This is a genomic window from Cohnella boryungensis, from assembly GCF_042651945.1.
Taxonomy (GTDB): domain Bacteria; phylum Bacillota; class Bacilli; order Paenibacillales; family Paenibacillaceae; genus Cohnella; species Cohnella boryungensis.
On sequence record NZ_JBHSED010000013.1, the window covers coordinates 288,570 to 344,575 of the forward strand.

The window sequence follows — 56,006 nt, forward strand, 5'->3', positions numbered from 1 at the left end:
ATTTCGGAGGCTCCTCACCGGCAGCTCAGAGCATCGCCGCCGAGCATGTCGACTTCTATTTAACTTGGGGAGAGCCTATCGAGGATGTCGCCAACAAAATCGCAGAGGTGCGCGCCCAAGCAGAGAAGAAAGGACGGCAAGTCCGCTTCGGTATTCGTCTGCACGTCATCGTCAGGGAAACCGAACAGGAGGCCTGGGCCGCCGCGAACCGTCTGATCAGCCGACTCGACGACGATACCATAGCGGAGGCCCAGAGTATCCTGGCCAGGTACGATTCCGTGGGGCAGAGGCGCATGTCCGAGCTCCACAAGGGGGACCGCTCCGCGCTCGTCATTGCGCCGAATTTGTGGGCGGGCATCGGGCTTGCGCGCGGAGGCGCCGGCACCGCGCTGGTCGGCAGCGCCGAAGCGGTCGCAGCTCGCATGCGCGAGTACTTCGAGCTTGGCATCGAGACCTTCGTTCTGTCCGGCTACCCCCATCTGGAGGAGGCTTACCGGGCAGCTGAGCTCCTGTTCCCGCTCCTGCCGGTCAAGTCCCACGAACCGCTCGCCCCCCACGGCTCGCTGGAGGCTGTCGGAGAGCTCATTGCCTACAACAAACCGCCGCGCAAAGTAACCGGACCGCAAGCGGGAACGGGAGGAACGCTTCATGAGCGGGCTAAGTAGAGTGACGAAGAGCCGGCTCGCGCCGATTTACTTGCCCGTGCTGATCCTGCTTGTGTGGCAGCTGCTCGGACAGCTCGGTTATCTATCCGGGCGGACATTGCCAACGCCGCTCAAGGTAGCCGAAGCCGGAGCCTCTCTCATCCGTTCGGGGGACATTTTCCAGCATATCTGGGACAGCACGAGAAGAGCCTTCATCGGTCTCGCGATCGGAGGAGGAATCGGCTTCGCGCTCGGACTGCTCAACGGTATGTCGGCCGCAGCCAACCGGCTGCTCGACACGACGCTGCAGATGGTTCGCAATGTGCCCCATCTCGCCTTGATTCCGCTCGTCATTCTCTGGTTCGGCATCGAGGAGACGGCGAAAATTTTTCTGGTCGCGCTCGGCGTCTTTTTCCCTCTGTACATCAATACGCTGCACGGAATCCGTTCGATTGATCCCGGCCTGATCGAGATGGCTAAGGTGTACGGGCTTAAAGGCTTTGCTCTCTATCGCGAGGTCATATTGCCCGGAGCCGTAGCCTCGATTCTGGTGGGCTTGCGGTTCGCCCTCGGGTTCATGTGGCTGACGCTTATCGTCGCCGAGACGATCTCCGCCCATTCCGGAATCGGCTATCTGGCCATGAATGCGCGGGAGTTCATGAGGACCGACATCGTCGTGTTCGCGATTCTGCTCTATGCCGCGCTTGGCAAGCTGTCGGACATCGCCGCCAAGCAGCTGGAGACCAGGCTGCTGCAATGGAATCCGAATTATTCGAATCGATAAGCGAAAGGAGAACGCATCATGAGCAAGTGGATCGGGGCCCATATCGGAGTTAGCGGCGCATCCAGGAGATTTGCGGCCAAGGAGGTGCTTCGGGACATCCGTCTCGACATTCCCGCCGGCCAGTTCGTCGCCATTGTCGGGAGAAGCGGCTGCGGCAAAAGCACGTTGCTCCGATTAATGGCCGGTCTGGATACCCCCACGGAGGGGAAGCTCCTGATTGACGGCGAAGCGGTCAGCGGCATTCGCGAGGATGTGCGAATGCTATTCCAGGATGCTCGGCTCCTCCCCTGGAAAAGGACCGTTGCCAATGTGCAGATAGGCGCAAGAACGCGAGACAAGGAGCAAGCGCTTCAAGCGCTGGACCAGGTCGGTCTGGCCGATCGGGCAGAGGCATGGCCCGGCATTCTGTCCGGCGGCCAGCGCCAGCGCGTGTCCTTGGCCAGGGCGCTGGTGAGCTCTCCGAGGCTGCTGCTGCTTGACGAGCCCCTTGGCGCCTTGGATGCCTTGACCCGTATTGATATGCAACGGCTGATCGAATCCCTATGGGAGCGGCAGCGCTTCACCGCCATATTGGTGACGCACGATGTCAGCGAGGCAGTCGCATTGGCGGATCGCGTCGTTCTGATTGAGGAGGGGAAGATCGCGATGGATATCAAGATTACGCTGGATCGCCCCAGAGAAAGGGACAGCAGCTTTATTTATTTCGAGAAGCTGATTCTGGATCGGATACTCGATCTTGGCGGCGATTCCCCCAGATACAAGAAGGCGACCTATTCCATCTGAGAATGGAGGAGGACGCCTGAAAATCTCCTTGTAAGGAAGGGACAGAGAACGCCGTCCCGCTATTTGAAAAACACCGGCAAGTAGGGCTTGTTTTTCTCCAGCATCTCTTCCAGCAGCACTTTGGCAATCCGCACGGAAGGCACCAGAGGATGACTGGCCATCGCTTGCAGCGCAAGCTGCCGATCGCCCGTCACGGCCGCCTCGATGGTCAGCCTCTCGTAGGTTTTCACCGCCTGAATCAGACCTTTGGCCTGCTCCGGCACTTTCGTAACGGGAAGCGGAAGCGGTCCCTTGCCCGTCACGACGCAATTGACCTCAATAACGGCGTCCTGCGGCAAGAAATCGAGGATCGCGCCGTTCGCAACATTCAGCGTCTGAATGTCCCGCTTGTCGTTATGCAACGAGGCCATCAGGTTGACGGCGGCCTCGGAATAATAAGCGCCCCCGCGCAGCTCCAGCTGCTTGGGCTTCTCCTCCAAGGCCGGGTCCTCGTACAGCTCGAACAATTCGTCCTCCACTCGCTTTACCACCTCTGCCCGCGTTCCCTTCGCCTGGAGGGCTTCCAGCTGTTCCGCCAGCATCGCGTCGGTAAGGTAGAAGTACTTCAAGTAGTAGGAAGGAAAGCCGCCCAGCCCCCGCAAGAAATCCAGATCCCATTCCGTAGCCGGAACGTTCTTCCCGGAATAATCCTCGCGCTGTCCGAGGAGCTCGGTCAGCTTGTCTTCCCCGTTTACTTCAATGCGCGTAACCCAGTGCAGATGGTTCAGTCCGACGAATTCGGTGTACAGCCGCTCCGAGGTCGTATACCTCTGGCTCAGCCACTTGTGCAGCCCGATCGGCGCATTGCACAGCCCGATGCTGTTCACCTTCGAATAGCGCGTAATCGCTTCCGTGACCATGCCCGCGGGATTGGTGAAATTCAGCAGCCAAGCCTGCGGGGCCAGCTCCTCGATATCCTTGCAAATGTCGAGCAGCACCGGAATTGTGCGCAGCGCCTTCATCATGCCGCCCGGCCCCGTCGTTTCCTGCCCGATCACGCCGTAGGCATTCGGGATACGCTCATCCCATTTGCGCGCTTCGAGCAGACCTACGCGCATCTGCGTAGAGACGAAATCGGCGCCTTCAATGGCTCGGCGACGATCCAACGTCAAGCGCACCTCTATCGGCAGCCCCGATTTGGCCACCATGCGCTTAGCCAGCTCGCCGACGATCTCCAGCTTGCGCCTCCCCTCTTCGATGTCGACGAGCCACAGCTCCCTTACCGGCAATTGCTCGTAATTCCGGAGAAAGCCTTCGACGATCTCCGGCGTATAGGATGAGCCTCCTCCGATGACGGCGATCTTCAGTCCTTTGGATACTGCCACAGTTACCCGCCTCCCTGAGTATGCCTTAATTGAAGCTCGTTCCGGAGTGAGCGCGCAATCGTTCCCGAAACTGCCTGGTTAGCGTTGCGCCATTCGATTCCGCGGCCAGCCACAGCGCCCCCACGACAGGCTCATCCTCCAGCCGAACGAGGCTGGCTCCGGGAGCCGCCGCCTGGACGGCCTCCCGAATGTAGCGAAGGACGAAGTCCCCTTCTCCCCGAGTGAGGATGCTGCCCGCCAGCACAACCTCGAAGCTCTCCTCTGCCATGCCCAGCCGTTCGATGACGGCTTGCGCCGCTTTCCCCAGCTCGATCCCTTGCCGCCGCAGAATGTCCTTCGCCGCCTCGTCATCCCGGCCGGCCGCCTGAAAGAGCAGCTTCGCCAGACGCGCCGGGGGCGATCGGTGATGATCCAAATAGTCGTTGAACATCGCCTCCACGCTGTCGTAGCCCAGGTCATCCAGCACCAGCCGCGTGAGAAGCGTCGGACCTTCCCTTCCATCCCATGCGCGAATAACGGTGCGGAACGCCTCCTCGCTCAGCGACGCTCCGCCTCCGAAATCGCCGTGCAAGTACGAGAAGCCGCCGCATTGATAGAAATCCCCCTGCAAGTTCACACCGGCGCTGTTCGTTCCGGTGCCGCAGATCAGGACGACTCCGCAGCGTCTATCCGTCCCTGCCCGAAGGGCGATCATCGTATCGCAGGCAATCGCGTGCCTCGCGAAGCCAAGCCTCGCGATCATCGGACGCAATATCCGGAAGTCCGCCTCCCGGTCGGCTCCCGCCAAGCCGAAATAGGCGAATGCGATCTCCTCCCGCGTCAGCCCCGCTTGCCCCAAGGCGCCCTCCACCGATTCGCGAATATGGCGTTCGGCTCTTTCCGCCCCCGTCTGATGATTGCCGTTCCCGCTTCTTCCGGCTCCGACAATATTCCCGTGTTCGTCGGCGATTAGCGTATACGTCTTGCTGCCGCCTGCGTCTACTCCCAAATAATAGCTCATGACCTCACTCCCGGCCGTTATCGAACATCCTCTGCTTTCGTTGCGTTGTTTCCCGTACCACCAGCTTAGGCTCAACCAGCACCGTGCGCTTCGGGCCTGCGGAGTCCTTGATCGTCTCCAATAGCAGCTCCGCGCCCGCCTCGCCGATCCTGTCCGCAGGCTGACGCACGGTAGTCAGCGGAGGTCGGAATTGCGAAGCGAACGTCTGATCGTCGTAGCCTACGATCGACAGCTCCTCGGGAATCCGAACGCCGCGGAGCATACACGCGTTCATGACGCCCAGCGCGATATGATCGTCGGCGGCGAACACCGCAGAGGGCAGCTTGCCCGTATCGATCCATCTCATAGCCGTGTCGTAACCGGTCGCGATCTTAAAGCTCCCCCGCTCGACGACATAAGGGTCAAGATCGGCCTCGGCCAATGCGGCTAGATAGCCGCGCTCGCGTTCTCGGCTGCTTAGAAACAGATCCGGGCCGGCGATATGCGCGATCTCGCGATGGCCCAGATCGATCAAGTGCTTCGTAGCCTCGTATCCGCCCTTGAAATTGTCGACGACAACCGAGGAGACCTCGGGATAGGGCTTCGAGTTGTCGATGAGAATAAACGGAATCCTCTTTTTCTGCAGCTCCTGTACATATTCGCTTTCATCTACAGGTGACAGCAGAATGACCCCATCCACCCGGTCCTCCTGGTATAAGGAGCGCTGAAACGCCTCCGCCGTGCTGCCCGAAATCGTCAAAGCGAGGAAGTACCCGCTAACCGCCAGCCGATCGTTCAGCTCCTTCACGACTGCATCGAGGAAGGAGTCGTCCAGCGTCGTCAGCGACAGACCGATAATCCCCGTCTTGCCGCGAGCCAGACTGCGCGCGGAAGCGTTCGGATGGTAACCCAGCTCTCTCATCGCCTGAAGCACTTTCTCCCGATTTTTCGCCCTGACGGAGCTGGCTTGGTTGAGCACTCTCGATACCGTGACTACGGATAAACCCGACCTCTTGGCTACATCAAAAATATTGACCTTCACCCTCATACGCTCCTGTGCGAAAAACAAAATGTGTCTTTAACGTATCACATTCCGGTCGAAACTTCAGCATAAGCCAAGCATATGGCCTTGTCTCTTGTCGAAAGTTAAAGCGCTTTAACTTTTGGTTTAATTATAATACATGAGAGCAAGCAGCGGAAGCCCTACATTGACAGAGCTCCGCAAACAATTGGAAAATAGAAAGAAGAAGCCATCGCCGCCACTTGGGAGGAATCATCTTATGGAATTTACAGGCCCTTTGCATTTAAAAGCCGGTGCCATTCAGGAAGTGGCGCCTTACCTGAAGGAAAGCGGATATGCCCGGATTGCCCTCGTCGCAGACGAACGCACGCGCGCCGTCGCGGGGGATTGGCTCCATGCCGCCGTCTCCGAGGCAGGCTTGCACAGCCGGATGACGCTCATCGAACCGAACGGTCAAGGCGACGTGATCGCAGACGAGGCTTCTCTCGTCCAGCTGATCCTGCAGCTTCGGCAAGACGCCTCGGAGATTGTCGTCGCCGCAGGCTCCGGTACGCTGCACGATATTGCGCGCTTCTGCGCTTACGCCTTAGGCATTCCGTTCGTATCGGTACCCACCGCGCCATCGGTGGACGGCTTTAACTCCGTCGGCGCTCCCCTGATCCTGCGCGGCGACAAGCAGACCATCGCCGCCATCGGCCCTGATGCGATATTTGCCGATCTGGATATTTTGACGAAGGCGCCCGACGCCATGATTGCCGCAGGTTTCGGCGACATGCTGGGCAAGTACACCTCGCTGTTCGATTGGACATACGGCAGCCTCACAGCCGGAGAGCCCTTCTCCCGCGAAGTGTTCGAGCGGACCGAACGCGCCCTGCTGCAATGCGTCGAGCATTGCGAGGAGATCGGCAGCCGAAGCCATCGGGGAATCGAGACGCTTATGCGCGCGTTGCTGGAATCCGGCTTCGCGATGCTGCAATTCGGGCAATCGCAGCCCGCCTCGGGCGCGGAGCACCACCTGTCCCATTATTGGGAGCTCGAATGGCTGCGCTCGGGCAGAAGACAGCTGCTGCACGGCGCGAAGGTCGGAGTGGCCTGCGCCCTTCTGTCGGATCGCTATCACGAGCTATGGGAGTCCGAGCCCTCGCTCTTCCCGGCACAGCATCGCGAAGAGCTTGGCGCCGCCATCGGCCGCGTCCCGAAGGGCAGCCGGCTTCGCGAGCTGCTCGCGAAGGTAGGCGGTCCGACCGTGCCGGAGCAGCTCGGCATCGACCCGGAGCTACTGACGAGAAGCATGAGGGAAGCCCCCCTCCTGCGCCCCGGCCGATACACGCTGCTCCGAGCCTTTAACGAACGTTCGTAGCCTAAGCTTCGAACGAAAGAAGGGTCTCCCCGTTGCGCCTTGGTATTTCGGCGCAACGGGGAGACCCTCTGCTTAAGGTCGAATCTCGATTAGAGTGCTTGCAGACGGCGGATTCTCTCTTCCAGATCCGGGTGAGTAGAGAACAGCGCGCTGCGCTTCTTCCCGTTGATCTGCAAGGTGGAGATGGCGGTCTGTTGGCTGTCCTTCATGCGCTCTTGGTAGGCTTGAAGCCCCCGCAGGGCATGAATCATCTTATCCTTGCCGGCCAGATGCGCACCGCCCGCGTCGGCATGGAATTCGCGATATCTGGAGTACGCCAGAACGACTAGGCTTCCCAGAATCGAGAAGACGATCTGGAAGACGATCACAGCGATGAAATGAACGATGGGCGCGATCTCATCCTTGACGAACCGGGAAACCGCCCAAGCGGCAATACGGGACAGGAACACAACGAACGTATTCACGACGCCTTGCAGCAGCGTCATCGTCACCATGTCGCCATTGGCGACGTGAGCAACCTCGTGGGCGATGATCGCTTCTACCGCATTCGCGTCCAGTTCATCCAGCAATCCGGTCGATACGGCCACAAGCGAACGCTTCCTGGATGGCCCCGTAGCGAAGGCGTTGACCTCGTGGGATTCATAGATTCCCACCTCCGGCATGTGCGTCAAGCCTGCGGAGCGCGACAGGCGATGAACCATATCGATAATCTGGCGCTCTCCGTTGGAGAGATTCGGATTGTTCGGGTTCAGAACATGAACCTTCATCATCCACTTGGCAACCCATCTCGACATGGCCAGAGAGATGAAAGCTCCCGTGAAGCCTACGATCGCACTGAATATAAGCAGCGAACGCATGTCGATTCCGCCGGACTCGTTCAAGTAAGAGCCGACTCCGAATACGGAGAAGATAATGCCGATCGTCAGCATAACTAGTATGTTTGTCAAAATAAACAATAAGATTCTCTTCATAGTGTCCTCCTACTCATGATAGGTGCTTCATTCCCATGTCCTACCTGATTATATCGTATTTTCCGGGAATACAGAATCAAATTTTCCGACCGGACGCCTTCGCCGCAGCCTTAATTACATTTACGAGAATGAGCCGCTTCTAGTTTCAAGAAATTAACGACATCCCCATACACAACAGAAGGAGGACGGCTGTACGCCGTCCCCCGCCTCTTATCTCTTGCGGCCGAAGCCCTCTTCCTTCAAGTAGGCTTCCGCTTCCTCCCGGCTCTCGAAGGCCATCTCCAGGCTCAAGCCCGAGAACACATACCACATCTCGTCCTCAAACTTCAGCACAAGCTCCTGGCTCTCCGAATCCCTCCAGGTCTCCTCATCGCCCTCTCTCCAGGAGGCCTCTCCGGTCAAGGATTGAATGGAACGCTTGACGAGCTCCCGCAGCTCTTCGGCGGAGAAATCGCGGACGTTCACGAATCCCTTCTCGTCTGCGGCAACCCCTTCAAGCTCGCCGGCGTATACATAACCGTTGCCATTCGGGTGAAAGTGGAAGCCTACGTTTTTCTTGTCCGTCACACTTCGTTCATAGTGAAAGTTGACCCGCCCCAGCGACACGTTCTTGCGTTCCAATTCCGGGAAAGCTTCCATAATCGCCAGCTTCTCTTGAAAACTCAACATCCGTTCATCCGCCTCGTCTATTCGTTTTGCTGGAATTATACCCTATTCGGGCACCGGGAGAAAGCTTCGCCGTCACCCTAAGCTCCCCGCTCCTGCGGAAGCGGCGTGCGCTTCATCCCGCAGTTCTCTCTCCCGAGCCGCCCGTCAGGCCGTCATCCTCTTCGTCACGAGTGAATTTCTTCTCGATCCATTTACTGATCCACAGCGACAGACCGACAAACAGCACAACGTAGACCAGCTCGATGGGACGCTCGACGAATCGCATGAAGTCGTGGCCGATGATCGACACGGACATGACCATAATGGCTTTGCCGAACAGAATGGCGATGAAGAACGAGCGCAGTCTCATCTGCGCGATCGCCGCGGCAATGTTAATGACGACGAACGGCCCCACCGGAAAAAGACTAAGCAGAAATACGTAGCTGAACGCGTTGCGCCGAATCCAGGTCAGGCTCTTCTGCACGTTCGGCTTGCGGGCAAAGCGGACGAAATAGGGATGCCCGGCAATCCGCCGCACGACCGCGAAGGTGACGAGACAGCCGCTGACGATTCCGATCCAGGAATACAAGAAGCCCAGCCACAGCCCGTAAACCGCCGCATTGACACCGACAATAAGAATCGTGGGCAGCGGCGGCACGAACGACTTCATGAACGTCAGGGCAATGCCCGGAAACGGTCCGAACGCCCGGTAGGATTCCAGCAGCTTTGTCAGGTTCTCCTCCGTCAGGTTGGCAAGAATATCCGATAGGCTCATATTGCGATTGCACCTTTTCCGATTCACGTTAATGTGCCTATTATACCACTACTCCGGCCCGGCTACTTCAACTCAAATCCGACAATCCTCGTAATTCGCGCATCCTTCCCTTGGAGCTCCTCAGCTTGAAGAGCATCCCCTTCGGCTCCTCCTCATAGGCTATACGGGTGGAGAAGGGAGAATGAACCTGAATGAGCTTCCATACCGTCTACATCGGCAACGGCCGATTGCTGTGCAGAACCGGCTACGGCGGCAAATTGCTGCTTCCCTCGGACGATTTGAGCCTGACGCCGGAAATCGCGCTGGCCGGAGACATTGAGCTTCCGCTGGCCCGATATTTCTTGAATCACGTACGGCCGGGCCACCGCGTCCTCGATATCGGAGCAAACATCGGTTATTTCTCGGTGCTGCTCGGCATGCTCGTCGGCCCCGAAGGAAAACTGTGGGCTTACGAGCCTTACCCGGAGCTGAATGCCTTCCTCTTCGACAATCTGTCGATTAATTACTTGCACGACAGAACGGAGGTGGTGGCGAAGGCGGCTTATTCCTCTCAAGCTACCCTGGCCTTCCATGCTTCCCGAAAATTTATGGGCAACAGCTCGCTTCACGAGCCTTCCCCCGCCTATCTCCGGCACTACCGGGACGAATTCCGGGAGCTTAGGGTCGAAGCGGAGCCGCTCGATGCGAGAGCCGAGGAATTCGGCGTAATCGACTTCGCCAAGCTCGATATCGAGGGAGGAGAATACCATGCTCTGGTCGGAATGGAAGGTCTCCTTCCCGATCGCGTCCGTCATCTCGTCTTCGAGCTTAATCGGCCTCTGCTCGCCGAGGATTGGGAGCCCTTCTGCTCGCTTTTGCGCCGATACCGCGACGATTACGGCAAGCGCTTCGCCCTGCTGTCCGCCGAAGGGCTGCCGGTCCCGATCGAGCTCGAGCGCTTGCTGGCCAAGACCGGCTACCCTTTCGCCCTCATATACGACTAGGTCTCCGCCCCGAGCTCCTGCGCGGCTTTCGGGACCCTACGCGCACGACAATGGCCGCCTTCTCCGCATATTGCGGCATGAAGGCGGCCATTGATCTTGCAGGCTCCGACCCGCGGCCGATTACGGCTCGCGATCCTTAAGCTGCTTGACGTAGCTGTCGGACAGATTAAGCAGCCTCAACGCGCGATCGTACTCGTCTTGCGTAGCATTCAGCTCATCATCGGCCTCGCGTCCGTCAAACGGATAATTCGTGCCGTCCTCGAACGCGTTGCCGGGAATAAAGATGCCGGTATCGGTTACGATCGATCCGGTCGGCAGGAAATGTCTCATCGGCAGAACGTTGGCGCCCGAATTAAGCAAATCCTGGCCGAAATGAATCTGATGCTCCAACGAAATGCCCGTCAAATTCGCAATCGTCGGCAGAATATCGATCTGTCCTCCCGTCCGCTCGATCACTTCGGGGTAGGTTACGCCCGGAGCATGAAGGATCAGAGGAATGTTAAACATATCCGTATAGCCGTATTCGTGACCGATAAGCTGCTGCATAAGCGCTTTTTCGTCGCTATCCAACGAATACACCGGCAATCCCTGATGGTCGCCATAGATGAGCACAATGCTGTCGTCCAACATGCCGCTGCCCTTCAACTGGTCGATGAACTGGCCGAGGGCGTAATCGGAATAATTTTGCGCCTGAATGTATCTCCCTACCAGAGAGCCTTGCATCTCCTCGGAAAGCTTCATGCGGACTTTGGATTCAGGCAGACTATAAGGGTGATGAGAGCTCATGCTCAGAATTTGGGCATAGAACGGCTTGCCCTCCGCCTTCATTCTCTTCAGCTGCTCGAACGTCTTGGCGTACAGCACCTCATCGGACGCTCCGAAGGCGACATGATCCTCATCTCCGAAATAGCTCCTGTCGTAATATTGCTCCCAGCCCAGCGCTTGATATAGCTCGACCCGGTTCCAGAACTGTACCTCGTTCGTATGGAAAGTCGCCGTTTGATAGCCTTGGGCGGCGAGCAGCTTCGGCAGGCTCGGCAGCTCTTTCTTGACGTTATTCTCCGTGGCCGCCTCGTGCCTTGGAACGTAGAGGGAGGTGTTGACGACGTATTCGGCGTCCGAAGTCGTTCCGCGCCCGACCGACGTGTAGAACCGGTTAAACCGGAAATCCGTCCCGGCCAGCTTGTTCAGATTCGGCGTGACCTCCTGTCCGTCCACTTCTAGCCCGATGAGGAAATTTTGCATCGATTCCATCTGGATGACGATGACGTTCTTCCCCTTGGCCGCTCCGAAATAACGGGGCGTCTCCGCAGCCGTGGCTCCCTTCAAGCGATCAATCGCGTCCTGCGTAATCTGCGACATTTCCACGATTTCCTCGTCTGCCTTGTCGTCTGCGAAGATCGTGTAAAATTCATAATTCAGAATGCCCATCTCTTCGGCCTGCTTATTCTCGTTCATGCTGGCGCGGTTCGGCCAAATGCTGAAGAAGCAAAGCACGACCGACACGAGGAACAGCACCGACAGCGCCGTGCGGCTGATCGGTCTCAGGTGTCTCTGGAGATGCTTATGAATGCCCTTCCCCTTGAATCTAAGCCACAGCGGTATCGCGAGCAGCACGAGGATATCCATGAATACAAGCAAATAATAAGGGTCCATCAGGGAATAGGTGCTCTCTCCGACCTTCGTTACTTTGTCCGCCTGACTCAAAGCGTGATAGGTCACGATGACCCCATAATACTTGTAATACATGAGCACGGTAAAATAGAGCAGCGTAAAAAGCAGATTCGCAATCGTGTAATACAGCAGCTTCCTTTTCGTCGCAAAAAATTCTATCAGACAGAAAACAACCCAGAAAAACGGGATTTCCGTCAGCATTGTCGTGAATGAAGGCCCGTCCTCGAATACGACGAACCAAGCCAAGCAGCATTTCAACAGAAGAATCAGGGTAAATAACAGGAATCTCCGGTTACCCCATTTGATTAATAAGTTCATCCGCGGTTCATCCCCTTCCGCCTGCGGCCGACCCCGTCTACTATTCTACCTTTTCCGCAGCCAGCGGTTTCTTAATATTTTATTAATCTTCAACAGCCCGCATGTATGCGCATGCAGGTCAGTCTATTTATACAGCCACTTGGTTATGCGCTCATAACTATTATAGGCCAATCCCGACAGGTTGTTAAGCTGTGCTACAATAGCAATAAACCCTTTGAATGGAAGGTAAACACTTGAAGCCCGAGCTTATGGAGCAAATCTCCGGAAATTTCGTCGATATCGTGCCTTTACTCCAGAAAAAGCTGTTCAAGAGCTATCCCTTGGAGGCTCTTCCGCTTAATTTGTCGCGTACGAATATTGAACTCTTGTTCGCAATATATGAGGCCAAACGGACTTCCGTGAGCGAATTGTGCAGAAGAATGGGCATAGCCCGCCCGAATATGACGCCTCTGGTGAGCAAGCTCGTCGACAACGGGCTGATTGCAAGAAGCGCAAATCCGCAGGATCGGCGTGTCGTTCAGATTGCAATCTTGCCTGCAGGAGAACGGCTGTGGGAAGACATTCGCGAATCGCTGAAGAGCCGGATTGCCGAGAACCTGAGCCCGCTGAGCATAGAGGACCTTCTTGAACTGCAAAGCTGCATGGCGACCTTAAAGAACATTGCCGACAAAATCCCCTCTGGCAAGTAAAAACGGCTTCGCCGTCCTTGGGCACGGCGGCAAACGTTTTGTATCGCGCTATCAGAAGAGGATAAGGAGGTCTACCTCCTATACTTTCTGATATGGCAAGTAAAAACGGCTTCGCCGTCCTTGGGCACGGCGGCAAACGTTTTGTATCGCGCTATCAGAAGAGGATAAGGAGGTCTAACTCTTATACTTTCTGATATGGCAAGTAAAAACGGCTTCGCCGTCCTTGGGCACGGCGGCAAACGTTTTGTATCGCGCTATCAGAAGAGGATAAGGAGGTCTAACTCTTATACTTTCTGATTGTACAAACAAAAAAGCGAAGGCCGCATGGGCTCTTCGCTTCTTCATGATTTAGGGCTTGCGCGCCAGCTTCTCTTGGGCCAAGCGGATCATTTCCTTGACCATCGAGCCGCCGATTCTGCCGCCGATATGGCCTGCGTCCTCTGTCGTCAGCTTTCCGTTGTCTCCCCTGTGCAGCGGGATGCCCATCTCCTTGGCTACCTCGAACTTCACGTCATCGGGCCTGAGGGGATCGACGGCATAGCCCTCTCTGCGCATGACGTCCGCCTTCAGGGCGCTTACGCCTTCTTCCGCGCCGGGCACGACCAGTCTTCTTCTTCTCGCCATTCGAGTTCACTCTCTTCCTGTCGAATTCGCTCAAGACGAACCTAGCGTGCCCGGTTGGCGTTCTTTTATTCGGCAGACGCCCCGTCCTCGGAAGCGTCCGCCTCCACATATCGCTTCAGGGCATCCAGCTTGTTATCCCAGAAGCGCTCGTAGAAGGCCAGCCAATGCTTAAGCTCCCGCAGCGGATCGGCATCGAGCCGGTAACGCGTCTCCCTCCCGACCTTCCGATCCTTCACCAGTCCCGCTTCCGCAAGAATTCGAAGATGCTTGGACACCGCGGTTCGGGTCATCGGAAAATGGCGGCTAATGGCGTTGACCGGCATTTCCTGATCCACCAGCAGTCGAAGAAGCCCCCTTCGAGTCGGGTCGGCGATCGCCTGGAACACATCGTGTCCATTAACCGCTTTACTTGCATTATCGCCGAACATACTCGCCCAGCTTCCCTACAATTCCGACCCAGCCTCCGTTCATGCGCTCGCGAACGACTTCATGAGGCTCGCCGAATTCCGTCGCTTCCTGCGTCGACCAGCCGCCGTGGATGAGCGTAAACTGCGTCTGCTCCCCTTGCTGGATCAGTTCGAAGGTTACCGTCCAGTCCTTGCCCCAGTGAAAGGACAAGCGATGCGGCGGATCGATCTCGCTCACCTTGCAAGGAGATTTGCCGAATGGGCCGGCATCCAGATGGAACATATGGCCGACAACCGGTTCGAAGTCGTTGGGCATGAACCAGACGGCAATGGCCTCGGAAGTCGCAACCGCCTCCCATACCTTGTCGATCGGGGCGTTAAAGACTTGAGTCTGACGAATATCGGGCAGCTTGGCGCTCAGCGGTTCTGTCATTTTGTATCCTCCGGAAAAGTGGATTTATGAAACCTAATGGTTTCCTTTATTTCATTATAGGGCACCTTTAGGTTTCATTTCAACCCTAATCTGTTCACTCGCGGAAGACAGCCTGCGGCGCATGAACAGCCAGCTTATCAACGGGGAGCTTCCGGCGACGAGCAGCAGCGCGTTCATGACGGCCGGCGCCCGGCTTACGCTGATCGTGCAGAGAAACAAAACCATGCCTGCAACCCTCCCGAGGTTCAACGCCAGCTCGCGAGCGACGACATATTCCACCCGCCTGCGGACGCTGTCCTCGTCTTGTCCGATCAGATCGAACACAGACGCCGTCATAGGGAGAGTGTAAAGCGGGAAGAAGAGCGCCGCCCCGACGCCGAAAGCGAGCAGGCTCCCGTAGCTGATGCCGATGACAAGGGGAAGAACCGCAGCGGCTAATGCGATGGCCCCGATCAGCATGCCCGCGTTTCTCCAACGGGGCGTTAGCCATTTCCCCGCCAGGAGGAAGCTGACGAATCCGACTGCGGAAGTGACGAGCATGAAGTTGCCCAGCTTCAGTTCGCTGCCGGTCTGGATATAGATCAGCACTCCGATCAGCACCCCGAACACGCTCTCGCGCACGCCTTGTGCGGTCAAGGCGCCCAATACGGATCGCCAGTCTGTGCGCCGATTTCTCAACAAAGGGTACACCCAGCGCCAATCATAATTGCCCGACGTCCTGCGGTTGCGAAGAAAAAAGCTGACCGCAATCGCACCAACATAAATGCCCAAAGAGAGCAGGAAAATCGCCCGGTATCCGCTCGCTCCTCCCATTCGGGAGATGATCAGGCCGGAGCTCCAAGGAACCGCGATGCCGATCAGCGATCCGATCGTCCCCGCCCAGCCGTTGAATCGATCCCGGTTGTCCGGCTCCGTCGCTTCGAAATAGATCACGTTAAACGCCAGCCAGAACAAGCCCATCGCTATTCCCTGCACGATTCCAAGCACCTCGGTATAGTGAATGGCGCTTTCCTTCAGCAGCAGAACGGCGCCGTAGAAAACCACATAAACGGCGATGCCGAGCCTCATGACCGTCATTTTGTTGCCTTCCTTGGCCGCATTGCCCGCGATCCAGAAGGTAATGCCCATAGCCAGGTGGGTAATAAGCGTAAAGCTGCCTAATCTGAAGAAGTCGTTGCTGGCTTTCCATATGTAAATGCCGAAGTACGTTCCCGATAAGGCGCTGGCCGTCAGGAACAATCCATTCACGATCAGCAGCAGCAGCGTCTGCCCGTCCAGCCGTCCGTCTTGTCTCGCTTTGTCCTTGTCCATGAATCTCTCCTTGTAATCGCGGCAGGATTGGAAATACCGTCATAAGGTGCCCCAAAAACGTCGCGTTGAACCTCCTTCATTCCCGATTGCCTCCGTTCATCCCGCATTGTTCAGGCCGTGATGTTGCTCTTCAGCCGGAGGCGCTCCGTCAAAAAGCCCCCGAACCAAAGGTTGAACTGCACCTCCAATTGTTAGATGGTGTCTAACAATTGGGGTGCAGTTCAAAGGTTCGAGGAATTCTGTTTGTTTATAAGGGGCGCTCCATCGAGAAGATGTCGCCGAGCTTGGAATAGGAGTTGCCCGCTAATCGGCTGACGGCGCGAAGCCGGAGGGGATCGATATGCCCGTCCGCATATACCTCCTCGTTCAGATGGAAGTAGACTACCCTGCCGATCAACAGATCGCAAGCGGGCTCCTCTCCATTACCTCCGAGCTCAAGCGCATGCTCCAGAACGCATTCCATACGGATTTTCGCCTCGGCGATTCCCGGAACCGCAATCTTCGCGCTGGCGGCGGGCGTGAGTCCGGCAAGCTCGACCTCGCTTTCGTCGGGAGGAAGATTAGCCGCTGTCTCGTTAATGGGTCCGATGTAGGATTCATCCGAGATGTGCACGACGAATTCGCCCGTCTCTATCGCGTTCCTTGACGTATCCTTCCGCTGCCCGTTTCTTCGTTGGACGGAAATGGAAACCATCGGAGGATTCGCCGCAACGATGTTGAAATAGCTGTACGGAGCGGCATTCAGCACGCCTGAGGAAGAGACGGTCGTAACGAAGGCGATCGGCCGGGGAATGACGCTCCCGATCAGCAGCTTGTAGCTCTCCCGCTCGCTAAGAGCGGCTGCGTCGAGACCGATCATGAGCGCTCACCGAGCCTTTCCTTGAACCAGGAGGCGGCCGCGGCCGCTTCCGTCGCCGTCAAGCGATGTCCGGAGCGCTCCCAATGAACCGCGACCTCCGCCCCCGCTCCGGACAGCAGCTCTTTCAGCTCTTCCGTTTCCCCCGGCGTGCAGATCGGATCGTTCTCTCCGGCACCGATGAAGACGGGCACTCCCTTCAGCTTCGGCAGCTCCTTGCCCCGCAAGGGCACCATCGGATGATGCAGAATCGCGCCCCGCAACGAATCGGCATAATGAAACAACAGACTGCCCGCGATATTCGCGCCGTTGGAATAGCCGACCGCTACTACGTTCCCGCGATTAAAGCCATACTCGACGGATGCGCTGCCCAGAAATTCGTGAAGCTCCTTCGTTCGGAAAATAAGGTCCTCCACATCGAACACGCCCTCGGCCAGTCTGCGGAAAAACCTCGGCATGCCGTTCTCCAGCACATTGCCTCTCACGCTGAGAATCGCCGATTCGGGAGAAAGCTCTTCGGCCAGCGGAAGCAAATCCCGCTCCGTTCCCCCCGTCCCGTGAAGAAGCAAGAGCACCGGAGCGGCGGGATTGGCCGCTTGCTTATAAATATGCTTCATGGTTGATCCCCCTTCGCTATACGCACTTCGAGAGGCGGAAGGCCTTTCTCGATCTGTTCCCGATGCGGCTCGTACCAATCCGGCAGCATCAGCTTTGCTCCCATCGTTTCGGCCGGTTCATCCCGCGCGAACCCTGGAGGATCCGTCGCAATCTCGAACAGAATTCCGCCTGCCTCGCGGAAATAGATCGCATTGAAATATTGCCGGTCGACGAACGGAGTCGGGTGAAGCCCGTTCTCTTCCACGTGTTTTCTCCAACGGGCGTGGTCCTCGTCATCGACCGCCCGCCAAGCGATATGATGCACCGTGCCCGCGCCGCCGGCTCCCGGAGCCATCGGAGCGATATTGACGTCAATCAGGTTGCCGAGGTCTCCCGTTGCCCGGAAGCGGACATAGTCGCCTTCCTCGGCAATCCGTTCCAATCCCATGACCCGCTCAAGCACTTCTGCCGTACGCTCCGGAGCTGTACTGAACAGAACGGCTCCTCCGAACCCTTTAATCGCCTTGCCCTCGGTCACGCCGCCGAACGTCCAACGGCTTTCCGGGCCCTCCTCCCGCTCCACCAGCTCGATCTTTAAGCCATCGGGATCTTCAAGCTGCAGAAGCCGCTCGCCAAACCGGCTCGCATGGGTTGCCGCAATCCCGAGACGTTCGAATCGGGCCTGCCAGAAATCGAAGCTGCCCGCAGGTACGACATAAGTCGTTATGCCGACCTGTCCCCCTCCGATCCGCCCTTTACGCGAGGTCGGCCAAGGGAAGAAGGTGATGACCGTCCCCGGACTGCCGGACTCGTTGCCGAAGTACAGATGGTACACCTCCGGCGCGTCGAAGTTGATTGTTTTTTTGACCAGTCGAAGTCCCAGCACCCCCGCATAGAAATCTACCGTCGCCTGGGCGTCCCGTACGAATGCCGTTACATGATGAATCCCTGAAGTTTGTTGTCTCATAGTTAAACTCTCCTCTTGTATAGAATCGAATTAAAATGCGTTATAGCTGACGAATTCGCCTACAGGCTTACGGTAGCCGCGCGGTCTAAGGCTTGCCGTATCCTCCTTGCCGATCGTGATCATCATCGCCGGTACGTACCCGTCGGGGAGGTTGAGCGCTTCGCCGACGGCGGCCGGATCGAATCCGATCATCGGGCAAGTATCCCAGCCCTTATCTTTGGCAATCAGCATGAACAGCATAGCCGATAAGCTGGCGTTGCGAATCGCTTCCTCCCTTTGGAAGGCCTCGCCTCTTTCTTCGTGGAACGAGAGCACGGACTCTACAGTCATATCGTATTCCTGCTTGCTCATGATGCCCAGATTCAGCATCCCTTCGTTAAGAGGGCCGACGTCTCGGTAGGCTTTAGGATTCCCCAGAACGAGAATGACGGCCGAGGAGGTTAATACCTTGTATTGCTTGTTTGCCGCTTCGTACAATTTTTGCTTGAGCTCGCGGTCCTTCACGACTGAGTAATGCGTATGCTGCAGGTTAAAGGCCGACGGAGCGAACTTCGCGAGGCTGAACATTTCGTTCAGCTCCTGCTCCGCTATCTCTACATTCGGGATGAATTTCATAGCCGATCTGCGGCTCTTCACTAAGTTCTCGAATTCGCTCATGAGGGTTGCCTCCCGTTAATACTTCAAATTATATTATCTTTACTTTAAGATATATGTCCGGATTGTCGGAGGCTGACCCTCGCTTCTAGCGCAAGCCTTCCTCCGCGAACTTTCCCAGCTTCTTGAGCAGTCGGCTGGCCGTCCTCTTCTCTTCCTCATCCAGACCGTCGACAGCCCGGCGGATGACCTCCGCGTGACCGGGGAACGCTTCCTCGATCAGACGCTCTCCGGATTCGGTAATATCCGCATAGATCAGGCGGCGATCCTCCGTGCAGGCTCTTCGCTGCACATAGCCTTTCTTCTCAAGCTTATCCACGACGTAGGTGATGTTGCCGCTGCTCATCAGCACCTTGCCTCCGATCTGCTGGAGGGGCTGAGAGCCTTTATGGTAGAGCAGTTCAAGAACGCCGAACTCGGTCCGGTTCAAGTCGTAACGCTTGATGTCCCGGTCGCTATGCGCGTTGGTCCACTGGGCTGCCCGGTTAAGGGCGATAAACAGATCCAGCGCTGCGTCTCTCTCCAGCTTGCCCATTCGTTCTCCTCCTTTCGGCAATGCAGCTTATCTCAACTTCGTTTATCTTAATTTTAAGATACTACAATTAAAAAGAGCTGTCAACACCTCTCGCAAAAAAATCATCTGCATGATGGAGTGCCGGAATGCGGTTAGTCCTCTAAGCGCAAGGCAGAGGAAGTATCGCTTAGCGCAGGAACGCCCGGATTGATCCCCCGCGCGTTCCTGCATCGGTTTCTCAGAAACCGGGGAAATCGGCTAACTCGCCCATTCGAATCAGGAACAGGACGACCGGAAGAATAAACAACACGATCGCCGGGAAAGTCTGCTGTACAGAGTCCTTCGCCCGAACATGCACGAGAGTGCCGACAAGCATCGTAGCGCCCAGCCACAAGCCGGCAGCGGCCGCCCAGCTCGGCTCCCAGTATCCGACGATCAGCGCGGCCGCCCCGGCCAGCTCGACAAGCCCGGTCACGATTCGAAACCACTGAGGCAGATTCCATTGCTTAAAGTTGTCGACGTGCATCTTTAAGCCCGCCAGCTTGGAAAATCCGGCGCCCAGAAACACGAGCCCCAACAAGCCTTGCAATAGGTACGATAAGATATCCATCTCTAATCCTCCTTTTAACTGATCCTATATTAGGCACAGTATGTCTCAAAACAAAAGCGCAGCCAACTGCCGTTAACTGCACCTTCACTAAGCACATATTATAATGTCCTTCTCGCGAAGTCAATGCCTTAAATCAAACTCGCGATCGTATGGCCCTTCAGATACTCCATGGACTGGCGCTTGACCTCGTCCATAATGCCGCTCAACGTCTGATCCAGTCGTTCATTCTCCTTGGCGGCTTCCTCGCAGGCCTCGGATGGCTTGTCGCAAACGGATTCCGCCTCTTCGTCCGAGCCGTCGCAGGTGACCGCCGCGAGAACATCCGCCAATGAAATCCGTTCCGCCGGAAGCTTCAGGCTGTAGCCGCCATCCCGGCCTTCTCTGGCTTCCACAAGACCCGCTTGAGCCAGCCGCGCCAATATTCTGCGCATGAAGGTCGCGTGGGAATTCACTTGGCCGGCGAGCGTCGCACTGGACAGATTGCCTTCGCTGCGGGCAAGACCGACTAAGATATGCACGGCGACCGCGAATCGCGGAGGACCGATAGGACGTACAGAAGCGCCCATATTCCTCACCTCCTGTCGTCTATTGTACCTTCGGCCCTCCGCCCGCCGCAACCAAGCTAAGATCAGCGTCCGGCGAACGCGTTCAGCATCCAGGCATGCTTCTCCAGAAGCGTCTTCATCCCGAGGAGCAGATCCGCCGTATCCTCGTCGTCGCACGACTGCGCGATCTTGATGCCCTGTCTGAGCTCTCCCGCCAATTGAGCGAAATCGTCCGCAACGGCGGAAGCCATCCCTTCGGCCGACTCCTCTCCAGTCGCCTCGCGAACGCTCGCCAAGCGCAAGCTGTCCGTCAAGGTCGCGACGGGCTTCCCGCCGATCGCCAGCAAACGTTCCGCCAGAACGTCGATGTGCGCGGCCGCTTCGGTGTACAGCTCTTCGAACTTCGCATGGAGCGTGAAAAATTGCGGCCCTTTGACGTACCAATGAAAGTTGTGAAGCTTCACATGCAGAACGGTCCAGTTCGCGATCTGTTGGTTAAGAACGGCGCTCATCGTCAACGTATGGGTATCCGTCATGTTAATTCCTCCTATAATTTATACTTGATCTAAATTTAAATTAATAATAACACGGACCTTCCTCCCCTTCATGAAGGTTGGATGAAGGTCGAATGAAGATCCGATGAATATCTTCCGGATTCGCGTTTCCGCATTCCGACATGAACGCCTTTCTCCCCTCATAGGTTTGTAATAGACGGTAATAGACCGCGCTTCGAGCTTGGTCTTCTCGAATCGGAAGGAGCTGCTTCGGACATGGATCATCCCCCTCGCATGCCGGGTTGGAACGGCTTCGTCCCCCAGCCGATACGCAAGGACGGCGCAGGCGCGACGGATAACGGCCCGCGCGACGTCATGCGCGATCTGGAAAACCCGGACATGCTTGTCCCGCCCGCAACGGATGCCGGGACGCTGCCCAACATGAAGTTTTCCTTCTCCGACACGCATATGCAATTAAACTTCGGCGGCTGGTCCCGAGAGGTAACCGTTCGGGAGCTGCCCATCGCCACGACGCTCGCAGGGGTCAACATGAGACTGACGCCGGGCGGCGTGCGAGAGATGCATTGGCATCAGCAGGCGGAGTGGTCGTACATGATTATGGGCAAGGCCCGGATTACCGCCGTTGACCAGGACGGCAGAAACTTCATCGCCGATGTCGGCCCCGGCGATCTGTGGTATTTCCCGCCCGGCATCCCGCATTCCATTCAAGGACTCGAGGAAGGCTGCGAATTCCTGCTCGTTTTCGACGATGGCAGCTTTTCGGATATCAATACCTTGTCGCTCTCGGACTGGTTCGCGCATACGCCCCGGGATGTGCTTTCCGCGAATTTCGGCGTACCGGATAACGCCTTCTCTTGTCTGCCGGACAAACAGCGCTATATTTATCAGGACAAGGTGCCCGGTCCCCTGGAGACGCAGATTGTCAGCGATCCGCAAGGCCGCGTTCCCCTGAGTCTGACTCATCGGCTTCTCGCGCAGGAGCCCGTTGTCACCCCCGGCGGAACCGTTCGGATCGTCGACTCCCGCAACTTTCCCGTTTCGACCGCCATCGCCGCCGCCCTCGTCGAAATCAAACCCGGCGGCATGCGTGAGATGCACTGGCATCCCAACAACGACGAGTGGCAGTATTATTTATCGGGCACTGCGCGAATGACAGTCTTCGCGGGTCAGGGCACTGCGCGTACGTTCGATTATCGCGCGGGAGACGTCGGTTACGTCCCCTTTGCGTTCGGTCACTACGTGCAGAACACCGGCAACGTCAGCGTATGGTTTCTGGAGATGTTCAAGAGCAATCGCTTCGCGGATGTATCGCTTAATCAATGGATGGCGCTCACCCCGGCTCCGCTCGTAGCGAATAATCTCCATGTCGGTCCTCCTCTCATGAACGCTCTGCGCAAGGAAAAATGGCCGGTCGTCAAATATCCGCCAATCCCCCGGGCCTGACCGCGCGTACTCATTGACAGCGCCTGCTATCGCGCCGCTAACGCACAACCGCGAATAGAGCCGTCCTCCCTGGATCGGGAAGACGGCTCCGGCTTTATCAGCGACATCTGCTATTTGAGCCCTTTCTTATTCCCTTTCGGCCTAGCCATGGAGAATCCTCGATTTCCCGGTCTCGTAGATCAGCTCGCAGCGTGAGCCCAAGGGAATAAGCTCGGAGAGATAACGCTCCACAAGCTCCCGCTCGATCACGGTTAACGCCGTCGGCGTGTCCACCGCAAATTGGAGCGTTCCCGTGCCGCAATCGTAGCGGCAGAATCGCATCGTTCCTTCCGCAAGCATGCCGTTCATGATCGAGAGAATGCCCGACTGATCCAGATCGCGCTGTAGCGCAGCCTCGACAATCTGATCGGGAAGCTCGAAATCGCGCGCGATCCGGTCTTCCCTAAGCTTGGAGTACGGCTTCACCCGAAAGCAGATGTATGCGCCCAAATATGCCTCGGCATACTTCTGCAGCTGTGCCGCGTCATGCTCGGACAGACAAAGCTCCTCGTCCCATGCATATACAGTGGCTCTGTGCCGTCCGCACGTATGGGCTCTTACATACTTGAGATGCGGATAGTACTGCTTAATCTTCGCTTCCGTGAGCAGCCGGGTGCCCATGCCTTCAGCCTCCTTCATCCTTACAGCGCTTCGGTGATTGCGCTTACAATCGATATTTCCAGCGTATGCTCGCCGTCCCGAAAATAGAAGAAGTCCCTTCTCCCCCGCCGAATCGCCCGCATGCCGCAACGAATGTATACATGCCGCGAACTTTGATACAATGGGCATAAGGAGCGTGGAATGCGTGAAACAAGAGATCATTGCGCGATTTAAGCGTTACGCCGAGATTGACACCCAATCGGCCGAAAGCAGCCAGAGCTGTCCGACAACGGAAGGACAATTAACGCTGGGAAAGCTGCTGGCGGAGGAGCTGCGTGAGATTGGCATGCAGGACGTCACGATTGACGACAACGGCTACGTGATGGCAACCCTGCCCTCTAACACCGATCGCGATGTCCCGACGGTCGGCTTTCTTGCCCATCTCGATACCGCGACCGATTTTACAGGCAAGAACGTTAAGCCGCAGGTCGTTGAGAATTACGACGGCGGGAACATAGTTCTTAATGAGGCTGAACAAATTGTTCTGTCTCCTGAAGAGTTTCCCGACCTGGCGAAATATCGCGGACAGACGCTGATGACGACGGACGGCACAACCTTGCTGGGAGCGGACGATAAGGCGGGCATTACCGAAATCATGACCGCCATGGCCTATCTGATTCGTCACCCGGAGATCAAGCACGGCCGCGTGCGAGTCGCGTTCACGCCGGACGAAGAGATCGGCAGAGGGCCTCATCGCTTTGACGTGGCGGCCTTCGGCGCCAGCTTCGCCTATACGATGGACGGAGGACCGCTCGGCGAGCTGCAGTACGAGAGCTTCAATGCTGCGGCGGCACGAATTACCTGTACCGGGGTCATCGTTCACCCTGGAACGGCAAAAGGCAAAATGATCAATTCCGCCAAAATCGCAATGGAGCTCCACAGTCGCTTGCCGGTCGCTGAAGCTCCGGAATTTACCGAAGGGTACGAGGGCTTCTTCCATCTCATTTCCATACAAGGCGATGCGGAAGAAACGAAGCTTCATTACCTCGTGCGGGATTTTGACCGCGAGCGGTTCATCGGAAGAAAGGAGCTGCTTGAGGCGATTGTGGAAGAACTGAAGGGGAAGTACGGGGCGCATCGGATCGTGCTGGACATGAAGGATCAATACTATAATATGCGGGAAAAAATTGAGCCGGTCATGGAAATCGTCGATCTGGCCAAGGAAGCGATGAACCGCTTAGGCATCGAGCCGGTCGTCCGTCCTATACGGGGAGGAACCGACGGCTCCCAGCTCAGCTATATGGGACTGCCGACGCCAAACATCTTCACCGGCGGGGAAAACTACCACGGTCGCTACGAATATGTGTCGGTCGATTCCATGGTTCAGGCGACGCATGTGATTATCGAGATTATCAAGCTGTTCGAGCAGCGCTCCGATACGTAGCCTCCCTGCCTAAACGACAATGAAAAGCCCGGAGCGCCGCTTTCGGGCTTTTCATTGTCTCCCATCGGGTCGGCATCGGGCTGGGCGCTTGCAGGAGGCGGAGATACTCTCAGAGCCCGACTGTACTAAGGGGCCATTTCCGGTTGGTAACGGTATACGTCCAGATCAATCAGATCATGGAGACCGAACTGGACGCCCTCATTCTCCAGGTAAACCTTTTGCATGTAGCGTCCCTCCCCCTCCTGAATCGCAATTTCTCCCTTGGCGTTCACCACCCTGTGCCAGGGCAAGCCGTGCTTTTCCGCCAGAGAGTGGAGGATTCTCACCACTTGCCTCGCTCCCCGCGGGCTTCCTGCGCATGCCGCAATCTGCCCGTAAGTCATGACATAACCTTCGGGGATCGCTTTAATGACTTCGACAACTCTTTGCGTAAACGGCTGCATCGCCTCTCCACTCTCCCTATCTGCTTCGGGTGTATCTGTCTCGTTTATTCTAGCATACACCTAACACGCAATAGCCGCATTCCGCGACGATGGCAGCAGAACAGACAGGGAGAAGCGCGAGCTTAGCGCGACTGTCGGCCCCGCAGCCGCTATTTTCGCATCAATTCGCGCGCCAGCGATAATGCCGAGCCGAGCCTTGAGGCTTTGCCATGCTTGCGAACATAGTCGTAATCCGTAAGCACGACCCCGGCATCCTTGAGCGCGTAAGCGAAATCGTCCTCCTGCATAAGCTTGTATTCCCATACCCGCTTGGCCCAATGGGGCACCTTCTTCAGCATCTCGGCGTCCTCTGCCGCAGGGTGAATATAGGTCTCGCTAATCCCGTCCGGGAGATCGTACAGCTTCCCGATCAGCTCCTGCTTGAAGCGTTCATAGGTTTCCCCTTCTTGAATTTCGAACGGATGGGACAGCAGGTAATCCGGAATGGCTACCCCCATTACACCGGCGAGCGCAGAAGCTTTCCCGACGGCCCGGTCGATTCCCGGAATGGGGGACAGCAACGAATCTCCGGGGTGAACTTTGCGGAAGAGCCTGAACGGCAGCCTCCACTTCGCGCACAGCTTTAGCGCAAGCGGAATGTGGCTTCTTCCCGTAGCCGTCCCGTACAAGCTGCCCATATGGTTGTCCGCGTGGCTGAGCTTGATCCCGTAGCGGGCGACCCGTTCATACTGCGCAAGCAGCTCCTTGCCCACGGCCGAGGAATCGGCGTTCCGCTCGAAGCCCTCTACCGTCTTATGCATGTGCCCGCTCTCGTCATGCAAGGAGGGATGGCCCGTCAGGCTGGCCCAGCGGATCGCATCGAACTCGCTGGTCAGCGTGAGATGCAAGCCGACATTGGCCTGCCCCCTGCGGCCGCACCAGGCCGCCGCCTCCTCGAAGCCGGGGGCAGGCGCCATGAGCGTAGCCGAGGAAACGCGCCGCTCCTCAAGCAAATGCATGATGGCCCGATTCATAGGGGCGCTCTGACCGAAATCGTCGCAGTTGATAATTAAATGCTTAGCTTTCATCCGCAGGCCCCTTCTCTATTTTCACGAAAAACGATACTGCAATCGAAATTGCAAGCAGGATAAACGGAACGACGCTAATCAAGTAGCGGAACGTCTTCTCCGGGTCCGGTCCCGGATTATCTCCGCTCTCATAGCCGAATATGACCCCGACGATCAGAAATGCCGCAGCCGAGATCAGGCCGCTGGAGCGAACGATAAATCCGCTCACCGCCGTATAGATGCCTTCCCGGCGACTGCCGGTTTTTAGCGCGTCCTTATCGATAATGCGGCTGTTCACCATTGGCGGAGAGACCAGGAAGCCCGCTAGTCCGAAGCCGACAATGACGCCGGCGGTAATTCCGCCGACCAGATCGCTTGCGAACCAGAGCGGAATGACCGAGAGCGCGTAGGCGACGAAAGACCATCTCCAGCCGGTAGTCGGATCCATCTTGCGCAGCAGCCAATACCATACCCCGACGAGAGGAATGACGGAGACGAACACCGAGGCCAGCAGCAAGGTGTTTTGCTCCTCGGGAAGCTTAAGCACGTATTTGGCATAGAATGGAATCGTTGCGCTTAGCAGACCGTTAACGGTCTGGGCGAAAGAATTGGCGATGTTCACGATCCAGAAGGGCTTGTTCTTAAGCGTCTCCTTGAACGCTTCCTTTAGCCTTGGCTGAGGCGCCCTGGCGGCTTCCTCGTCTTCTTTCACGAAGCGCAGAAACAGGAGCATCAGAAGTCCGAACGCAACCGCATAGATGATCGACATATTACTGGAGCCCATCGCTTTAAACAGCGTCGGAGTAAGCGCCGAGCCGATCAGAATTCCGACGATCTGATATCCCTGTTGCACGGCCGAGGCCTTCGTACGTACGCGATCGCCTTTGAACAGCTCCGGAAACAAGGCGCCATAATTCACCCAGATGACCGTCGCCACCGCCTCGTAGAAGATCAGAGCGATGAGAAACCAGGCGAACAAGCCCATCTCGGACATATCGGAGGGCGGCGAGAAGATCATAATAAAGGCAAGCATGAACAAAGGAATCGCCGCGAAGATCCACGGCCTTCGGCGGCCGTACCGGGATTTCGTGCGATCCGACCAGTATCCGAACAGCGGTTGATTAACCGCGTCCCAGATCAGGAACAGGGTACGCGCCAGCGTGAACAAGCCCAGTCCGAGTCCCAGCGTATCCACGTAATAATAGCTGTAGAACGTACTGAACGCCTGACTGGGGATCATCATGGCCAGCATCCCGAAAGCATACATCATCGGGGTATTCGTTAGCCTTTGTCTCATTTGAAAGAAGCACCCTCCGCCAACACCGAATTGTAACCGCATACATAAATGGATTCAAGCTTCGGCTCGGGGAACGAATTCCCGCTCAACCGCAAGCCCTACTTACTATTCTCTCTTCCCCGCTCCCTTTCCTTCTTTATATATGCCGAGGACGGCCGAATATCCGCGTTTTTTCGCATAGCGGCACATCAGGAAGCGAGAGTCGGAGCTGCTAACAAATACAGGTTTTTTTCTTGCGGCCGATCCGGTCCATTGCCTTGATTTTGCCGATGTACTCGGCTGCCAGCGGAACCTTGCACGCCGTCTGTCCCACGTTCACCTGCACCGGCCCGATTGCTTCCGCCACGCGGACCGCATCTTCATGCAGAGGCAGCACGTATGCGCCTACCGCAATGACGAACGCGTTCATGTTATAGCGGACTCTGTTCCGCTCCTCGTGGACATTCCGCTCCACCCGCTGGAGCAATTCGCGAATTTCCTCCGTATCCAACTGTTCGTCCGGCGTAATCGACACATAGCCGGCATAGGCGCTCCAGCCGCATATCGCGATGCTCTCCACAGGCGATTCGATCCATTCTCTCGCCAATTCGAGGGCATACGGGCTTTCCGCAGCGACCCACGCTACCGTGCATTCTCCCAGCATCGACCATCGCGCAGCCTTCGCCCAATCCCTCAGCACCTCCGGGGAAACCTTCTTCGGATCGACGGTCAGCCCGGCCAAGTACATGGCATCGCTGTTGCCCGTCCGATAGAGAGCCTGCGCAAGCTCCTGATCCTTCTTCACTTCCTTGACCAGTTTTTTCAGATCTCCGACCTTCACCCCGAACAGAGGCTCGCTGGCCCCGTGCCGCAGGAAGGTTTTCTTTGTCTGCTCGGTCCCCATCACTTGCAGACGGGCCATTACGGTCTCCAATGTTAGCGACATGCGAATGAATCCTCCTTTATTCGCCCCTTCGTTCTCCCGGCTCGTGTCTTCGAGAATGTCTACGCAAAATCGGGGCCGTTCCCGTGGAAACGCGGAACGGCCCCTTACCGAGACTGATTTCCTTAATCCGGCAATCTCCCGACAGCGGAATTCGAGCTTACAAGCTGGCCTCCAGAATGCGGAGCACATCTTCCTTCGTCAGCGGCTTAAACGAGCCGATCGGACCGAAACGCGTCGCTTCGTCGGCCATTCTGTCCAGATGCTCGCCGCCGATGCCAAGCTCGCCTAGCGTCGCAGGAGCGCCGATTCTCGTAAAATACGCGCGTGTCGCCTCGATGCCTTCAAGCGCGATCTCGTCGTCGCTCTTGCTCGTCGGATCGACCTGCCACACTCGGACGGCATATTGAACGAACTTGCCCACCCGCTCCTTGTACACGTATTTCATCCAGTTGGGGAACAGAATCGCAAGCCCCGCGCCATGCGGGATATCATAGATGGCGCTGACCTCGTGCTCGATGCCGTGCGTCGCCCAATCCGTCGTCACCCCGTTGGGCAGCGTTCCGTTCAGCGCATAGGTTCCCGAGAGCAGCAGATTGGCGCGGGCGTCATAATCGCGGCCGTCGGCAAGAGCCTTCTCCCCGTTCTCGATGACCGTCAGCAGAATCGATTCTGCAAAGCGCTCTTGAAGCGGCACATCGGTCGTCAACGAAAAATATTGTTCAAATACGTGCGACATGATATCCACGATGCCGTTCACCGTCTGGTTCGGCGGCACGGAATAGGTCAGCTTCGGATCAAGTATCGAAAAACGGGGATAGACTTGCTTGCTGCCTAAAGCCCGCTTCTGTTTGGTCTCCCAGTTGGAAATCACTGCGTTTCCGTTCATTTCCGATCCGGTTGCCGCCAGAGTCAGCACCGTTCCAAGAGGCAGCGCCTCCTGAATGACCGCTTTATGGATCGTGAAGTCCCACACGTCGCCCGAATACAGCGCTCCGGCCGCAATCGCCTTGGCCGCGTCCAGCACGCTGCCGCCCCCGACCGCCAGGATGAATTCAATCTTCTCTTCACGGCAGATCGCAATTCCCTTGTTCACTGTGGTCAGGCGAGGATTCGGCTCAATGCCCGGAAGCTCGAACACGGCTGCCCCGATCTTGTTCAATTGAAATAGAACATCGTCGTACAGTCCCGTAGTTTTAATGCTTCCTCCGCCATATACGAGCAAGACCCGCTTGCCGTAGGGTTCGATCAGTTCCCCTAACTGCCCGACCTTGTCCGCTCCGAAGACCAGCTTGGTCGGATTATACAATTCAAATGCGTTCATGCTTCGTATTCCCTCCTAGGCTTCTATGTTTGGGCTTTTCGCCTATAGTGTACCATTCTTCGGCGCCGCAAGCACACGTTGATTCGCCGTTTACCTTCAGGGGTAACAATGAGTAGCTTCGTTGCACAACCAAGGAACAGAAAGAGGTGAAGGCCATGTCTGTCCAGCAGCGCAATCTGGAAGTCGAACAAGTTCATGTGGAGAAAAGATCGGATTCCAGCAAAGTCGCGGCAACGTTCATCAAGTATGCGGCCTACGTCGTCATTACGCTCGGAATCTTGTATTTTCTGGCCGAATACGTATTGCCCAAGTTCTAAGGAATCGCGGGCTGTCGCCCAGGCACAGAAGCCGTCCCGTAGGCGACTTCAGGGACGGCTCTTGCTTTTCGCTCGAGTAGGCAGGAAAACGGCAATTGGATCGCAATAGGGAAAAGACGGCTTAAGGATAAGTGCTCCTGAGCCGTCTTTTGCTCTTTGATCTCGTCTCGATCAGGCAGGCGGCCGCCGCTTATTCATCGCCTTCCGCATAATGCTCCCGGCAGAACGCGGCCAGCGCGGCCTCCTCCTCGTCCTCCAGCTCCGCATCGACGAAGCGGTTGCTCGTCCTTTCGTACAGCTTGTAGCTTACAACGCTCCCCTGCTCGCCCTCGACCTTATATACGGCTTTGACATATATCCCTTCGGATGAGTAAAGCTCATCCTCCTCGTCCAGCTCCAGATCGATCTCGAACTCGTACCGCTTGCCCGACAAAATCTGAAACGGGTCTTTCACCAGCTCCACGCTGTATTCCGTAACCGTCAGCATCCTCTCATCCTTCCAGGCTTGATAGCCCCATTATACACGATGCATTCTCCCTGACGGAAAACGTTAGCGCTCATACCAATCGAACGGATGCCATCTGGACAAGTATTCCGTTTTTTTAAGCACCCGCTCTGAATAAGGATGAATGTCCAGAATCGGCTCATGCAGCGAGAAGTAGCGAAGCTCCGGCCCTGCGTCTTCATAGGCGGGGACTCTGCCGGTCTCGACCTCCATCGCTTCGAAAACGACCGTCATGCGAAGGCTTTCCTCTCCGTCCTGGCAACTGCGGAGCGTATCTTCTTCGGAAAGCAGCCCGACGAATTTGAAGGCTTTTGCCGTCAGGCCCGTATTCGCGTAAAGCTCGCGGCCCGCCGCCTCCTCTAACGATTCTCCCCGCTCAAGCGAGCCGCGAATCGTGCCCCAATCTCCGCTGTCCGGTTGCTTTTTCAGCAGGAGCCTCCTCTTGTCGTCGAAGACCAGCACGCAAGCCTCGGCCGTTATGGACGGTTCGAGCCCCGCTCCCGATTCGGTGATCCAGCCCATACTCCCATCTCCCTCCTGATTGCTATTTGTCATAAGCTTCTTTAAGCGCGTTTCGGGCCAATTGCTCCGACACATTATAGGAACGCCAGTCGCCGGAGCTGCGCAGGAGCTCTCCATGATGCCGCTCCAGTCTATTAATGAAAGCCGTATCCGCGTTTTCCCTTCCGTACCTGACGAGCGCCGGAACGGCATCCGCCGATAATCCGCTCAAGTAATCGCGATCGATTTGCCCGGATTCCTCGAATCTCTCGATGCTCTTCTCGGCAATGATACGGTCCATTCCCACATAGTTGACCAGCACATAAGCAGCCAGGCTCAGCACGATGTAGCACTTCGACAAAGGCACCAGATCCGTGCGGATGCGCAGCGCGGCGAGAAGCAGAAGAAACGCCAGATAGATCATGAACGCCTGGACAAGAAACCGGATATACGTGTAGCCGTAGACCTCCTCATAGAGGGCCAGCCGCATATAGGCCGAGTAAAGCATCACGCCTGAGCAGAAAATCAGAACGTAGAGCAGCGCGGCGATCCTTCCGCCCGGCTTTCCTCCGTAGACGAGCGACACCATCAGCAAGGCGAAGTTAATCGCGGATACGACAACCAGCTCGGCGAAGCCGCTTCTGGCATATTCCGCATAGGTTTGTCCATCCGGCAGGATTCCGTCCGACGCCCCGAACAGATAGGAGAATTGCACGGCCACGAAGAGCACGTAAACCGCATTGATCGAGATCAGCAAGGTTGCGAGAATAATCGGATCGATGCGGAGCTTCTTTGTGCTCGCGGCATCGGCCGTCTCGGGCTGCATTCTCGTTCTTCGGCTCTTCCCGGGCTTGGCGAAGCCTTGGAAATATCCGAAAAACAGAACGCAGCAGATCGCGATCCACACTCCGCGCGCCATGATGCCGTCCAGGGAAAGCGCGCCTCCCCATTCGGGAATGGCGTTCAGCAGCCGCTGGAACGTGCCGTCCGCCGAAGCCAGCAGCGGAATGATGAGCACGAGAAGCGGCACTGCGATGACCAACCCGATCAGCACCTTGTGCAGCGTGCTCTTCTGTCGGGTGCCGAACCTTCTGAACATCGCAATCCTCAGCAAGCGAAATACGTTGGGAATATGATTAAAGGTCTGGGGAAGCAGGTGGTTGAACGCTTCTCCGACGATGCGCAGGTCCGACCAATCCAGCCGTCTTGCTCCGCGCATGTACGCCATATGCAGAGAGATCAGCGAAGGCACGACGACTAGATTCAGCAAGCGGAACAACGGGTTATCGAACAACGCGTATGTCATCGACAGCAGTACAATGACCGCAAGCATGAACCACCCGATCCCCGGCACAGCCCTTAACGGGTACTTTCGGTCATGAAATAGATACGCGTACAGCACCATGGTGAACAGGGGAAAGGACAGACCGGGAGCATGACCGAAAAACAAATATTGATGTACGACAGCTAAAGCAAGCGCAGCGATCAAGGCGATCATGGGGCTGCTGACAGCCGATTTACGCAGCGTGAGCAAGATAGAACCCTCCGTTTCCTCGTTTCTAAAGCCTATTTTAGATGTTAAAATAGGAAAATAAATAGAAACTATGTGCGCGAAAATTTCCTATTTTACAAGCTCGTCTAAGGATGGAGGAGGATTCGTTGAAGCTGCATCACTATTTCCTCTTGCTGCATTCGCGCTTCGGAAGCGGCGAGAACAACGACACGACCCTGGAGGAGATCGGCGCGCTGCTCGACTGTACGCCGCGCCATGCGGCCAACCTCATCCGCGCGATGGCTCTGAACGGTTGGATTGCCTGGACTTCCGTTCGCGGACGCGGGCGTCGGTCCACGCTGCTCCTGCTTGCTCAGGCGGAGGATATCGCTGCCGAGACCGTGCTTCAGGCGATCGACCGCAAGGATGTCGCGCAAGCGATCGGCCACATCAAGAGGCATCGGCAATCTTCCGCCTTGCAGGAGCATCTGCAAGGCTGGCTGCTCTCGTATTTCGGCCATCATACGGAGACGCGCAGCGATCGGCAGATCGATACGCTGCGCATCCCGATCCGTCAGTCGCTGCATACGATCGATCCCCTCTATATGAACCTGCTTGCCGAATCCTTCGTGGCCAGTCACGTGTTCGACGGGCTGGTCAGCCAATCGGCGCATGGCCACGAAATATCCCCCGGGATCGCCCATGCCTGGGAAACGGACGAAAGCCGTACCGGCTGGACCTTCTACCTGCGCAAGGAAGTGTTGTTTCATCACGGTAAGGTGCTCACCGCCGACGATGTCGTCTATTCCTTCGAACGCCTGATCCACTCCCCCAGACGGACGCTGTACAGCTTGATCTACAAGCGGATTCGGACGGTGCGCGCCCTGTCTCCAACAGTCGTGCGCTTTGAGCTGGAGGAGCCGAACGAGCTGTTCCTGCCGTTCCTGTGCACCAGCCGCGCGGCGATCGTTCCGAAGGATCTGGAGCGGATCGGGAGCCAGCGATTCGGGACGGAGCCCGTGGGCACGGGACCGTTCAAGATCGTGGAAATGAACGAGAATAGTTGCGTGATGGAGGCGTTCGGCTCTTATTATCGGGGCAGGGCGCATCTGGATCGCGTCGAGGTCGTTCATGTGCCGTGGGCTTCGCCGTCGGCCGTTGCCGATCCGGTCTCCCCCTTCCATCTCATTCCGAACGCTTCCGCCGAAGGAACGGAGTGGAGCCGCACCCATTCCGAGACGACCGTACGCAAATTCATCACCTGCAACACGCAGAAGCCCGGCCCTCTGACCGATCCTGTCGCGCGGGCGCGGCTCCTGAGCTGCTTGGAGGGCGCCCCCGGGCCCGCCGGGGGATCGGCGGACTCCCCCATCCCGCTCCGAATCGCGACGATTCCTCCGTACAAGCCCGATGCCGATGCATTGGCGGAGAGGTGGAGCAAATTCGGCTACGATTGCGAGGTTGTTTCCGTATCCCCGGAGGAATTCAAGGGGGAGATCCGGCTGGAGTCGGACTTGATTCTGTTCTCTCTCTTCCGCGACCGCGACGAGCAATTGCGGCTGTTCGACCTTTATTTGACGATCGCGGGCCATGTCGACGCCCATACGAAGGTCGATATCGAGACGGCGCTCCAGCGCATTCAGCGAGAGGCCGATCCGACCGCGCGTACGGACAGCCTGAACAAAATCGAGCTGCTGCTGCTGCGGGAACGCCAGCTTTATATTCTCTCCGAGCATCCCGTTCCCACCGCCTACCTGCCTTCCGTCCGGGGAGTGACCTTCAATTCTCAGGGATGGGTTAATCTGCGTACGATCTGGTTCCCCCCGGTCATGAAGGAGGGCTGATCCTCTCCAGCCGCGCTGCCGACAGACGGCGAGCGCCTAAACAGCGCAAAAAGCAAAGCAGCCAGACTCTGAGGCTGGCTGCTTTGCTTTTCAACCGCGATACATTCTATCGGAGGCCGCCCTTCGGACCGCCGACCCGCTCAGCCCTTCAAGGCGCTTCTCTGGTCGCCTCCCGATACTCCTGAGGCGTCATGCCGGTCGACTTCTTGAAGAAGCGCGTAAACGAATGGGGGGCTTCGTACCCGACACGAACTCCGATTTCATGAATCTTCAGCCCCTCCCGGGTCAGTAACTCCTTCGCTTTCCTGATCCTGGCCTTGTCGATATACTCGGAAAGATTCAGACCGCTCTCTTGTTTGAAGACGCGCGAAAGGTACGAAGGATTAAAATGGAAACGCTTCGACAGGCAAACAAGAGAAAGATCCTCTTCGAGATGCTTCTCAATGTAACCGCCGATCTCTTGAATAGCGCCCGCCGCCCTATTGCCCTCCCCGCTGCGGCGATGCGCGAACAGGGCTTCGGACGTTCGTTCCAGATACCGGAAGCCCTCCTCCCAAGTCGTGTGCGTATCGAACAGCATCAACCCGCCGATCGGTGTCTGTTCATGCATTTGTCTGCGATTGATATAGGAGAGCAGCATCAACGCCGCCGAATAGTACAGCTCCATGGCAAGCGCCTTATCCGTTACCCCGCCGCTATGAACAGGCTCGACAATCTCCTTCAGAAGCGAGAAGAAGGCATCTCTGCGCCCGCTCTCCAGATGGCCTGCGAGCACCTCGAACCTTTCGGCGCGGATCAATTCTCTGGACGAGCCGACCGTCTCCGGCGGCTCCGCAACGGCGGTCAGGACCATGCTCGCGCCGTCGCCTATTCGGACATGCTGCAATTGCCGTATCCGATCGTATGCCGCAGGAAGAGTCCCCCAGGCGCAGGAGAAGCCGGACACGGTAAATGCCATTTCCGTATCCAGTGCTTCGGAGCACGCTTCCTGCACCAGTTCCAGCGTACCCTCAAGAAATCTGACAGCGTCCTCGTAAGCATGAATTTCGATCTGAACGTCACCGACCGGCTGGATCAGCCATAGAGGATCGCCATATCGATCGATAATGCCGACGAATTCGGTGTGATCCTGCAAATACCGGTCCGCCAATAGCTTCACCGCAAGAGCTATTTCCTGACGTTCTGCATAGGAGGGACGCTCGGCCGATTTCAAAATGCTGCCCAGCACCAGAAGAACAGGCCGGGACGAATCCAGGGGAACCGCCAGTCTCCGGAAATCAACTCCCCGTTCCTCCGGATCGCTCGTCCCCGAGCCGAGCAGAAGATGGCGGAAGTAGTCTCCTTGAGCCAGCGTCTCAAGCGTATTGCGCTGCTCCTTAGCCTGCTGCAGCAGATGATCGGTTCGCCATTCTTCATCCAGCTCGCTAATCGCAGCCCGAACCTCTTCCGTTACTTTGGCGTATCCCTCGGTCTTGAGCAAATACCGGACACCTGTCGTTCGGATCGCCTTATAGACGGATTCGAAATCGTTGTAGCCGGTCAAGAAAATGATCTTGCACCTTGGCCACTTTCGGCGAATCCTCTCCATAAGCTCCAATCCGTCGAGCTCGGGCATCCGAATGTCCGACAAGACGATATCCACCCGCGTACGGTCCAGCCATTCCAGCGCTTCGATTCCCGAGTAAGCTTTGCAGACATCCAATCCCGGAATGCCCAATCCGCCCAGAATCTCGGTCAAGCCGTCGGCAATGATCGCTTCATCGTCCACTACCAGCAGTCTATACAAGCCTCTTCTCCTCCCCCAACGGTATACGGATCGTCACCTTCAGGCCGCCAAGGTCGCTTCTGGATACGTCCAGTCCGCCTCCCTCTCCGCAAGCGAACGCCAATCGGCGATGAACGTTGACGATGCCGGTCGTTTCGGACTGGGCGTCTTCATGCCGGAGTCTATTGGAAATTCGACCCAGCTCCTCGTCGCTCAAGCTATCTCCGTTGTCCTCGATCAGGATGCAGATCCAGCGCTCCTTGCTTTCGAACCGTATATCGATACGACCGTTCCTGGCCTTCTTCTCCAGACTGTGCTCGAAAGCATTCTCGATAATGGGCTGTACGATCAGACGCGGCACCCTAATCTCTTCATACTCTTCCGGCAGCTCGTCGAACCGGGTATGAATGCGCTTATAGAATCGCATCGCCTGAATCTCGGTATACATTCTTGCATGATGGATTTCTTGCTTGAGCTTGATCTCGTCCGAGGCATTGCGGGTTACGAATCGGAAGTATTCTCCAAGCTGCGTCGTGAACAGTTCTATTCGTTCCGTATCGCCCGTCTTGGCCATCGTATTCAGAATAAAAAAGCTGTTGTAGAGAAAATGGGGATTGATCTGCGATTGCAATTGTTTTAATTCCGCTCTCTGGGCCAGAATCTTTTGCTTATATGCCTGATCGATCAGGGATCTCAGATTGACGACCATCTGATTGAACCGGGTATATATATATCGAAATTCATCGTTAGCTCCATGCACGATCGCCAGCTCCAGGTCGCCGTTTTCCAGTCGGCGGAACCCCCTGACCAGCTTGAGCAGAGGCTTATGAATAAACTTGTAGGTGGAGATGGCATATATGAGGATGATGATGAAAGCGCCAACCGCGATCAGCCACGCCAAAATATAAAATTTATCGAGCGGCTTCCGGACAATCCGATCGTTAATCAAGCGATATATGGACATGTCCAGGCGCTCGGAACGGGCATAAGAGATGAAGTAGCGCTGCTCGCCCAGAGAGAACGTAGCGGACCGGTCAGACGGCAAGTCCTTCAACTGACGAAGTATTTCGGCCTCACCGACGCGAATCTCCCCGGAGCCGCTGCTCACGCTATAGCCGTCGTGTCCGAACGTCAGCAGGGTGCCGCTGTCCGGATAGGTGTTAAACTGCGCCAGCGCCTCCTGAAGCCGCTGCCGATCCAGCTCAATCTCCACAATAAAGAGCGGAGCCCTGCCCTGGCTCCCTCTTGAATTGACGGCGCTAAGGTAGAGCTCCCCTTTCCAGTCGATCAGACGGGTTCCCACCCTCTGACGAGACGGGTCCGATCCGAAGACCTGGAATTTATCCTCATCCATTTCGCTTGCTCCCAGCAGCGCGGAGAGTGTCTTGCCGATCGGACGGATATGCACGTTCACATCCCGAATATATCGACTGCTGTTCTGAACGGCAATGATTCGATTAATGACCGAATTGATTTTGTCCACTCGCTCGATGGCGTTCATGGCCTCCCACGTTATGGAAAGCTTGTTGAGATCGGTATCCTCCAGCAAGCCATACTGCAGCAGCTTCATACGTTCGATTTCGTTCTCCAGATCGCTGAGATAGAACGTAATCTGCGATTCTGCCGTACGCGAAATATCGTCGCTGGCCGTACGAATCGCCCAGTGGTAAATATATATCCCCAGCGAGACGACCGGGACCATAATCAGCATAAAGGTGGCAACGAGACGGATAAAGATCGTATGACGAAAAGAAAAATCACGGCGCATGGCGTCCTCCCCGGCTTTCGATGTCGGATTGGCGATGCCGGGCGATGACCTTCTTCCCCGCACGATTGACGCCTTATCCTTTTACGCTTCCAAGCACGATGCCCTTGACGAAAAATCTCTGAAGAAACGGATAGACGGCGATGATCGGCAGCGAGCCGAGGAAAATCTGGGAAGCCTTCAGCGTCCGATCGGAGATGACGGCCAGGTTCTTCAGTTCCTCCATCGACATCGACCCGAGATTCATTTGCACTACAATGGTCTGGATATAGCTTTGCAGCGGATAACGCACCGGATCGCCCATTAGAAGAAGGCCGTCAAACCAACTGTTCCAGTGCTCCACCATGGAGAACAGCGCAAGCGTGGCGATTGCCGGCTTGGAGATGGGCACATAGATGCGCCACAGCGTCGTCCACTGTCCGGCCCCGTCGATAATGGCCGATTCTTCAAGCTCTTTAGGCACGGCCCGGAAAAAATTAAGCAGCAGCACGATGCTGAACACAGGCACAGCCCCAGGCAGCACCAACGCCCAAATCGAATCCAGCAGACCAAGCTGCTTTATGGTAGTATACCACGGAATAAGACCTCCGTTAAAAAGCATGGTAACGAAAAACAACCAAGCGTATATTAGCCGAAATCGAAATTGCTGAGTAGACTTCGATAAGGGATAGGCAATCATTATGGTCAACAGCAAGTTTAATGGCGTTCCCATGAAAATCCGTTGAACCGAGATCAGCATCGATTGCCAGAACGCCTCCCTGGACGCCGTGAACTTATAGGACGCCAGCGTAAAATCCACGGGCCATAGCTTGACATATCCCGCAGAAGCCGCAGAGCTAGAGCTGAACGACAAGGCTACAATATGAATCAGCGGCAACAGACAGATGAGCGCGATTACTATCAAAAAAATTGTATTGGCGCAGGCAAACCAGTCGAACCGCTTGCCGGCGCTTCGGAATGAGGGCGGAGCAGCATCCTTCGATTGCAGAGAACGGCCGGTCATCGTGGCTCCTCCTAGAAAATTCTGTATTTGGCGAAGCGATAAGCGAAGTAATACGATACGGAGATAAGGACAAGCGATACGAGCGACTTGAAGAAGCCGACCGCGGTAGCCACGCCGTATTGGGCGTCCAGGATGCCGATCCGATAGACGAAGGTATCCAGAATATCTCCACTTTCATAGACTTGCGGGCTGTACAGATTAAATACTTGATCGAATCCTGCATTCAACAACTGGCCCAGGCTGAGAACGGCCAACAGCACAATGACCATCCGCATCCCCGGCAGCGTAATATGCCAGGCTTTCCTCCAACGATTGGCTCCGTCTAGCGTGGCTGCTTCATAAAGCCCCGGATCGATGCCCGTTATTGCCGCCAGATAGATGATGGTGCCATATCCGAAGTTTTTCCACACATCCGAGGAGATTAGGGTTACCGGGAACCATTTGTTATCACCCAGGAAAAAAATCGGCTCGATTCCGAACGTTCCTAGCAGGGAGTTCACAAGCCCTCCTGAAGGAGAGAGCAGGTCGATCAAGATGCCGCCCAGCACGACCCAAGAGAGGAAAAACGGCAAATAGATGCTCGTCTGAACCGTGCGCTTGATCGCTTCATTCTTCAGCTCGTTCAGCAAAATCGCCATCACGATCGGCACCACAAGACCCAACATGAGCTTGAAGCTGGAAATGTACAGCGTATTCCATATCACCTGGGTAAAGCTCGGCAGGTCGAGCACATATTCGAAATTGCCCCAGCCAATCCACTTCTGGTCACCAAACAAGCCCTTGGCCGGTATGAACTTCTGGAACGCAATCACGATACCCGCCATTGGAGTATAGGAGAAGATCAAAATAAAGATAACTCCCGGCAAGATCATCAAGTGAAGCGGCAATTCTCTCAAAATCCGCAGTTTATTCATTCTGTCTCTCCTCCTGCTCAAGCAAGAACAAGCAGGGGAGGCGTACTGTTGCGCCTCCTCCTGCCGAACTTTATTTCAAGCTCGCATACCAGTCGTTGACCTCTTGCGTAATCTGCTCTCCGCCGAGCTTCTTCCAGTCCGCTACGAACTTGTCGAATTCGTCCACCGACTGTCCCAGTATAATCTTGATGAACGTCTCGTTCTGCATCTTCTCAAGCGTTGTCTTGCGTTCTACCATCGTCGGTGTCGGCGTTCCCACGAATTTATCCATCAAGAACTGATTGTTCCGATCGTACTGGCTGCCGATGCCCATCGAGCCCTCTGTACCGTAGATTCGTTCCCATCCCCACAGGGCAAACCCCTCGGATGAGCCGGATGCGTACATGTCCAGCTTCTCCTGAATGGTTTTGGCTTCTCCCTTCAATACGCTCATGTCGCCTGCTTTGCGAGCCGCGTCAATCTGGCGGAAGGCGTCCAAATTCTTCTTCAGCGGGTACGGCGTTACCGGGGATAACTGCCAGACGCTCTCCGCATTCGGCGGCGCGTAGTACTTGTCGAACTCGGCCGTCTCGCCCCAGTTTTTCTCGAGATGCAGGTTGAACAGCTTGATGACCGCTTCAGGGTTTTTAGCGCCCTTCTTGATCGCAATAAATTTCGTTGTACTGAACTTCAACGGGACCTTAGGCGTTTCGCCGGTTTCGGAGACGATCGGGAAAGCTTGCCATTGGGCCTCCTTGTCGTTGTTCTTGTTCATCTGCAGCGGCCAGATGGAGTTCCACTGCTCTCCGTACTCCATGCCGATCTTACCGGCAGCGATCTGCTCGGAGACCTTGCCGCCGTCCTTGATGCCGAATTCCTTATCGATCTCTCCGTTCTTGTACATTTCCTGAAGCGCTTGAAGCGCTTTCTTCGTCTCCGGTTGGATGCTGCCGAATACCAGCTTGCCGGATGCATCCTCAGTCCAGATATTCGGATAGGCATTGAAGCCAGCCATAAAGCCTTCAAGTCCCATTGCCCCGCCGAAGACGTCCTTGGTCAGACCTAAGCCATACGTATCCCTCTGGTTATTCCCGTCAGGGTCCCTTTCAGCGAACGCCTTGGAAATCTCCCTAACATCCGCCATCGTCTTAGGAGGCTGAAGACCTACCTTGCTCAGCCAGTCCGTGCGAATCCAAATATACATGGAGCGCTCGATAGAGGACTCAACCTGCGGAATCGCCATCAGCTTGCCGTCGAACGTTGCGGCATCAATCGGCCCCGTTCCCTCTTGAGAAAGAACCTCTTTTGTGAATGGGGAAGCGTATTGCTCGTACAGCGCGCTCATATCCTCGATCTGATCGGATTCGGCAAGCTGCTTGAGCTGAACGGCGTTCACCGTAATGAAATCAGGCAGCTCTCCCGAGGCCAGCGTGACATTCAGCTTCTGTACGTATTGATCGGAGGTATCTCCTCCCTTGACGACCCAGTTATATTTCAGCTTGATGCCCATCTGCTCCTCATAGATGCGCGACCAACGATTATCCTCGAACGTCTCTCCCTTCAGAACCGATAGCACGTTGTTCTCGATGACATCGTTCAGATTCCGTACGGTGGTCAACACGATCGGCGGATCGTATTTGCCGAAGGGATCGGCGGCAGTGGCCGCCTGCGTCGGCGAGCTTGACGCGCTGGACGCCGGAGCTTGGCTTCCCTTGCTCTCTTCTTTGTTGCCGCTGCATGCCGAGACCACTAAGGCAGCCCCTATTAATAATGCCAGTCCTTTGACTGCTCGTCTGGTGCTCCTTCTACCGTTCACTTCCATTCCCCCTTGTTTGAGTTCGAGACGAAGCCGCATGCGATGTCTACGCTTTCATTATAAGAACGGAGAAAATCCCGCAGCAATGTGCATCTTTTTACTTCGTTATCTATTGTTGACTAATTGAAAGCGCTTCAGTTTTTTCGATACAATGGCTTCGTCCACGCAAAAGCCGCTTCCCGGATTCGGAAAGCGGCTTTCGTGCAACCGGCTGGCTTACCCGGCATTAATGCCCCGACTTGCGATGCTCGTTCTCGTAGAACTCCGGCCTGCGGTCATAGAAGGGCGCGACCGCGCCCTGCGCGCGATTCTCCCGAAGCAGGTGGAAATCCAGCTCGGCCAGCACCGTCATATCCCGATTGGTCTCTCCCGCTTGAATAATGCCGTCCGGCTCGAAGGGCAGATCGCACGGCGCGAAGGCGCCGGCCTGGCTGAAGCCGGTATCTACCTGAGGACGATCCTCGGACAATGCGCCGACCAGACCGCTCAGCACGATGAACAACTGATTTTCCACCGCTCTCGCTTGGCAGCAATACCGCACGCGATGATAGCCGTAGGAGCTGTCCGTATAGGAAGGACACAGAATCGTCTCCACTCCCCTCAAGGCGGCGGCTCGGGCCAGCTCCGGGAACTCGATGTCGTAGCAGGTCAGGATCGCCATCTTGCCCCACGGCGTCTCGAATACGTTCAAGCTCTCGCCCGGAACAAGCGGCCAGCGAATTTGCTCCTCCGGCGTAAGATGCACCTTGCTCTGCGCCTCGGTTCTGCCGTCCGGGAAGAAGAGGAAGGCGCGGTTGACGTAATCGCCCTGTTCGCCCCCCTCCGCCCGGCAGATGTGCGTGCCGGCCAGAATGGCGATGTTCGTCTCCCGGCTAAGGTCCGCAAAAAAACGCGTGTACGTCTCGGTCCTATGGTCGAGATACGCGCATGCCTCATCATGGAGCATCGGCGGCTCCAGACTTAGCAGATGGGCGGTCATATACTCCGGAAACACGATCAGCTCCGCGCCTTGCTCCGCCGCATCGCGAACCTTGTCCGCGATTCCCGTCCAGAACTGCTCCTCGGACGCGATGTCCGCCAACCCATATTGAACCGTTGCTACGATTAGTTTTTTCATCATGCACCTCTTGAAGTTAAGAACGAATTTGTAAGGAATACAGATCGGTTCTGCGATCCTGGAAGGATAGCGTGTCCTTGGACTTACGATAACGCTCCAGAACCTCCATGTCTACCTCGGCCATGATGACCGTCTCGGTATTCTCGCTGCACTCCCCGGCAACCCCGTCGCGGGGGAAGGAGAAGTCGGCCGGCGTGTAGATGCCGGATTGCGCATATTGAATATCTACGTTGTCGACGTGCGTCAGGTTTCCGACCGTCCCCGAAGTGACAAGGAACGCCTGGTTCTCAACCGCCCTCGCCTGGGCGCAATATTTGACCCTGAGGAAGGTCTGGCGGTCTTCCGCGCAGAACGGAACGAAGATAATCCGCGCCCCTTGCTCCGCCACAATCCGGGAAAGCTCGGGGTACTCAATGTCGCCGCTGAGCTGAATCGAGATTTTACCGCAATCCGTATCGAATACGCCCAGCTCGGAGCCGCCGTTAATCCCCCACCACTTCCGCTCGTTCGGGGATATATGCAGCTTGTATTGCTGCTCGATCGTACCGTCCCGCCGGAACAGATGAGCGACGTTATACATCCGGTTGTTGCTTTCGACGAAGTGGGAGCCGCCGACGATGTTCACATTATATTTGACCGCAAGCTCCGAGAACAGCTCCACATATTGGGCGGTATAGGTGCTCAGCTTGCGAATGGCCAGACTCGGCGAGCGTTCATCCAGAAAGGAGAGCAGCTGCATCGTGAGGTTTTCCGGAAAGACGGCGAAATCGGATTTATAATCCGAGGCTACGTCCACGTAATGCTCGCATTGGGTCGCGAACTCGTCGAAGGAATCGATCTTCTTCATCATATATTGCACGACGCAAATGCGAACCGGAAAAGACATTTTGTAATGAAGCTTGTCGATGCTCGGTTTGTAATCGATATTGTTCCATTCCAGCAAAGCCGCATAGTTCTTGGAATCGGCGTCGTCGGACAGGTAGTTCGTAATGATCCGTTTTAGCGTGAAGCCGTTCATCATCTGGAAGGTTAGCACCGAGTCGTAAATATTCTGCTGCAGCACTTCCTCCGCGTATTCCCTTGGCGTCATCCTGTCGCTGTAGTGATGGTAGCCCGGAATCCGTCCCCCGACGATAATACTCTTCAGGTTCAGTTGCTCGGCCAGTCTCTTGCGCGCCTCGTACAGCCTGCGGCCGATTTTCATTCTGCGGTATTTCGGATGCACCATGACCTCCATGCCGTACAGGTTGCGGCCTCGCGGATTATGGTTGCGGATGTACCCCTTGTCGGTAATCTCTGCATACGTATGCTGCTCGAAATAATCGTCGAAGTTCACAATCAGGCTGGAGCAGGAGCCGATGATCTCCCCGTCCAGCTCTACGCAGATTTGCCCCTCGGGGAAAATGCGGACGTGGCTTTCCAGTTGAGCCGGCTTCCACGGATCCATATTCGGAAAACAGATGCTTTGCAGCTCCATGATTTTATCGAAGTCTGTGGGCTCGATGTTGCGAATAATGATTTTTTTCTCAGACTGAAAGATTTGATCGCTTGCCATAGCGGATAAGGACTCCTTTAAAGACGTTTATCTTTATTTTACCCACTTTCTTCAAGTCTCTATTATCGGGCGGCCTTCTTTTTGTAATCTTTGCACTTTGTTTGGCGAATCGACACTTCCTTTGTCGCCCGCGCAGGGAGCGCGTAAGGAATCTCGAATTGGGTTAAGTATCCTAGCGAATGGAGTGATTGCCATGAGCGCCTTGAAAACGAGAGAAGCCGCCGAGAGACTCGGCGTGAGCCCTACGACCGTCAAGCGATGGGCCGCCCAGTTCTCGCCTTCCTTCCGTAAAGATTCCGTGGGCCATTACGTCTTCTCCCCGCGCGAATTCGAGCTGCTCCGATACATTAAAGACCGAACCGAACAGGGAAGCACGCTGGAGCAGATCACCCTGCCCGGCCTTCCCGTCTCAAGCGAGGACCCCCGGGAGGAGAACGCCAGCTCTCCGGGGAAGCGCGAGCTGCTGCTTCGCATCTCCGAAATCGAGCGTTCGCTCGAACAGAAGGCCGACGAAGTCGTATCGGTGCAAGTCCGGCAGCACCGCGCCGAGCTGGACGAGCTGCTCCGAGTCGTTACTCATCTAACCTCCACTGTAGAAGCTCTGCAGGAAAGGGCGGCAGCGATGGCCAATACTGCCCGAATCGAGGCGCTGCGCGCTCCGACAACGGATAATGGCGGTTTTCCGGAGAGAAAACGAAAAGCCTTCCGCACGTTCTTCTAAGACAAACCATCGACAAAAAAATTAATAAATTGTCGCGAATGCTCCAACTTTCTCTCCCTCTCCTCCGTCTAATAGGATAACCAACAAGAACAGAAAGCGAAGTCGGCCAGCGCGGCAGGGGATGGGGATCTCTTCTGTGCCGGTCATCCCCAAACGCCTCTCTTTTCTGTCTGGACTGCGAACTGTGGAGGATAAGGCAATGCGGGGAAAAAGATTGAAGTTCAAAAGATTAAGATGGAGCAGAGCGAGCCTCCTGCTATTATCGGCGGTACTGGTCGGAGGCGCCTTTGTATACACATGGCAGCATATCGGACTATCGGGGGCGCACGTCGCGGATGCGGCCACCCCGGAGGCCGTTGTTTCGAAGCCGGATTCAACTGGAAGCACGGCCACGCCTGCAGAAAGCGCGCTTCCTGCCGTTAAACCAGGGAAGACGACCTCGGCGAAGCCACCGGCGTCGCAGCAAGGGGGGACGGCCTCCGAGAAGCCGGTCGAGAGCAAGCCGTCTTCTCCGACCGCTCCGGTGAAAGACGTTCATCGCAAGCTGGTCGCCTTGACCTTCGACGATGGTCCGGACCACAAATATACGGAGCGAATCCTCGATATTCTGAAGGAGCACGACGTAAAGGCAACCTTCTTCCTGGTCGGCACCCAGGTCAAGAAGTACCCGAAAACGGCGAAGCGCATAGCGGAAGAAGGCCACTCGATCGGCAACCACACCTGGTCCCATGGCAACCTGACCAAGCTGTCGGCCAAGGCGAGAGCCGAGCAGATCGATAAAGCGCAGAAGGAAATCGTGAAGGCGACCGGTACAACGCCGCGTATTCTGCGCGCGCCTTACGGCGCGGTTTCGGACGCCGTGCTGAAATCCGTTCATAAGGGCAACATGAAGCATGTCGCATGGACGGTCGACACCAAGGATTGGGCAGGCAGCTCTGTCGAGGACATGTACAAGAACGTCATGACGAACACCAAAGAGGGCGGCATCATTCTTATGCATTCATTCGGAGGACGCAAGGACGCGCTGGAGCACACGGTTAAGCTGTTGCCCCTGGTGATTCGCGACTTGCAAGCCAAAGGTTACGAGCTGGTCACGGTCGACGAGATGGTCGACTCGGAGCAATACCGCTCGTCCGTAATCAAGTAACAACGGCTTCGCCCGCCTTGGGCACGGCGACACCCGTTTTGTAACGCGCGATCAGATGAAGATTAAGGCAATCTGAATCGGGCATAGCCCCTCCTGCGAAAAACAGGCAGCCTTCCGATTAATCGGACGGTTGCCTGTTTTTGTTGCCGTAAACATAAATTCGCGTGCGGTACAAGTCTCCGCAAGTGATTATCCGCTCCGGCTCCCAGCCGGGCAACGCAAAGCATACGCTGATGACGCGAGCCTCCGCGCCAAGCTGCTCCCGAAATATGGGGGCCAGTCGCCGCATCGCCCCGGGAAACAGGTAACAGACGACCGCTTCCGCCTCCCGATAGGAGATTTGATAGATGTCCCCTTTGACAAAAACAGCTCTCGCAGCTGGCTTCCGGGCCCCAAATGTCAGCCAGGCCATCATTCGGGACACGGCCAGGGGGATGGGCGAGTTTTCAACGCCTCGCACTTGCCGCGGCTGGCAGTACTTGGCGAGATGGATGCCCAGCGTCCCCCAGCCTGATCCCGCCTCTAAGATTAAGCCGCCTCCGCTCGATCGATTAATCTCGGCGGTAACGGCGCGGCGAACGAGCGCCGATGCCGGCATCGGCGAGATCCCGTTCCGCCAGCTCATCCATACGATGGAGAGCGCAGCAAGAACGAACAGGGAGACAAGCCCCCAGGAGACTGCTGCGGAAATGCTCAAGTCCATGCTGACCTCCTGTGCCGATAGCGGATTGTAGTGGCTACAGCTCTAAGGTACAGGTCTGCCACCCTTCTCGCAAGGGTTTATTTGTGCTAATATTCAGCCTTTACCTTGACGCAGGGACAAGGTTTACAATGATAGCAAGGAGGCGATCGCAGTGAAAATCAAGGAAGCGGCCGACAAGCTCGGAATTTCGCCGCGCGCCATTCGTTTGTATGAGAAGCGAGGGCTTCTCTCTCCCGCCAAGCAGGAAGGCAACCGCTACCGCGTATTCGCCGACAACGACATATGGCGGCTGCAAACAATCGTGTCGCTGCGCGAAGCCGGCATGTCTCTCAACGACATCAAGCACGCCTTGGCGGGATGGGAAACGAACGGAATGGAGGAGCTTCGCTACTATCTGGAGCTTCAGCGGTCGATTATCATGTCCGAGTGGCTGCAGCTCAAACAAGTCATCGAGACGGCCGACCGCATGATCGAGCTTGTAAAGACGGATCAAGCCGTGTCCCTTGACCATCTCTACGCGCTTGCCAGCGCCTCGCGGCGGCTCCGGGAGCAACGAAGCAATTGGCAGGACCGCTGGGACTTCAACCGGCTCGCCCCGACCCATGACGAGAGAGTCGCCGAAAGCACAGGAAGCTATGCGGATTACGAGCAAGCCTTGGATAACGCGATTCGCATGGTGCACCCGAACGCCGGAGAACGGGGGCTCGATATCGGTACAGGCACCGGGAACCTCGCGGGCCGATTCCGGGAGCGAGGCTGCGTCATGTCCGGTGTCGACCAGTCCAGAGAAATGCTCCGTCTGTGTCAGGTCAAGCACCCCGATATGGACACGCGCGTCGGCAATTTCCTGGCTCTCCCCTATTTGAAGGAGCAGTTCGACTTCGTCGTTACCAGCTTTGCGTTCCATCATCTGTCCCGGGAGCAGCAGAGCCTTGCCTTGGAAGAGATGCGGCGGGTTTTGAAGCCGGGCGGCCGCATATGCATCGCCGACCTTATGGAAGCGAGCCCCCTCCCGCAAGCTGCGGGACAAGCCGGCTACCCGTCTGTCCGGCAGCTTGCGGCCTGGTTCGCAGAGCGCGGCTTGGCGACAGAATACGTACAAATAAACGAGCAGCTTCATGTGATATGCGCCCGTTAAGGAGGAACCGCCGTGCCCGATCATGATCGAATTTACGAAGAAGAAGCCGCGCAATACCATGAGCTCATTGCTCGCCAGTCCAATCTGAAAGCCGTTATCGAAGAGATTGCTCCGATCGGCGGGAGGGACATCGTCGACATGGGGGCGGGTACAGGCAGACTGTCGGCCGTTCTCGCCCCCGAAGCGAAGTCCCTTATTGCGCTTGATGCCGCCGAAGCCATGCTGCAAATCGCCGCAGCTCGCCTCCATCAGGCGGGGCTGACCAATTGGACGATGCAGGTCGCCGACCATCGCAAGCTTCCCCTTGCAGACGACAGCGCGGATCTTGTCGTATCCGGCTGGAGTATCTGCTACCTGACCGGCTCGAACGTGCCGGAGTGGGAGGAGAATCTGAAGAAGATCGTGACCGAGATTAAGCGCGTGCTCCGCCGCGGCGGCGCCGCTATTATTTTCGAAACGCTCGGCACCGGGCACGAGACGCCTTCTCCGCCCGACTTCCTAAGGCCTTACTATGCCAAGTTGACTGGCGAATATGGCTTCTCCCACCGCTGGATTCGTCTGGACTATGCCTTCGAGAACGCGGAAGAGGCCGAGCGTCTAACCCGCTTCTTCTTCGGAGACGAACTGGCCGACAAGGCAGCCTCGCTCGGCCTGACACACCTGCCCGAATGCGCGGGCATATGGTGGCTGAACGTATAAGGCTCTGGTTCGCGTTCTGCGAGATACGCTGCCTCCCCCTTATCCACCCCGCGTTTTATTCCGCATGAAGCTCGAACAATCTGGCCGTTTGCGTCTTCGACAGACGCACGGTCAGCTCGCCCTCCTTCGCGCGCCAGCTCCACTGCGCTTCGCCTCCTTGAGGATAGGCGCAGCGAACCTTCGGCTCGCTTCCGCTCAGGAAGCCTAGCGGAAGCCGAGCCTCTTCCCCGTCGCCGCGCACTCTCCACACGGCCAAATAAATGCGGTTGCCGCGCCGCAGCCCAAGGCTGATCCAGTCATCCTGCTGCGTCGGTAAGCCGAGCGGCCAGAATGGCAGCGCTTCGGGAATATCGGCGCGAATCGACTTGTAATAATCGAGCGCTTCCTTGACCAGCTCCCGTCTGCGCGGACTCAGCTCTGCCAGATGGCCGCTCTGATGCACGCGAAGCAGCAGCGCGTTCACCATATTGAATACGACCTCTTCGTCGTCGCCCTCCCGCAGCGGATAAGACCATATCGCCGATTGCTCCGGAGTTAACGCCGCAGGAGAAGCTGCCGCGATGGCGGCGTAATTCACGTAATTCTCCTGATCGCTCGTCGATTGAATGCTATGGCGGCTCAGCATGGCGTAATCCATCCGCATGCCTCCGCTGGAGCAGTTCTCGATGACCAGATCGGGGTACTTGGCGAAGATCCCGTCCAGCCAAGCCAGATAAGCGCGATTATGCTCCAGCAGCCCGTCCCCGAAGCTATCCGAATTCGCCTCTGTGCCGATTCCCGCGTTAATGTTGTAATCCATCTTGATGTAGCCGACCCCGTAGTCCTCCACCAGACGGCGGATGACTTCGTTGGCATGGGCGACAACGGCGTCCTGGCGATAATCCAGCTGGTACCGACTGCGATCCTTGACCCGCTTGCCATGCCGCATGAAAAACCAGGAATCGTCGGTCTCCGCCAGCTTCGGGCTGTTCACCCCCATGACCTCAAGCTCAAGCCATAGACCCGGAATCATTCTCTTGCCGCGAATGTAGTCGAGGACGTACTTGATGCCTCCGGGGAACCGTTCCTGCGAGGGCATCCATTCTCCGACGCCGTCCCACCATTCTCCGGAAGCGTACCAGCCGGCATCGATGCAGAAATATTCGCAGCCCGCATCGGCGGCGGCATCGATCAGAGGAAGCAGCTTCTCGGTAGTCGGATCGCCCCAGAGACAGTTCATGTAATCGTTGAAAATAATCCGCAGCTCGCGGTTGTCCGCATTGCTTCTGCGAGTGCGGCGACGGTATGTCGTAAGCTCTCCGATCGCTTGCTCAAAGCCGCCGCTGACCGCTCCGACCGCAACGGGAACCGAGACGAATCGCTCTCCCGGCCGAAGCAGCTTCCACCACTGATTGTCGTGCTCCGTCGGTCCGCTCGCAAGCAGCGTCAGCCTATCGGCCTGATCGATGATCTCCCAATGCCAGGAGCCGTTATGCTCAATCTGCCAGAACAGGCTCGTTCCGGCTTGTTTATTTTCAAGTACAGCCATCGGGAGATGTTCCGCCGCCGACCAGGAGCCGGTATTGCTGCAGCCGACACGCTTGGAGCCCCGATCGATGAGATGGGACAGCCCCAGCTCGGGAAGCGCGTACGAACGCCATTGCAATTCGCTCTGCCAGCCGTTGTGGGCCAGGTGCAGCCGCATCTTCTCGTCGCGGTCCGCCGCCCCTTCCTTGTCCAGACCTGTCAAGGCAAACGAAGAAACGTATTCCACGCCGATCTCCCCGTCCCCCCGATTGTGCAAGGTCGTCCAGCTGCGAAGCGTCTGAACCCCGTCATAGAACTGATAATGCTGGATCGCCTCCACGGCCGTGATCGGGTCCGTCAGCCGAATGTCGAGCTTCCTGCCATACTCGTTGCGCGTATCCTCGTGACCGTCGTAAACCATCCGCAGGCCGGGAAAGGACGCGCGATGCGATCTTCCGTGATACTCGGCGCGGTCTTCACCGGTGAATTGCAGCTCCATGATCCGAAAAGCCGACCTCTGCCGCTCTTCGATATCTTCCGCGCTCAGAGGAAGCGCGCCAAAATGCACCAGCCTGACGTCTCCATCGTCCATGATCTCCAGAGCCAGATGCAGGCCGTTCTCCGTCACCGTAATCGAGTTGCCCCTCATTCCTTATCCACGTCCTTCTTCTCGTTAGTTGAACCTCTCGGCGTTCCTTGCGCCTACAGCAAGGCCTCCAATCCCTCAAGGAGGGGGATTGGAGGCCGGTTGGCATCGGGATCGCTTTATTGCGCGGAGCCCAGTTGAATCCACGCTTGCTGAATTTCTTCAGCGGTTTGATCCTTGCTCTTGCTTCCGCCGATGTAGGCTTGCATCAGCTCGCCGAACTTTTGGTGGAACGTATCCAGGGAGTAGTTGACCGACAGGTCGCCCGAAGGCTCCGCCTTCAGAATCTCCTCCATCTGCTTCGGCATATCCAGATCCGGCATCGGCGCATCCTTGATCGGCGGAATTACCTTCGCTACTGTAGAGAACCACGATTTGCCGTAATCGGACGTGTACAGCCAGTTAAAGAATTCAACCGTTTCCTTGGCCACCTTGGAATCCTTGTTGATGCGGAGCGCTTGGTCGGCGCCCGTAATGATTTGCGCTTGCTCAGCCTTATCGCTGACCGGATAACCCATAATGCCCAATTGGAAGTCAGGCGTAATCTTCTTGATCGCTTCCTCGTCCCATGCGCCTTTACCGGTCATGAAGGCTGCCTTGCCGGAAGCAAAGTCGCTGACCTCGGCGTTGCTATCCCGTTCAAGAGGCTTGTCCGTGCCATGCTTGACTGTAAGATCGATAAACTCGAAGAAGTTGTTGTACAGCGCCGGGTGATCCTTGAACGTCGTCTTGCCCTCGATGAATTGGTTGACCAGATCCTTGGAGCTGATTCCCGCATCCTGAGCTGCCGCATTCACAAAATGCTGAGCGATGTGCTTCCACACCCACCATTCCTTGTAGGCGTTGGCGAAAGGCGTAATCCCTTTGGCTTCAAGCTTCGCAATTGCATCCTTCAGCTCGGTTGTCGTCTTTGGAGGAGTCGCAATGCCCGCGTCGGCCAGCAGCTTCTTGTTGTACATCAGCACGAACAGGTTGCCCTTTACCGGAAGGCCAAGCACCTTGCCGTCCGAGGAAGACATATTCGACCGAACCGCATCCGTCATCGCCGCGGCGAGAGGCTCGTTCGTCAGGTCTGCGCTGTATTCCGCGAACGTATCGATATCGCCCCCGGCCGTCGTCTGGAATACATCCGGCGTGCTGCCTGCCGCGATTCTCGACTTCAAGACGGTGTTATAGTCGGCCTGCATAATTTCCAGGTTGATGGTGACGTTCGGCTTTACTTTTTTGTATTCCGCGATATAAGCGTTGAAAGCGTCGGTATACTCCGGAGAAGCGGTGAACATATTGATCGTGACCGGCTTCGTGGAATCCGGCTCCGACGATCCGGTTGCCGAAGCGCCGCCGTTGCCGGCATTGTTGTTGCTTCCGCATGCGGCGAGAATTCCCATCACCAGAGCCAGGCTCAAGGAGAGAGCGCCAAACCTTTTAAACATCGTATTGCCCCCGTTTCTTTGATTGGTTGTGGTCTACGTTGCCTATTCTAAAGAAAAAGCCGGATGATAAAAATGCACATAAGTGAATTGTTAAGGGTAAAAAAGTGGCGCTTTGTCCTTTGTCCGCTTTTTAGCCTTTCCCCAGACTGTCCCGGTATTCCGACGGCGATACGGAATAGTAGTTCCGAAACGCTTTGCTGAAGTAATTCTTATCTTTGTAGCCGAGCATAGCGGCAATCTCCTGAATCTTAAGCGCCGGGTCATCGAGCAGTTGCTTGGCTTTATCCATCCGAATTTTCTGCACATACTCGTGAATTCCGAAGCCGAACTGCTGCTTGAACAGCTTCATCAAGTATTCCCGACTTAAGAAATATTTCTCGGTAAACATCGAAATTTTGATGTCCTCAAAATAATGAGCATCGATGTAAGCCTTAATGTCGCCTACCTCGAACGGTCGGTTGGACGTCAGCGCGCGACGAATTTCGTTCCCGTAATACTCCAGAATGCGGAGCATCAGCGCCTCATATTGATCCGCGCAGAAGAAATCCGCATCGATGCCGGCTTCCCGCAATGCCGGGTAGAGACGATCATGCAGCGGCAAGCGCTCGGCGGATACCTTTAGCTCTAGCGCCAGATCGTTCATCAGAATAATAAACTCCTGCAGTGCCCGATCCGCCTGGCCGATGCTTAAACCCTCCGCCGACTTCCACTTGCCGATGAAGTCGCTTAGAATGCTTTTGGCCTGCGTAACATTGCCGCTCTCCAGCGCGCTTCGAATGAGGGGAAGCCTTCCCACAAGAGAGTAGCTGTCATGCGCAGCCGAGATATCCGCCCTTACGGCCGCGACCGCGAGCGGCATCTTAAGCAAGTCGATTCCGTTAAGCGCGGTGCGAGCGGATTCGTAAGAAACCGCCAGCTCCGCGACCTCCTCGCAAATCGTCCCCAAGCCCGTGATCACCTTCAATCCGAATAGCTCGTCCAGCAATCTGGCCGCTTTTTTCAGCAGATGGTCGGCTCGATAGCTCATTTCCTCTCGATAGCTGTCCGCCGAGGTCATCACCGTTACGATCTCGCGCTCTTGCTTCGGATTGGCCATGCTGAAGCACTGCACGTATTCTCCGGCAACATCGTTCATGACGTTGGCGACGGCAAAGTGCAGCAAATCGAAGTCCCGCTGAAACCGCTTGGCCGCAACTTCTCCCATGTTCATCAGCCTTATGACGGAGGCGGCAAAGCGATTCGAAGGATTGTCCGCTCCGATCAGCGGCAGAAGCGTGTCGTTGAGAGGATTATGGCTGCCCCGTTCCAGAAGCGACAAATAAATTTTTTCCTTCAGCTTGGGCAGCGACAGGTTCAGCGTTATATTTTTGTGAATGGATTCGGATGCCATCTCGCGCCGGGCATCCAGAACATGAATTGCCTTTCGGAGAGCCTGGTTCAGATCCTCCCGGTTGATCGGCTTGAGCAAATAATCCACGACCTTCGAGCGAATCGCTTGCCGGGTGTACTCGAAGTCGTTGTAGCCGCTAATGACGATGACCAGCAGCTCCGGGTATTGCTGCTCGATCAATCGCAGCAGCTCGGCCCCGTTAAGCTCAGGCATCTTCATGTCTACAATGGCCAGATCGACGGGAAGATCGGCCAGCTTGTCCAGCGCCATGCGTCCGTCCGTCGCTTCCCACAGCTCCGTCACCCCCAGCTTGCTCCATTCGCCCAAGATGCGAATCGCCTCGCGAACCGGCTCCTCATCGTCCACGATCAGCACGTTAACCATCGCTGCCACTCCTTCGCGGTATTCTCATTTCCATTTCCGTTCCGGACCCTTCGGACCGAATGCGAAGCTCTGCCGCCTCGCCGTAGAGAAGCTTCAGCCTCGTGTGCAGATTGACCAGCCCGATGCTGTCGTAGCTTTCGTTGCGGTCTTCCCAGCTGTCCTGAAAGGACTTCATCACCTGCTCCAGCTTGTCCTTCTCGAAACCCGGCCCATCGTCCCCCACCACGATGACGGCTTGATCGCCCTCCATGCCGGCTTTAATGGAGATCGTCACCGTATTGGCCACTCGCTCGAGGCCATGCTTGATGGCGTTCTCGACCAGCGTCTGCAGAGACAGCTTTGGCAGCTGCAGCTCCTTCATCGCATCGTCCCATTCGTATTCCACCTGCAGACGGCTTCCGAATCTGGCCTTCTGCAGGGACAAATACCGTTCAATATGCTTTAATTCCTCCCGCGCAAGCACGATATCCTTGCCGCTGATGCAGTATCTTAATGTCAGCGCCAATGCGTCGACCATATCCGCGATGTCATAACGATCATTTTTCAGCGCCTTGGTGGATATCGCCTGCAAAGCGTTATAGAGAAAATGCGGATTGATCTCCGCCTCCAGCGCTTTCAGAATCGCATTCTTCTCGACCAGCTTCATCTTGTAGCGCTCATTGATCAGCTCTCCGGTTCGTTTGACCATCAGGTTGAAATGCCGCGACAGATAAGCGATCTCATCACGTCCCTGCACGTTGGCCTCCGCTTCGAAATCTCCCGCGCTGAATCGGCTCATCTGGCCGGAAAGCTTCTTCAGCGGCCGCGTTATGGCATTGGAGGTAAACGTTACGAGAACAACGGAGAGCAGCAGGAACAACAAGCCGATGATCAGGCCGATGTTGCGGTTTGTCGTCGCGGCCTCGTAGATTTGCTTGTAAGGAATCGGCTTCACGAGCTTCCAGCCCAGCTGCTCCCCGACATTATAGACCACCATGTACTTCCGTCCGCCGACGCTCCAGGTGAAGCGCCCTTCCTTGCCTTCGCCCAGCCTCTCGATCAGCCCCTCTTTTTCCCTCTCCCCGTAGAAGGCAGGGTCGTCCAAGTAAAAAGCTTCGTCGTCCGGGTTGAGAAACAGCAAGTGCTGGCCCTCGCTGAAAGGAACGTCGCTCAGAATATCCTGCATCGCGGAGGAGTTGAAATAGAAAGACAGCACCGCTTGAGGCTCCCGATTCACGATCGTCCGAAGCACCCTGTGGTACGCCATAAATGTATCCTTCGGCTCTACCGGATATCCCAATTGCGCCGCGCTGCCAGGCGTGAAGGCTTGAAACAAGCGGTTGGACGGATTGTCCAGCGCTTGCCGATACCAGGGCATTCCCTTCACGTCCCCGGCCGTACCGGTTCTCACCGTGATATTATAATTTTCCTTCGTTATGGAATAATATTTCTGCTCCTCCACGAGGTACAGATAGATCGTCACCAGGTCGTCCCGGGAAAAATAAAGCTGCCGCAAGTAATTCTCCAAATACATTCTGGAGGCGTAATCCTTGTCTTGACGGACAATGGCGTTCGTCAGCTCGACATATCGAATGTTCGGCAAGGACAATTGCTCGATGCCGTCCAGGTAGCTTTCCAGATTCTGATTGACCAGATGGAGATTGTTCGTGGTGCTCGCGATACTGTTGCCCACCGACTCCTTCTCCAGAATCTGATAGGAAATTACGGTCAACGATGCAACGACGAGAATAATGATCGACGTAAACAGCAGGATGAGCTTGTTCACCAGCCGCCGGGAAATTCTGTCGTACAGACGAATCGCCCACCCGAAGAACCGCCTCGTTCGTTTGTTCATAAGATCCGCGCCCCTTATTCCGTCCACCTTTTTACCCTTAAATGGCTTCTTAAATCCATTTTTCGCGGTAACGAGGCTGTTTTATAATACACAAAGCAAAGTCGAAACCCTTACATCATGCCACATTCGGGACGATCTGTGAAACAGATCCTAGGAGAGGTGCTATTATGTTTAAGTCCTTCGGGAGAAAAGTAAGCGACAAACTGGAGTTCGGCATCTTCACCCTGCCGGTTATGATCTGCATCGCG

55 protein-coding genes (2 of these 55 cut by a window edge) are annotated in these 56,006 nt (G+C 56.3%); 15 read left to right on the forward strand and 40 right to left on the reverse strand.

Going from position 1 to position 56,006, the window contains the following annotated elements; translation table 11 throughout:
* The 3 genes in view from ssuD to ACFO1S_RS09065 are tightly spaced (at most 18 nt apart) and all read left to right on the forward strand, a layout consistent with a single transcriptional unit that may run on beyond the window.
* Positions 1-665, forward strand: the 3' portion of a protein-coding gene (ssuD, locus tag ACFO1S_RS09055) for an FMNH2-dependent alkanesulfonate monooxygenase (RefSeq protein ID WP_204602681.1). The gene continues 517 nt to the left of window position 1, outside the view; only the last 665 of its 1,182 coding nucleotides appear in the window; its start codon lies beyond the left edge, outside the window; it ends in the stop codon at positions 663-665.
* Positions 649-1,428: an aliphatic sulfonate ABC transporter permease SsuC gene (gene ssuC, locus ACFO1S_RS09060; RefSeq protein ID WP_204602680.1), complete on the forward strand. Its 780-nt coding sequence runs from the start codon at positions 649-651 to the stop codon at positions 1,426-1,428. Before ssuD ends, ssuC begins: the two co-directional genes overlap by 17 nt.
* A gap of 18 nt (positions 1,429-1,446) precedes the next feature.
* Complete coding sequence (locus ACFO1S_RS09065) at positions 1,447-2,211, forward strand: ATP-binding cassette domain-containing protein (protein WP_204602679.1); 765 nt, start codon at positions 1,447-1,449, stop codon at positions 2,209-2,211.
* Between the two features lie 59 nt (positions 2,212-2,270).
* Here the strand turns inward: ACFO1S_RS09065 and ACFO1S_RS09070 are convergent, their stop codons facing one another.
* From ACFO1S_RS09070 to ACFO1S_RS09080, 3 genes are read right to left on the reverse strand one after another with little or no spacing between them, the layout of a single operon-like run.
* The gene (locus ACFO1S_RS09070; protein ID WP_204602678.1) at positions 2,271-3,575 is read right to left on the reverse strand and encodes a 6-phospho-beta-glucosidase; all 1,305 of its coding nucleotides are present in this window, start codon (positions 3,573-3,575) and stop codon (positions 2,271-2,273) included.
* Positions 3,576-3,600: 25 nt separating this feature from the next.
* A complete protein-coding gene (locus ACFO1S_RS09075; RefSeq protein WP_204602677.1) occupies positions 3,601-4,575 on the reverse strand; it encodes an N-acetylglucosamine kinase in 975 nt (324 codons plus the stop codon).
* Positions 4,576-4,579: 4 nt separating this feature from the next.
* A complete protein-coding gene (locus ACFO1S_RS09080) occupies positions 4,580-5,596 on the reverse strand; it encodes a LacI family DNA-binding transcriptional regulator (protein WP_204602676.1) in 1,017 nt (338 codons plus the stop codon).
* A gap of 238 nt (positions 5,597-5,834) precedes the next feature.
* Here ACFO1S_RS09080 and ACFO1S_RS09085 point away from each other — a divergent pair, with 238 nt between their 5' ends.
* Positions 5,835-6,935: a sn-glycerol-1-phosphate dehydrogenase gene (locus ACFO1S_RS09085; protein WP_204602675.1), complete on the forward strand. Its 1,101-nt coding sequence runs from the start codon at positions 5,835-5,837 to the stop codon at positions 6,933-6,935.
* An 89-nt stretch (positions 6,936-7,024) separates the two neighbouring features.
* Here the strand turns inward: ACFO1S_RS09085 and htpX are convergent, their stop codons facing one another.
* The 3 genes from htpX to ACFO1S_RS09100 all read right to left on the reverse strand — a co-directional run bounded on the left by htpX (position 7,025) and on the right by ACFO1S_RS09100 (position 9,329).
* Entirely contained in the window at positions 7,025-7,906 is an 882-nt protein-coding gene (gene htpX / locus ACFO1S_RS09090; protein WP_204602674.1) for a protease HtpX, read from the reverse strand.
* 210 nt (positions 7,907-8,116) lie between these two features.
* Positions 8,117-8,575, reverse strand: coding sequence for a hypothetical protein (locus tag ACFO1S_RS09095; protein WP_204602673.1), 459 nt, complete (start codon positions 8,573-8,575; stop codon positions 8,117-8,119).
* A 112-nt stretch (positions 8,576-8,687) separates the two neighbouring features.
* Positions 8,688-9,329 carry a TVP38/TMEM64 family protein gene (locus tag ACFO1S_RS09100; protein ID WP_204602672.1) on the reverse strand — a complete coding sequence of 214 codons (642 nt, stop codon included), beginning with the start codon at positions 9,327-9,329 and terminating at the stop codon, positions 8,688-8,690.
* Positions 9,330-9,520: 191 nt separating this feature from the next.
* Here ACFO1S_RS09100 and ACFO1S_RS09105 point away from each other — a divergent pair, with 191 nt between their 5' ends.
* Entirely contained in the window at positions 9,521-10,312 is a 792-nt protein-coding gene (locus tag ACFO1S_RS09105) for an FkbM family methyltransferase (RefSeq protein WP_204602671.1), read from the forward strand.
* Positions 10,313-10,432: 120 nt separating this feature from the next.
* Here ACFO1S_RS09105 and ACFO1S_RS09110 read toward each other — a convergent pair whose 3' ends face one another.
* Complete coding sequence (locus ACFO1S_RS09110; RefSeq protein WP_204602670.1) at positions 10,433-12,304, reverse strand: LTA synthase family protein; 1,872 nt, start codon at positions 12,302-12,304, stop codon at positions 10,433-10,435.
* Positions 12,305-12,537: 233 nt separating this feature from the next.
* Between ACFO1S_RS09110 and ACFO1S_RS09115 the strand changes: the two genes are divergently transcribed.
* Positions 12,538-12,993: a MarR family winged helix-turn-helix transcriptional regulator gene (locus ACFO1S_RS09115; protein WP_204602669.1), complete on the forward strand. Its 456-nt coding sequence runs from the start codon at positions 12,538-12,540 to the stop codon at positions 12,991-12,993.
* Positions 12,994-13,341: 348 nt separating this feature from the next.
* On the opposite strand, the gene ACFO1S_RS09120 is transcribed toward ACFO1S_RS09115, so the two are convergent.
* The 12 genes from ACFO1S_RS09120 to ACFO1S_RS09175 form a co-directional block, all read right to left on the reverse strand.
* Positions 13,342-13,617 (reverse strand): small, acid-soluble spore protein, alpha/beta type, encoded by a 276-nt coding sequence (locus ACFO1S_RS09120; RefSeq protein ID WP_204602668.1) that lies wholly within the window; start codon positions 13,615-13,617, stop codon positions 13,342-13,344.
* Between the two features lie 65 nt (positions 13,618-13,682).
* Positions 13,683-14,045 (reverse strand): ArsR/SmtB family transcription factor, encoded by a 363-nt coding sequence (locus ACFO1S_RS09125; protein ID WP_204602667.1) that lies wholly within the window; start codon positions 14,043-14,045, stop codon positions 13,683-13,685.
* Positions 14,032-14,457: an SRPBCC family protein gene (locus ACFO1S_RS09130; protein ID WP_204602666.1), complete on the reverse strand. Its 426-nt coding sequence runs from the start codon at positions 14,455-14,457 to the stop codon at positions 14,032-14,034. The genes ACFO1S_RS09125 and ACFO1S_RS09130 overlap by 14 nt, the downstream gene beginning before the upstream one ends.
* 54 nt (positions 14,458-14,511) lie before the next feature.
* Positions 14,512-15,768, reverse strand: coding sequence for an MFS transporter (locus ACFO1S_RS09135; RefSeq protein ID WP_204602665.1), 1,257 nt, complete (start codon positions 15,766-15,768; stop codon positions 14,512-14,514).
* A 247-nt stretch (positions 15,769-16,015) separates the two neighbouring features.
* Complete coding sequence (locus ACFO1S_RS09140; RefSeq protein ID WP_204602664.1) at positions 16,016-16,627, reverse strand: flavin reductase family protein; 612 nt, start codon at positions 16,625-16,627, stop codon at positions 16,016-16,018.
* A complete protein-coding gene (locus ACFO1S_RS09145) occupies positions 16,624-17,241 on the reverse strand; it encodes an alpha/beta hydrolase (RefSeq protein ID WP_204602663.1) in 618 nt (205 codons plus the stop codon). The genes ACFO1S_RS09140 and ACFO1S_RS09145 overlap by 4 nt, the downstream gene beginning before the upstream one ends.
* A complete protein-coding gene (locus ACFO1S_RS09150) occupies positions 17,238-18,188 on the reverse strand; it encodes a ring-cleaving dioxygenase (RefSeq protein ID WP_204602662.1) in 951 nt (316 codons plus the stop codon). The genes ACFO1S_RS09145 and ACFO1S_RS09150 overlap by 4 nt, the downstream gene beginning before the upstream one ends.
* 30 nt (positions 18,189-18,218) lie before the next feature.
* Positions 18,219-18,845, reverse strand: coding sequence for a nitroreductase family protein (locus ACFO1S_RS09155; protein WP_204602661.1), 627 nt, complete (start codon positions 18,843-18,845; stop codon positions 18,219-18,221).
* Positions 18,846-18,930: 85 nt separating this feature from the next.
* Complete coding sequence (locus ACFO1S_RS09160) at positions 18,931-19,377, reverse strand: MarR family winged helix-turn-helix transcriptional regulator (protein WP_204602660.1); 447 nt, start codon at positions 19,375-19,377, stop codon at positions 18,931-18,933.
* A 217-nt stretch (positions 19,378-19,594) separates the two neighbouring features.
* Positions 19,595-19,966, reverse strand: a complete 372-nt coding sequence (locus ACFO1S_RS09165; protein WP_204602659.1) for a DoxX family protein — start codon at positions 19,964-19,966, stop codon at positions 19,595-19,597.
* 128 nt (positions 19,967-20,094) lie between these two features.
* Positions 20,095-20,532 carry an RrF2 family transcriptional regulator gene (locus ACFO1S_RS09170; protein ID WP_204602658.1) on the reverse strand — a complete coding sequence of 146 codons (438 nt, stop codon included), beginning with the start codon at positions 20,530-20,532 and terminating at the stop codon, positions 20,095-20,097.
* A gap of 62 nt (positions 20,533-20,594) precedes the next feature.
* Positions 20,595-21,047, reverse strand: coding sequence for a Dps family protein (locus ACFO1S_RS09175; RefSeq protein ID WP_378126637.1), 453 nt, complete (start codon positions 21,045-21,047; stop codon positions 20,595-20,597).
* Between the two features lie 234 nt (positions 21,048-21,281).
* Between ACFO1S_RS09175 and ACFO1S_RS09180 the strand changes: the two genes are divergently transcribed.
* A complete protein-coding gene (locus ACFO1S_RS09180) occupies positions 21,282-22,469 on the forward strand; it encodes an oxalate decarboxylase family bicupin (protein WP_204602657.1) in 1,188 nt (395 codons plus the stop codon).
* 141 nt (positions 22,470-22,610) lie between these two features.
* Here ACFO1S_RS09180 and ACFO1S_RS09185 read toward each other — a convergent pair whose 3' ends face one another.
* Complete coding sequence (locus tag ACFO1S_RS09185; protein ID WP_204602656.1) at positions 22,611-23,129, reverse strand: hypothetical protein; 519 nt, start codon at positions 23,127-23,129, stop codon at positions 22,611-22,613.
* Between the two features lie 184 nt (positions 23,130-23,313).
* Between ACFO1S_RS09185 and pepT the strand changes: the two genes are divergently transcribed.
* Positions 23,314-24,552 (forward strand): peptidase T, encoded by a 1,239-nt coding sequence (gene pepT / locus ACFO1S_RS09190; RefSeq protein ID WP_204602655.1) that lies wholly within the window; start codon positions 23,314-23,316, stop codon positions 24,550-24,552.
* A 125-nt stretch (positions 24,553-24,677) separates the two neighbouring features.
* Here the strand turns inward: pepT and ACFO1S_RS09195 are convergent, their stop codons facing one another.
* From ACFO1S_RS09195 to ACFO1S_RS09215, 5 genes are all read right to left on the reverse strand, one after another.
* Positions 24,678-24,995: an MGMT family protein gene (locus ACFO1S_RS09195; protein ID WP_204602654.1), complete on the reverse strand. Its 318-nt coding sequence runs from the start codon at positions 24,993-24,995 to the stop codon at positions 24,678-24,680.
* Between the two features lie 149 nt (positions 24,996-25,144).
* The gene (locus ACFO1S_RS09200) at positions 25,145-26,062 is read right to left on the reverse strand and encodes a polysaccharide deacetylase family protein (protein ID WP_204602653.1); all 918 of its coding nucleotides are present in this window, start codon (positions 26,060-26,062) and stop codon (positions 25,145-25,147) included.
* Positions 26,052-27,338 carry an MFS transporter gene (locus tag ACFO1S_RS09205; RefSeq protein ID WP_204602652.1) on the reverse strand — a complete coding sequence of 429 codons (1,287 nt, stop codon included), beginning with the start codon at positions 27,336-27,338 and terminating at the stop codon, positions 26,052-26,054. The genes ACFO1S_RS09200 and ACFO1S_RS09205 overlap by 11 nt, the downstream gene beginning before the upstream one ends.
* Positions 27,339-27,549: 211 nt before the next feature.
* The gene (locus tag ACFO1S_RS09210) at positions 27,550-28,263 is read right to left on the reverse strand and encodes a DNA alkylation repair protein (RefSeq protein WP_204602651.1); all 714 of its coding nucleotides are present in this window, start codon (positions 28,261-28,263) and stop codon (positions 27,550-27,552) included.
* A gap of 157 nt (positions 28,264-28,420) precedes the next feature.
* On the reverse strand, positions 28,421-29,584 hold the full coding sequence (locus ACFO1S_RS09215) for an iron-containing alcohol dehydrogenase (RefSeq protein ID WP_204602650.1): 1,164 nt from the start codon (positions 29,582-29,584) through the stop codon (positions 28,421-28,423).
* 155 nt (positions 29,585-29,739) lie between these two features.
* Between ACFO1S_RS09215 and ACFO1S_RS09220 the strand changes: the two genes are divergently transcribed.
* Positions 29,740-29,901: a hypothetical protein gene (locus tag ACFO1S_RS09220; RefSeq protein ID WP_204602649.1), complete on the forward strand. Its 162-nt coding sequence runs from the start codon at positions 29,740-29,742 to the stop codon at positions 29,899-29,901.
* Between the two features lie 190 nt (positions 29,902-30,091).
* Here ACFO1S_RS09220 and ACFO1S_RS09225 read toward each other — a convergent pair whose 3' ends face one another.
* From ACFO1S_RS09225 to ACFO1S_RS09235, 3 genes are all read right to left on the reverse strand, one after another.
* Positions 30,092-30,388, reverse strand: a complete 297-nt coding sequence (locus ACFO1S_RS09225; protein ID WP_204602648.1) for a DUF6509 family protein — start codon at positions 30,386-30,388, stop codon at positions 30,092-30,094.
* Between the two features lie 63 nt (positions 30,389-30,451).
* A complete protein-coding gene (locus ACFO1S_RS09230) occupies positions 30,452-30,928 on the reverse strand; it encodes an NUDIX domain-containing protein (protein ID WP_204602647.1) in 477 nt (158 codons plus the stop codon).
* Positions 30,929-30,950: 22 nt separating this feature from the next.
* Entirely contained in the window at positions 30,951-32,441 is a 1,491-nt protein-coding gene (locus ACFO1S_RS09235; protein WP_378126640.1) for a DUF4153 domain-containing protein, read from the reverse strand.
* Between the two features lie 125 nt (positions 32,442-32,566).
* Here ACFO1S_RS09235 and ACFO1S_RS09240 point away from each other — a divergent pair, with 125 nt between their 5' ends.
* Positions 32,567-34,243, forward strand: a complete 1,677-nt coding sequence (locus ACFO1S_RS09240) for an ABC transporter substrate-binding protein (RefSeq protein WP_378126642.1) — start codon at positions 32,567-32,569, stop codon at positions 34,241-34,243.
* Between the two features lie 148 nt (positions 34,244-34,391).
* Here ACFO1S_RS09240 and ACFO1S_RS09245 read toward each other — a convergent pair whose 3' ends face one another.
* The 7 genes from ACFO1S_RS09245 to ACFO1S_RS09275 form a co-directional block, all read right to left on the reverse strand.
* Complete coding sequence (locus tag ACFO1S_RS09245) at positions 34,392-36,029, reverse strand: response regulator transcription factor (protein WP_204602645.1); 1,638 nt, start codon at positions 36,027-36,029, stop codon at positions 34,392-34,394.
* Complete coding sequence (locus ACFO1S_RS09250; RefSeq protein ID WP_204602644.1) at positions 36,022-37,776, reverse strand: sensor histidine kinase; 1,755 nt, start codon at positions 37,774-37,776, stop codon at positions 36,022-36,024. The genes ACFO1S_RS09245 and ACFO1S_RS09250 overlap by 8 nt, the downstream gene beginning before the upstream one ends.
* A 73-nt stretch (positions 37,777-37,849) precedes the next feature.
* The gene (locus ACFO1S_RS09255; RefSeq protein WP_204602643.1) at positions 37,850-38,776 is read right to left on the reverse strand and encodes a carbohydrate ABC transporter permease; all 927 of its coding nucleotides are present in this window, start codon (positions 38,774-38,776) and stop codon (positions 37,850-37,852) included.
* Between the two features lie 11 nt (positions 38,777-38,787).
* Positions 38,788-39,690, reverse strand: a complete 903-nt coding sequence (locus ACFO1S_RS09260; RefSeq protein WP_204602642.1) for an ABC transporter permease — start codon at positions 39,688-39,690, stop codon at positions 38,788-38,790.
* A gap of 70 nt (positions 39,691-39,760) precedes the next feature.
* Positions 39,761-41,485, reverse strand: coding sequence for an extracellular solute-binding protein (locus ACFO1S_RS09265; protein WP_204602641.1), 1,725 nt, complete (start codon positions 41,483-41,485; stop codon positions 39,761-39,763).
* A 226-nt stretch (positions 41,486-41,711) separates the two neighbouring features.
* On the reverse strand, positions 41,712-42,605 hold the full coding sequence (locus ACFO1S_RS09270; protein ID WP_204602640.1) for a carbon-nitrogen hydrolase family protein: 894 nt from the start codon (positions 42,603-42,605) through the stop codon (positions 41,712-41,714).
* Positions 42,606-42,618: 13 nt separating this feature from the next.
* Positions 42,619-44,157, reverse strand: coding sequence for a GNAT family N-acetyltransferase (locus tag ACFO1S_RS09275; protein ID WP_204602639.1), 1,539 nt, complete (start codon positions 44,155-44,157; stop codon positions 42,619-42,621).
* 193 nt (positions 44,158-44,350) lie between these two features.
* Here ACFO1S_RS09275 and ACFO1S_RS09280 point away from each other — a divergent pair, with 193 nt between their 5' ends.
* Together ACFO1S_RS09280 and ACFO1S_RS09285 are read left to right on the forward strand one after the other, a co-directional pair.
* Positions 44,351-44,878, forward strand: a complete 528-nt coding sequence (locus ACFO1S_RS09280; protein ID WP_204602638.1) for a MerR family transcriptional regulator — start codon at positions 44,351-44,353, stop codon at positions 44,876-44,878.
* Between the two features lie 199 nt (positions 44,879-45,077).
* Entirely contained in the window at positions 45,078-46,025 is a 948-nt protein-coding gene (locus ACFO1S_RS09285) for a polysaccharide deacetylase family protein (RefSeq protein WP_204602637.1), read from the forward strand.
* A 118-nt stretch (positions 46,026-46,143) separates the two neighbouring features.
* Here the strand turns inward: ACFO1S_RS09285 and ACFO1S_RS09290 are convergent, their stop codons facing one another.
* The gene (locus ACFO1S_RS09290; protein ID WP_204602636.1) at positions 46,144-46,728 is read right to left on the reverse strand and encodes a class I SAM-dependent methyltransferase; all 585 of its coding nucleotides are present in this window, start codon (positions 46,726-46,728) and stop codon (positions 46,144-46,146) included.
* A gap of 151 nt (positions 46,729-46,879) precedes the next feature.
* On the opposite strand from ACFO1S_RS09290, the gene ACFO1S_RS09295 reads away from it, so the two are divergent.
* Positions 46,880-47,866 (forward strand): MerR family transcriptional regulator, encoded by a 987-nt coding sequence (locus tag ACFO1S_RS09295; RefSeq protein WP_204602635.1) that lies wholly within the window; start codon positions 46,880-46,882, stop codon positions 47,864-47,866.
* A 12-nt stretch (positions 47,867-47,878) separates the two neighbouring features.
* On the forward strand, positions 47,879-48,565 hold the full coding sequence (locus ACFO1S_RS09300) for a class I SAM-dependent methyltransferase (protein WP_204602634.1): 687 nt from the start codon (positions 47,879-47,881) through the stop codon (positions 48,563-48,565).
* Between the two features lie 55 nt (positions 48,566-48,620).
* Here ACFO1S_RS09300 and ACFO1S_RS09305 read toward each other — a convergent pair whose 3' ends face one another.
* The 4 genes from ACFO1S_RS09305 to ACFO1S_RS09320 all read right to left on the reverse strand — a co-directional run bounded on the left by ACFO1S_RS09305 (position 48,621) and on the right by ACFO1S_RS09320 (position 55,758).
* Positions 48,621-50,720, reverse strand: a complete 2,100-nt coding sequence (locus ACFO1S_RS09305) for a glycoside hydrolase family 36 protein (RefSeq protein ID WP_204602633.1) — start codon at positions 50,718-50,720, stop codon at positions 48,621-48,623.
* Between the two features lie 116 nt (positions 50,721-50,836).
* Entirely contained in the window at positions 50,837-52,150 is a 1,314-nt protein-coding gene (locus tag ACFO1S_RS09310; RefSeq protein WP_204602632.1) for an ABC transporter substrate-binding protein, read from the reverse strand.
* 130 nt (positions 52,151-52,280) lie between these two features.
* Complete coding sequence (locus tag ACFO1S_RS09315) at positions 52,281-53,924, reverse strand: response regulator transcription factor (protein WP_204602631.1); 1,644 nt, start codon at positions 53,922-53,924, stop codon at positions 52,281-52,283.
* Positions 53,917-55,758 carry a cache domain-containing sensor histidine kinase gene (locus ACFO1S_RS09320; protein WP_204602630.1) on the reverse strand — a complete coding sequence of 614 codons (1,842 nt, stop codon included), beginning with the start codon at positions 55,756-55,758 and terminating at the stop codon, positions 53,917-53,919. Before ACFO1S_RS09320 ends, ACFO1S_RS09315 begins: the two co-directional genes overlap by 8 nt.
* A gap of 167 nt (positions 55,759-55,925) precedes the next feature.
* On the opposite strand from ACFO1S_RS09320, the gene ACFO1S_RS09325 reads away from it, so the two are divergent.
* Positions 55,926-56,006, forward strand: partial view of a carbohydrate ABC transporter permease gene (locus tag ACFO1S_RS09325; RefSeq protein WP_204602629.1) — the start only. 810 nt of this gene lie beyond the right edge of the window; only the first 81 of its 891 coding nucleotides appear in the window; its start codon is at positions 55,926-55,928; its stop codon lies off the right edge, out of view.

What these genes read in the sequence shown, in the direction of transcription:
- ACFO1S_RS09145 (WP_204602663.1), bottom strand. Translation starts at nt 17,241, where the DNA reads ATGAAGCATATTTATAAGCAAGCGGCCAATCCCGCCGCTCCGGTGCTC.
- ACFO1S_RS09165 (WP_204602659.1), bottom strand. Translation starts at nt 19,966, where the DNA reads ATGGATATCTTATCGTACCTATTGCAAGGCTTGTTGGGGCTCGTGTTT.
- ACFO1S_RS09180 (WP_204602657.1), top strand. Translation starts at nt 21,282, where the DNA reads ATGGATCATCCCCCTCGCATGCCGGGTTGGAACGGCTTCGTCCCCCAG.
- htpX (WP_204602674.1), bottom strand. Translation starts at nt 7,906, where the DNA reads ATGAAGAGAATCTTATTGTTTATTTTGACAAACATACTAGTTATGCTG.
- ACFO1S_RS09135 (WP_204602665.1), bottom strand. Translation starts at nt 15,768, where the DNA reads ATGGACAAGGACAAAGCGAGACAAGACGGACGGCTGGACGGGCAGACG.
- ACFO1S_RS09200 (WP_204602653.1), bottom strand. Translation starts at nt 26,062, where the DNA reads ATGAAAGCTAAGCATTTAATTATCAACTGCGACGATTTCGGTCAGAGC.
- ACFO1S_RS09225 (WP_204602648.1), bottom strand. Translation starts at nt 30,388, where the DNA reads ATGCTGACGGTTACGGAATACAGCGTGGAGCTGGTGAAAGACCCGTTT.
- ACFO1S_RS09065 (WP_204602679.1), top strand. Translation starts at nt 1,447, where the DNA reads ATGAGCAAGTGGATCGGGGCCCATATCGGAGTTAGCGGCGCATCCAGG.
- ACFO1S_RS09220 (WP_204602649.1), top strand. Translation starts at nt 29,740, where the DNA reads ATGTCTGTCCAGCAGCGCAATCTGGAAGTCGAACAAGTTCATGTGGAG.
- ACFO1S_RS09270 (WP_204602640.1), bottom strand. Translation starts at nt 42,605, where the DNA reads ATGATGAAAAAACTAATCGTAGCAACGGTTCAATATGGGTTGGCGGAC.
- ACFO1S_RS09150 (WP_204602662.1), bottom strand. Translation starts at nt 18,188, where the DNA reads ATGAGACAACAAACTTCAGGGATTCATCATGTAACGGCATTCGTACGG.
- ACFO1S_RS09175 (WP_378126637.1), bottom strand. Translation starts at nt 21,047, where the DNA reads ATGACGGATACCCATACGTTGACGATGAGCGCCGTTCTTAACCAACAG.
- ACFO1S_RS09215 (WP_204602650.1), bottom strand. Translation starts at nt 29,584, where the DNA reads ATGAACGCATTTGAATTGTATAATCCGACCAAGCTGGTCTTCGGAGCG.
- ACFO1S_RS09305 (WP_204602633.1), bottom strand. Translation starts at nt 50,720, where the DNA reads ATGAGGGGCAACTCGATTACGGTGACGGAGAACGGCCTGCATCTGGCT.
- ACFO1S_RS09255 (WP_204602643.1), bottom strand. Translation starts at nt 38,776, where the DNA reads ATGACCGGCCGTTCTCTGCAATCGAAGGATGCTGCTCCGCCCTCATTC.
- ACFO1S_RS09120 (WP_204602668.1), bottom strand. Translation starts at nt 13,617, where the DNA reads ATGGCGAGAAGAAGAAGACTGGTCGTGCCCGGCGCGGAAGAAGGCGTA.
- ssuC (WP_204602680.1), top strand. Translation starts at nt 649, where the DNA reads ATGAGCGGGCTAAGTAGAGTGACGAAGAGCCGGCTCGCGCCGATTTAC.
- ACFO1S_RS09260 (WP_204602642.1), bottom strand. Translation starts at nt 39,690, where the DNA reads ATGAATAAACTGCGGATTTTGAGAGAATTGCCGCTTCACTTGATGATC.
- ACFO1S_RS09290 (WP_204602636.1), bottom strand. Translation starts at nt 46,728, where the DNA reads ATGGACTTGAGCATTTCCGCAGCAGTCTCCTGGGGGCTTGTCTCCCTG.
- ACFO1S_RS09110 (WP_204602670.1), bottom strand. Translation starts at nt 12,304, where the DNA reads ATGAACTTATTAATCAAATGGGGTAACCGGAGATTCCTGTTATTTACC.
- ACFO1S_RS09170 (WP_204602658.1), bottom strand. Translation starts at nt 20,532, where the DNA reads ATGGGCGCTTCTGTACGTCCTATCGGTCCTCCGCGATTCGCGGTCGCC.
- ACFO1S_RS09075 (WP_204602677.1), bottom strand. Translation starts at nt 4,575, where the DNA reads ATGAGCTATTATTTGGGAGTAGACGCAGGCGGCAGCAAGACGTATACG.
- ACFO1S_RS09280 (WP_204602638.1), top strand. Translation starts at nt 44,351, where the DNA reads ATGAGCGCCTTGAAAACGAGAGAAGCCGCCGAGAGACTCGGCGTGAGC.
- ACFO1S_RS09095 (WP_204602673.1), bottom strand. Translation starts at nt 8,575, where the DNA reads ATGTTGAGTTTTCAAGAGAAGCTGGCGATTATGGAAGCTTTCCCGGAA.
- ACFO1S_RS09275 (WP_204602639.1), bottom strand. Translation starts at nt 44,157, where the DNA reads ATGGCAAGCGATCAAATCTTTCAGTCTGAGAAAAAAATCATTATTCGC.
- ACFO1S_RS09205 (WP_204602652.1), bottom strand. Translation starts at nt 27,338, where the DNA reads ATGAGACAAAGGCTAACGAATACCCCGATGATGTATGCTTTCGGGATG.
- ACFO1S_RS09160 (WP_204602660.1), bottom strand. Translation starts at nt 19,377, where the DNA reads ATGGGCAAGCTGGAGAGAGACGCAGCGCTGGATCTGTTTATCGCCCTT.
- ACFO1S_RS09130 (WP_204602666.1), bottom strand. Translation starts at nt 14,457, where the DNA reads ATGACAGAACCGCTGAGCGCCAAGCTGCCCGATATTCGTCAGACTCAA.
- ACFO1S_RS09250 (WP_204602644.1), bottom strand. Translation starts at nt 37,776, where the DNA reads ATGCGCCGTGATTTTTCTTTTCGTCATACGATCTTTATCCGTCTCGTT.
- ACFO1S_RS09195 (WP_204602654.1), bottom strand. Translation starts at nt 24,995, where the DNA reads ATGCAGCCGTTTACGCAAAGAGTTGTCGAAGTCATTAAAGCGATCCCC.
- ACFO1S_RS09155 (WP_204602661.1), bottom strand. Translation starts at nt 18,845, where the DNA reads ATGAGCGAATTCGAGAACTTAGTGAAGAGCCGCAGATCGGCTATGAAA.
- ACFO1S_RS09230 (WP_204602647.1), bottom strand. Translation starts at nt 30,928, where the DNA reads ATGGGCTGGATCACCGAATCGGGAGCGGGGCTCGAACCGTCCATAACG.
- ACFO1S_RS09125 (WP_204602667.1), bottom strand. Translation starts at nt 14,045, where the DNA reads ATGTTCGGCGATAATGCAAGTAAAGCGGTTAATGGACACGATGTGTTC.
- ACFO1S_RS09320 (WP_204602630.1), bottom strand. Translation starts at nt 55,758, where the DNA reads ATGAACAAACGAACGAGGCGGTTCTTCGGGTGGGCGATTCGTCTGTAC.
- ACFO1S_RS09210 (WP_204602651.1), bottom strand. Translation starts at nt 28,263, where the DNA reads ATGTCGCTAACATTGGAGACCGTAATGGCCCGTCTGCAAGTGATGGGG.
- ACFO1S_RS09105 (WP_204602671.1), top strand. Translation starts at nt 9,521, where the DNA reads ATGAGCTTCCATACCGTCTACATCGGCAACGGCCGATTGCTGTGCAGA.
- ACFO1S_RS09315 (WP_204602631.1), bottom strand. Translation starts at nt 53,924, where the DNA reads ATGGTTAACGTGCTGATCGTGGACGATGAGGAGCCGGTTCGCGAGGCG.
- ACFO1S_RS09140 (WP_204602664.1), bottom strand. Translation starts at nt 16,627, where the DNA reads ATGATCGGTCTCGACGCAGCCGCTCTTAGCGAGCGGGAGAGCTACAAG.
- ACFO1S_RS09185 (WP_204602656.1), bottom strand. Translation starts at nt 23,129, where the DNA reads ATGGGCACCCGGCTGCTCACGGAAGCGAAGATTAAGCAGTACTATCCG.
- ACFO1S_RS09285 (WP_204602637.1), top strand. Translation starts at nt 45,078, where the DNA reads ATGCGGGGAAAAAGATTGAAGTTCAAAAGATTAAGATGGAGCAGAGCG.
- ACFO1S_RS09310 (WP_204602632.1), bottom strand. Translation starts at nt 52,150, where the DNA reads ATGTTTAAAAGGTTTGGCGCTCTCTCCTTGAGCCTGGCTCTGGTGATG.
- ACFO1S_RS09085 (WP_204602675.1), top strand. Translation starts at nt 5,835, where the DNA reads ATGGAATTTACAGGCCCTTTGCATTTAAAAGCCGGTGCCATTCAGGAA.
- ACFO1S_RS09100 (WP_204602672.1), bottom strand. Translation starts at nt 9,329, where the DNA reads ATGAGCCTATCGGATATTCTTGCCAACCTGACGGAGGAGAACCTGACA.